Raw genomic sequence first — 55,233 nt, forward strand, 5'->3', positions numbered from 1 at the left:
GTTCAATAGTCCCATGTTTATCACTCCATTGCCCCCCGTCGCTCACCGCGCGGGAGAAGGGTCACATGGGTCAAATCTCAATGAAAATTACACGCCTACCCGGGTCAGTTCTGGGTGAAAATCAACACGCCCTCAAGGCCGTGGCAGCCGAACGCGGTTCCATCCGCAACCTGAAGTCTCCTACGGTCGCGGCAGCACCGGTGCCGATGATCTTCCAGGGCAGCGCCCGCTACCCCGTCGACGAGATCGTCATCCATTGCGCTGCCACTCACCCCGACTGGATGCGCGGGCAGCCCCTCACGGCCAAGCGCAAGGAGATCGACCGCTGGCACCGCGAAGAGCGCGGCTGGCGCAAGATCGGCTACCACCATCTGATCGATCGCGACGGTGCGATCCTGCCCGGCCGCGCCGAGACCGAAATCGGCGCCGGGGTCGAGGGTCACAACCGCGGCGTGATCCACATCTGCCTGATCGGCGGCGCGGGATCATCCGCCACCGATCCCTTCGAGCGGAACTTCACCACAGCCCAGGATCGCGCCCTGCGGGGCCTGATCGACGCCATCCGCGCCGAGACCGCCATCACCCGCATCACCGGTCACAACGACCACGCCGCCAAAGCCTGCCCGGGCTTCGTCGTGCGCAGCTGGATTAACCGGGCCTGAAACCCATCACAGGAGAGACCAAAATGAACCTGATCAACCAACCCAACCTTCGCCCCACCCGCAAGATGGCCGCCGTCGGCTGGACGAGCCTTCTCGGCCCGATCGTGGCCGCGATCATCGCGCCCTGGCTGCCGGGGCTTTCGGAAGCCTGCGGTGGCGAAGTCGGGGCGTCCCTTGTTGCCGGGGGACTTGCGCTCGCGCAGGGGGCGGTGAACTTCGTGGCGGGGTATGTGGTGCGGGAACGGGCTTAGCATAGGAAGAGAAAGCACTCGTGAGCGACCCTCAACACCAAGAAACAAATTGAAAAACAACTGCCGCTGAAACAAGATGAGGGTTCACAGCGTTGGAAGGGTGAGTCTTGAGTACTGGAGCGCGGATACTACTGGCAGCTGTAGGTCAGAACAACGTAACGAATTTCCCTATTCCAGTCATCCAGAAACTCTGGGAGTTAAGGCTTCTATCGGCAAAGAAGAATCTCGCCGTCACAGCTGGCATTCGATTGTCTGGCGTGAGCATCCATCCAATTCTTGGTAGCCCTCAACACCGTGACTTCTCTGAGTGGTCGGCGGCACGAGGTTTCCCAATACCGTGTGGGCAAAGCTATCGTTTCATTGTCTCAGACAATGGTTGGGATACCCTGCCGACCGTTGTGACCAACAATCCGTTGCTCGTTGCGATCGACCTGCAGAAGGCTGATGGATACCTTGGGCCACATCCTCTGGATGTCGACGTCGCTCACACCGGAGCTACAGTTAAGACTGTCGCCAACCACCTTGCAGACTTTCTTCTCGATATCAGCTTTGCCAACTCCTATCTTCCTGCGAAGATCATTCAGGGCACCCTTGGACCCACGGGAACGCTAAAGGAGCTGTTTCGGAAGAAGGTGATCTTCGCACATCAGGCTGGTCACCTAGCTGAAGAAACCGCCCCTTACGTATCATTTTCGGCTTTGGCCAGAAAAAGTGACAAGTTTGGAACAGAAGCACATCTCGATGCGTTTGTGCGCTTGTGGGACGAGTTCATGCTGAGAGTGATCTCTGGCGCACAGATTTCGCGAGAACAGATGGCGCGCACGATCCTCAACTATCCGTCATATCGCAACCAGCTCCCAGAGCGGCCGCTACTTCGTATCCTTGAGGACGCGCCGCAAGGAATATGCCACTTAGTTGTTCAAAAGCGTTCCATGGAGGCTCGCACTAATCCGAAGTTAAGAAACAAGCTCGATGCTCTGCTGACCGGACTTGACAGCCGTGGCTCCGGTGGCCGGAAGTTCGGTTTAAGCTTCGGAGACGATCCCCCGCTGCACGCAGCCGAGTTGGCAGCATCAGACGCCATTTATTTAACTCGAGTATACTTGGGTGCGAAATGACAAATCAGCGCGAGAAAGAATCTTGGATCGTATTCCTTGATTTGCTTGGAACGAAAGACAGCGCAAAAATCAGCTCAAGTCAGTATCCGCTGAAGATCGAGACTTTTTCTCACACTCTGCTAGAACATGCCCAAAATATTCAAGCTGACGTAAAGGTGCGTTTCTTTGCTGATAGCGTCTATCTACAATGCGGCTCTTTTTCAGAACTTGTGGACTTCGTGGCAGCCGTACGATGGACGTTATTCTCTGAGCAGATTTTCTTTAAGGCAGCCATTGCTCGAGGCGAGCTTGAGGATCGACCTATAGTACAGCATGTCACTGAAGGTCGATTGCATCCTTTTGACGTGTCAGGTTCATTCTTCGGGCCTGCCGCTGTTGGCGTTTATTATGCGCAAGAAAGCTTCAAGGGAATTGGCTTTACAATCGAAAAGAACGCCCTGAAGGCTGATCAAGTCGACCGAACTTGCCACAGCGCATTTCCCGTTGATGATGAGGCCTCTAACTGGGTGGCGTTTCGGGACATTCGCCATGGGGGTGGAGAGATTGGGGGGCCAATACCAAGTGTTGAAGAAATCGAAGAACAAGAGAACACAATAGCATTCCTGGACACCATACTCGAAGCGGCACTCAGAGCAAATACTAAGCGAAAGAACTTAGCGCGCTATTATCTCTCACAATTTATTTCCTGCATTCAGTCTTCTAACTTTGAGAATATTGATTTCCATGATCGGCAATGGCGCAATTTTCCCCCAATATTTTATCATGTGTTCATGAACCAGTCTACCAGAAAGGGCTATCAAGCCATCCGTGGCAGTCGCTTGCTGTTCTTTCTGATTGCTGCAAAAGTGCTTGAAACCAATGGTGAGCGATCCGTCCCCCGATATAAGGACACAGCCTGCAACGCTGTGTGCAATGAAGTTGTAAGGGCACTAGTATCGCAGAAGCTAACGACAGAACCTTTCTCGAAGATCCCCGGTGATCTTATCGCTAGTGATGTGCTCGAAGATTTGGGCCGTCGATCCGTGAGCCTTCGGATGCGCGGTCATTGATTGTTGGATCGGATCAATTACAAGCCAACATGCATACGGATTTCTGCTCGACGGTAGCGCTGCAGGGTTACCTGACCCGGCGCTGAGCTTCTTTACGAAAGAAGTGCTCTTTGCACTAGGCAGTGCAGATGTGAACGGACGCACTCATGCACAGTTCCGTGTTGGAGTACCGACTTTGTCCGAATTCGCTGAGCGGACAACTGGCGTGCACGGATATGAAAGAGGCACTGGCCGAACAGTCTCCCATGACAATGACATCTACAAGTATGTCATTTGGGAGTGGCTGGATTCCTTGAAACTTGGGTGGTCAAGCGTGGATCACGAAGCGGGTTTGGAGGTCTTTCGAATTCATACCGCCGAGTGCATAACTCTATCCTCTCTCGACGACGACCTACGCGATGCAATCGACAATCACCTAAGGTCAATACCTGGATACGTGGGCGCTTTTCAGATTGACCCCGGGAATCCCGTCCATCGCCGGGGCTTCTTTGACTTGTTAATCTATGCTGCAGCGATTTCAAACGGTGCAGTCATCCAGGAACTCAGCTTCGAAGGCGATCAGGATTGGCCCCTCGATGGCTCGGAGGACTTCAAGCCCGCTGGTTCTGTTTGGCAGCCCTATGGATGGCTGGCGCTACACGGGCCTGCCAGGCCGTCGGCTATGGCCTCGCTTAGAGGACAGCAGGCTGCAACTGCAGTCAAGCGCAAGCAGACCCTCAGCGTCGAACTGAGAGTACTGGACGAGATTAGCAATGTCATTCTACAGAATGATTCCCGCACTAGCTTTGACTTCAAGGCCATCGGCACGCCGACTGATATCCTGCAGGCGCTGCTGCCAGAGGGCAAGTTCACGAAGTACTTGTTGGATCGAACGCACCCAAAGGGCGGTTCGAAGGCCACTTTCTTGATCGATTTCTTGGGTATTGATCCCGAGGATTGGCGTTATCTCGCTGGTCAATTCTACTTCGGCCTTCTGATGGCAAGGCCAGAAGACGTAAAGATTATCGAGTGGGAGACCGGCATTGCTGCGCGATTCAACGTCTTGATGCGAGTCCGCAATAGAACGGGAACGACGGTAGCAATTGAAACCGGATGGAATATGGTCCCTGGTGCAATGCCTTCCCTGTCTACAGCATTTCCTGGGCAGGATCGCTTAGGCGCGGTCGAGCCAGGCGATCCACCAATTCTACCTCCCGGACCCAGGACAAAAGTGGAATGGTCAAACCTTTGGAGCTTGGCGAATCTTGCCGGACAGGATGCTGCAAACAATCATGTTCCAACTCCCATGTTTCTGTCCGGGGTAGGTCCTGTTGCAGAAGGAGAGTGCGGAACCGCGCTGGTGAGAGTTTTTGATGCCCGGCGGGGCTTCGCGCGATGGTTACGGCAGACAGGTGTTGGGGAGACTGATGGGTACGGTGGTGTAGTTACCTTGAGCCCGATACAAAGCCAGTCGCTCGAGCGAGCAAGCACTTGGGCAAGAACAGTAGCAGCGGTTCTTCAGCTCAACGGCGTCGATGCAAACATACAGCTGTTCAAGACTTAAAGGCCGATCGAGGCAGATCAACTGCAGAACCGGGCACTCAGCATCCCAGCCCTGTTGAACTGTGTCGGCTGCGGTTTTTGTCCGTTTCTGATCCTGCCCGACTACTATCCCACTGTTTTCGCACGCGGAATTCGTCCGTTTGTTGACCTATTGTTGACCTGCGGTTGGGAACGCAAAAAGCCGCCCGTGCGGACGGCTCTTAAGCTGTTGATCTAGCGTGGTAATTTTGGTTGCGGGGGCAGGCAACCATCTCAAATTGCGACTTCTCTCGGCATATCGGGCCATCCTTGAGCAGTCGGCGCTAGCGACGTCCAGTGGGTTGCTTCGTAGTGCAGCGTAGCATCGGCCGCACCCCCACAAACTTGTCGTAACAGCACAGTATCATGGGACTCTTTCTCGACAACTCACTTTGTTGTCCTCAATGCCTCAGAGCGGCTCCTGCCCCATCTCTCAGCGTGGACCATCCCCCGCCCCGATATGAGACCAAGAGCAGGATATAGGCTACCACCGACCATGAGCCGTTACACCGCTCTGCTGGACGCCAACGTCCGCACTCCGCATTCGGTCTCTCTCGCCGCAGATGATGCCTGGGCTGGGGCACAGTTGCACCGCTCGCTGATCTGGCCAGATTGAGACGGGACCCATACGGGCTATGCCGCCGGTTCTGCCTGCGGCAGCGACTTTGGCTTAAGCTTGGTTTAAGGAAAGAATGAAAGTTCGGCCCGCAAACTATGGCTGGAGAACGGACATGAGGCTTCTGATCGTCGAGGATGACGAGATGCTCCGCGATGGCCTCGCCGTCGGGCTCAGGCTCGCCGGTTTCTCGCCCGATGCCGTCTGCTCGCTGGCCGATGCGCGGGCTGCATTGTCGTCGGGTACTTTCGAAGCCGTGGTGTTGGATCTGATGCTTCCCGATGGCTCCGGATTGGATCTGCTGCGAGAAATGCGCGGTTCAGGCGACAGCTCCCCAGTCCTGGTTCTGACCGCGCGCGACCGAACCGGGGACCGGGTCGCGGGGCTGGATGCCGGCGCCGACGATTATCTCGGCAAGCCATTCGAGTTGACCGAGCTTGCGGCCAGGCTACGCGCGATTCTTCGCCGCCGTCAGGGCCGAGCGGAAAACCTGCTGCATTGGAACGGCCTTTGCCTCGATCCGGCGCGGATGCGCGGCGAGATGGGTGGCCGCGAGGTCGAATTTTCCAACCGCGAATTCACCATCCTACAAGCCCTGATGGAACGCCCCGGGGCAATCCTTGCCAAGAGCTTCCTCGAAGACCGGCTCTATGGCTGGCAGGAAGAGGTCGAAAGCAATACGGTCGAGGTCCATGTCCACAAGCTGCGCGCGAAACTTGGCGCCGCCTTCATCGAAACGCTGCGCGGTGCGGGCTACCGACTTGCCAATCCAGTGCGGGAGGGAAGGGATCCATGAACTCGATACGCACAAGGCTGTTCGCAATCCTGCTTGCGGCGACGGGGGCGGTCTGGCTGTCTGCCGTGATCTGGATCCAGTATTCTACCCGCATGGAAGTCAGCCATGTGCTGGACCGGCGCTTGCAGGAATCCGCTCGGATGGTGGCTTCGCTGATCGGTCGGAACGGCGGCATCGTTCCCGACGATGCGGCAGCACTGGTCGATGCCGCCCCCGCCCTGCCCGACACCGGCAGCCATGACTTCGCGCGACAGCTGATCTGTCAGGTCTGGGGCTTCGACGGCCAGCTGAAAAGCGAATCCGATGGCGCGCCAGGCACACGCCTTGCCGACGGGGTAGAGGGCTTTTCCGAACGCGAGGTCGAAGGCGAGGTCTGGCGTGTCTACAGCCATGTCGACGAGGATATGGGCATCCGGGTCATGGTTGGCGATGCGAAGTCGGTCCGCGACCGGCTGGTGGGCGATGTGGTCCTTGGCCTGCTGGCCCCGGCGCTTCTGATCCTTCCCCTGCTGGCCGGGCTGATCTGGCTGGCGGTGCGGCGCGGCCTGCAACCGCTCGACAGCCTCGCCTGCACGCTGGCCGCGCGACCGGCTACGGATCTTTCGGCGCTTGATGACCGCAATACCGCCACCGAACTGCAACCGATGATCGGCGCGCTGAACGGCCTGTTCCGCCGGGTCGATGCGGCGCGCGAGCGTGAGCGCAGCTTCACCGCCTTTGCCGCGCATGAGTTGAAGACGCCACTCGCAGGCCTGAAAACCCAGGCGCAGATCGCGCAGATCGCGCCGGACGAGGCCACCCGCGCCCGCGCTCTGGCGCAGATCACCGGGGGCGTGGACAGGACCGACCGCATGGTCCGCCAGCTTCTGGACATGACAGCGGCCGAAAATCCGGTCGTGGCCTGCGATCTGGCCGCACAGGAGGGCGCCCGGATTCTGGCCGATGTGGCCGAGGGGCTTGCCGGCCTTGCGGACGCGCGCGGGGTGGCACTGGTGCTGGACGCCAGTTCAGTTCCCTGGCGCACAACGCAGGCCGCCCTGTTGGCCCCGGCGCTGCGCAATCTGATGGAAAACGCAATCCTCGCCTCACCCGCAGGCGCGAGGGTCGAGGCTCGGCTGGACGGGCAGGACGGCCGCATGCGTTTCTCGGTTCTGGACCGTGGCCCCGGCATTGCCGACGCGGATCGCCCGCATGTGACCGAACGTTTCTGGCGCGGGCGCGCCGACACCTCGGGCCACGGCAGCGGCCTGGGCCTTGCCATCGTCGCGGCTGTCATGGCGCGCATGGGGGGCGAGTTGCGATTGTCGCCACGTGATGGCGGTGGCGAGTTGGCAGAACTGCTGCTGCCCGCCACCGCCTGAGCCCCGGCCGGGCCCAAAGGGAACGCGGAAACACCCGGCCGGGGTCTATTGGCCCGCCTCAGTAACGGGCATCCTTGGGCTTGTTGCCGTTCGGCCAGTCATTCACCTTGGGCGCGAAGTCGGGGCGCGGCATATGGGTGAAGTATTCCGACACATCCACCGCCTCCTGATCGCTCAGAACACCGCCCTGCCCCAGTTGCCCGGTCAGGTGCATCGCGGGCGGCATTGCCCATTTCACGAATTGCGCCGCCTTGTAGGTCCGCGCCATGCCCGCGCCGATGTTGAAACTGCCCTCACCCCAGAGCGGCGGAAAGATCACGTCGCCGAACTGGTCGAAAGTGCCATCACCATTCGCGCCATGGCAGGCGGCGCATTTCGCGGCATAGACCGCCTGACCATTGACCGGATCGGGGATCAAGCTTTCGTCGATCACCCCGGCGTTGACAACGTCAACCCTGTCCTCCTTGTCCACGCCCTGACGCAGCCATTCCATATAGGCGATCATCGCCTTCATCTCGGCCCCATCCTTCGGCAGCGGCGTGCCGTTCATCGAGCGCTGGAAGCAGCCATTGATGCGGCCTGTCAGATCGACCTCTCTCGCCGCGCGCGGCATGACACGGGGATAGAAATTCGCGGTATTGATATAGCCATTCGCCGCATCGATCTTGCCGTCGAGCATGTGGCAGGAGTTGCAGTTCATCTGCGCGCCGACATGGTCGGGCAAAAGCCGCTTGGTATCCGCCAGCAACCGCTTGCCATAGAGGATCTCATCCGCATTCGGCTGGCTCAGGATGTCCTTGTCCGGCGGCAGGACATAGCGCCCGACCTCGATCTTATCCGCATCCAGAATGGCGATGCCCGTCGGTGCGGGGGCATCCATCGCAGGACGTGTCGCAATCCATGCCGCGCCAGCGCCGATGGCGACAATTGCCGCGCCTGCCAAGAGAAGCGTCTTTTTCATTGCCCTGCCTCCGGAGCGTAATGGGTGGGTTTGTTTGCGATCTCATGCCGCATCCGGGCGATGTCGGCCTCGGCCACCGAACTTGCGTGGTTGCCCCATGAATTGCGGATGAAGGTCATCAGCTCGGCCAGATCGGCATTGGTCAGATGGGCAAAGCCAGGCATGGTGAAGGCCATCGGATGCGCAGGCGTGTCGGGCATCCGTCCACCGGCCATCGTGACCTGAATGAGCGACGACGGATCATCGGCGAAAACCATCGAATTGCCCTTCAGCGCCGGATAGACCTCTGGCGCGCCCATCCCGTCCAGCCGGTGACAGGCGGTGCAATGTTCCACATAGGTCAGCGCGCCCGGGGCCGAAAAGTCCCCCGCCCGCAGCGCCGCTGTGGTCACGTCTTCTTGCGGCACCCATTGCTCGCGCCCAGCCCGGGGCTTCAGCGATTTCAGATAGCGCGCGATGGCGGTCAGATCGTCATCGGTCAGATATTGCAGCGAATGTTCGACCACATCCGACATCGACCCGAAGGCGGCGGTTCTGTCATTGCGCGCGGTTTTCAGGAAGGTGGCAAGCTCTTCCTCCGACCAGGTGACAAGCCCGGTATCCTCATTGCGCAGGTTCTTGGCATACCAGCCCTCCAGCACCGAACCGGACAGGAAGCTGCCCCCGGCATCCTCGGACAGCGCCTTTTCCTCATAGGCAAGGCCCCTCGGCGTGTGGCACGCCCCGCAATGGGCCAGCCCCTCGACCAGATAGGCACCGCGTGCAATCACCGGATCGCCGCCCTCGGGCGGAGTGAAATCGCGGGGCTGTGAGAACAGCATGTTCCACCACGCCAGCGGCCAGCGCAGGCTGGCGGGCCAGGGAATGGTCGTCGGCTGGTTCTCCTTGCGCACCGGCTCGACCGAGGACCTGAACCACGCATAAAGCGCCTGCATGTCCTCGTCGCTTACCACCCGGTAAGAGGCATAGGGCATCGCGGGATAAAGATGCGCACCATCGGGCCGCACGCCTTGCCGCACGGCGCGCTCGAAGTCGCCGTAATCATAGCTGCCGATCCCGGTCTCCGGGTCGGGCGTGATATTCGTGGCATAGATCGTGCCCATCGGCGTCTGCAACCCAAGGCCCCCAGCAAAGGGCGCGCCCCCCGGAGCGGTATGGCAGGCGACACAATCCCCGGCCCGCGCAAGATACTCTCCGCGCGCGATCAGATCTGGGTCGGAGGCGTCAACTTCGGTGGTCAGCTTCGGCGCAAACCACCATTGGCTGGAAATGGCTGTGCCCCATCCGACAGCAAGCGCCGAGGCACCGGCCAGCAGGGCATATATGGCGATTCTCATGTCTTCCTCGTCTCTCTGGACGAGGAGAAGAATTACCCGAAAGAGGCGGTGCCGAAGTTGATCTGCGTCAATTATTAAAGATATTATTATTTAATATCATATGGTTATTAAGATACACAGGCGAGGCATTCAGAATGCCCCGCCGCAGCTTTTCGCTGTTCACTCATTAATTCCGGCCACCTCCAGCAAAGCGAAATCTGCCCAATGACCGGATGATGGCCGTTTGTGCGCCCTCTACCTTAAACGGGGCTGAAGCCCGTCAGAGCAGGCGCACCCGGGTGCCGACCTGAACCACCGCGAACAGTTCGGCCACATGTTCATTGTAAAGGCCAACGCAGCCCGACGAGGACGGCCGCCCGATCTTGCGCGTGTCATGGGTGCCGTGGATCAGATAGGCGGGCCAGCCCAGATACATCGCATGCGTGCCAAGCGGATTGTCCGGCCCAGGCGGCATATGGGACGGCAGGTCCGGGTCGCGCCTGCGCATGTCCGCCGTGGGTGTCCAGTCGGGGCCGACGCGTTTGCGCACGACCTCCGTATAGCCCCGTTTGGTCAATTCGTCACTGATCGGGACCGAGGTCGGGAAAAGACGATAATCGCTTCCGTCTGCCGACCACCAATGCAAGGCACGCGAATTCAGGTCGGCAACGATGGCCCCCTTGCCCAGACTGTCGAAATGCGCGCGCCAGTCCTGCATCCGAAAGCCCGAGGCATTGTTCCTGGGCCCTATGGCCTGCGCGCGCAGGACCGCCGGTGCGCAAAGTGTCACCAGCCCGGCAATGCCGGCCCCGAAAGCCTGACGACGTGAGAGGTTTCTGCCCATCCTGAGCCTCCTTTTCGGCGTGACGGCCTGTGTGCCGCCTTGTCCGAACGGATTGCCCCGCAGGGCTTAAACGGGCCTTAAGCCACGGGGTCAGCCGATCACGATCCCCGGGCGGCACGTCACGGGGGTGTGAGGATCCGCTCCCGCACGGCGCGTGGATATCCGCGCGAACCGTTGCGAGTTCAGCACCACCGAAACCGAGCTTGCAAGCATCGCGGCCGCGGCCAGTGCCGGGCCGATCAGCCCAAGCGCCGCCGCCGGGATCATCAGCGCATTATAGGCCAGCGCGAGCCACAGGTTCTGCCGTGCGATCCGCACCATGCGCCGCGACAGCCGGATCGCAACGCCCACCTGTGAAAGCCCGCCCGCCGTCACCACCAGCGCCGCCGTCTGGGCCGCCGCCGAATGCGCGCCCTCGACCGAGATCCCGCAATCGGCCGCCGCCAGAGCCGGGCCGTCATTCACCCCATCGCCCACAAAGGCTACCGGGCCGGGCAGGCTGCGCAAGAGTTCGGCCTTTCCCAAAGGCGTGCAACCGGATGACACTGCCGCCGCAGGCAGCCCCAGCCGCGCGGCCAAGGCCATCGCTGCCGAAACGCCGTCACCCGTCGCCATCTGCAGATCGATCCCCTCGGCCCGCAAACCGCGCAACAGATCCGCCGCCGCCGGATCAGGGCTGTCTTCCAGCGCAATACGCCCAACCTCCTCGCCCTCGCGCGAGACGGTCAGCCAACTGCGCCCCAAGGGGTCGTGCTGTGGCGCGGTGCCGATGGCGATCCTCCGGCCCGCTTCATCCAGCGCCTCGGCGCCGCGCGGCAGGCGCTGACCACCGGGACCAACCTCGCCGCCATGCGCGGCAAGGATGGCGCGGGCGATCGGGTGACTGATCCCCGTTTCGGCCCGTGCCGCAAGCATCAGTAGCCCGGCCGGTGTCATGCCCGCCACTGGCTGGACCTCGGCCACACGCAACCGGCCGGTGGTCAGGGTGCCGGTCTTGTCGAACACGATGCTGCGCAGATGCGCCAGGGTGGCAAAGGCATCCGGATCACGCAGCCGCAAACCCACGCTCGCCCCCATCGCCGCCGCCCGCATCTGTGCCAACGGCAGGGCAATCGACAAGGCACAGGGGCAGACCGCAACCAGCAACGTCAGCCCCCGCAACAGCGCCGTCTCTGCCCCCAGACCAAGAGCCAGCGCCAATGCCACCGTCAGAACCGCCAGCGCCGGAATGGCCAGCGAAAGCCGCGCGGCCCAGATCTCTGCCGGATTCGCCCGGGTGCCGCGCCGGGCGATCTCCAGCGCGATGGCCCCGCCCATCCGGTCTATATCGCGGTCGCCAAAGGCACGATCGGTTGACAGGATCAGCCGGCGGCCCAGATTCAGCGCACCGGCCTCGACGCGCATCCCCACCCCGACCGGAACCAAAGCGCTCTCTCCGGTCAGCACCGCGCGGTTGATCCGGCTTTCGCCCCTGCGCACCACCCCGTCCATGCTGACCGGCGCCCCCGCCTCGACCGCAATCGGGGTGCCGGGCGCGATCCCGGCGCAGGGGCGCGCAATCCATCGACCGGCCTCCTCGACAAGCGCGACCTCGGGCGAGGCTTCTTCCATGGCCCGCAGGGCATCCACCGCGCCGCGCCGGGTCGCGGTATCGACCAGCCGCCCGAACAAGAGCAGCGTGATAAGCATCGTGGCCGTGTCGAACCACACCTCGGCCCGCCCCTGCGCCAGCGACCAGAGCGACGCCACAAAGGCCGCAAGCGCCCCCAGCGAGATCAGCAGATCCATCCCCGGCGCCCGCAACCGGATCGAGCGCCATGCCATCCACAGGATGCCCAACCCGGCCCAGAACACCACCGGCACCGCGAAAATCCCCGAGGTCAGGGCCAGCGCCCAAGCCGTGCCCGGCGGCAGGTCAGTGAAATAGATCACCAGCGCGGGCACCATCGACCACATGCCCGCAAACACGGCCACGGCAAGACGGATGCCCAGCCGGTGGATCTCGCGTCCCATTGCGGCGGAAATCTCTTCGGGCCGGTGGCGTGGCACCATCCGGTAACCCGCCACCGCCGTCGCGGCGGCCAGGGCCTCCGGCGTGGTCTGCGTCCCGTCCCAGTCGATCAGCGCCGAAGCGGTCAGGTAATGCACACCCGCCGAGCGGACGCCAGGCAGTGCGGCCAGCCGCCGCTCCAGCCCGCGCGCGCAACCGGCGCAGGCCAGACCCTCGATGCCGAAAAGCTGGCGCGTCATTCCAGCGGCGTCGGCCCGATCGGCAGTTCGGGCGCGCCGATGGGCCGTTCCGGATCGGGCGTGCCGACGCCCATCAACACGCCGTTCAGCTCTTTGCCGTAATAGATCTGATCGCCGTCATGGAAGCGCAGGCGGGTCTCCTCGATGCTGGCATCACCCTGCCGCGCATCCCTGGGGCGTTCATGGCTGTTGATAAAGGCCGCCACATCCCATGCCTCCTGATCGCTCAACTTTCCGGGTTGCGACAGCGGCATATTGTTCTTGATGAAAGCGGCGGCGGTGTCGATCCGCGCCATGCCCGCGCCCCAGTTATAGCTGCCTGGCCCCCAAAGTGCCGGAAAGACGATGCGGCCATTGGCGTCTTTCTGCCCCTGCCCATCGGCCCCGTGACACACCGCACAATTGGCGGTGAATACCTCGGCCCCGCGCTCGGGCGAATAGCCCAGCTCGGTCTTTTCGACCTTGCCAAAGCCGGTGCCGTCAAGCTTTTCGTTCACCGGCGCGCCGGTCGCCAGCCAATACATATAGCTTTCCAGATCGCGGTAGATGTCGCTGCCATGCGGCGGCGGGCCTCCTGCAACCGAATGCTGCGCATTCATCGAGAAGGTGAAACACCCCATCACACGATCTTCCATCGTGTTGATCTGGTCATTTTTCTTGCGATACATCGGATAGCGCGTCCAGGCCGCCCACATCGGCGCAGACAGCGGCTGCCGCCCGCCATCAAGGTGGCAGTTGGAACAGGACAGCCCGTTGCCGACATAATCCCCGGCATTGGTCGAGGTGTTCATGAAGATGTCGCGGCCGCGTTTGATCGCATCACCAAACTTGCCCTCGGGGATTTCCGCATCTGTCGGGGGCTGGAAATAGATGCTCTCGGCATCCGCTGTATCGGCGACACGGCCGCTAATCCAGGTCGGAACCCAGCCCGCCTCCAGCACCAGCGCGCCAAGCGCCACCAGCGCCAGCCCGCCGCCCGCGGCAAAGATGACCCGTTTGGCGCTGCGGCCCTTTTCGACCGCGTCTTTATGGTCATTGGCCATCGTCGGAACCCTCCAGCTGTGCGATTGCGTCCGGGCCGACGGCGGGAACCGCCGGCAGCGTTGCGAGATAGTCGGCCACGGCACGACGGTCGCCTTCCGACATGGCGGCAGAGATCTGGTCCATCAGGCCCAGCGGTGAATTGTTGCGATGCCCGCCCGCCCAGGCGGCCAGCTGGCTGGCGATATAGGCGGGCTGCTGCGCGGCAAGCGCCGGGAAGTCGGGCGCGACCCCAAAGCCCGAAGGGCCGTGGCAGCTGAAACAGGCCGGGATGCCCCTGGGCCAGTCGCCGTGCAGCGCGATTTCCTCGCCCCGCGCCAGATCGCCCCCCAGCGACGGCGCGGCGGTCGAGGCCACCCGTAGCCCTGCATAATAGCGGGCAAGGCCGTCGATCTCGGGATCACTCAGGCCTTTGGCGACAAAGGCCATATGCTCGTTATAACGCGCCCCATCGCGGAAATCGCGCAATTGCCCGGCCAGATAGCCCCCCGAGAGACCCGCAAGGCGCGGTGTGTTTTCCACCCCCTGACCCAGCCCGCCATGGCAGCTGGTACAGGCCCAGACATCGCCCTTTCCGGCAAAGATCAGATCCGAGATCGCCGGATCGATATCCGCCTCGGAACCTGCGCGCATGGCGGGTTGCGGCGGCAGATCGGCGACAAGGGTGGCAAGCTCTGCACCGCCCTGCCAGCTGTCTTTGCCGGCAGCCGCGCCGCGCAAACCCGCGACAGCGCCCGGCGCGAGTTCTGCCGCATTGCCGCCAAAGCGGGCCGCGACGAATCCGGCGACCTCGGCGATTTCGCTGTCGCTCAGCGCGGCGGCAAAGCTGGGCATATGGCCGTCATAGGTGAAGCCCTTGACCCGGATCGGCCCGTCAATGCCACGCAGCATGATCCGGGCCACCACTTCCGGCCCGGCCTTGGCGAATTCGGACCCTTCCAGCGGTGGCACCGCAAGCCGCACGCCCGCACCATTGGGCTGATGGCAGGTCGAGCAATTGGCCAGAAACAGCGCCTCGCCGCCTTCGGGGGCGTCATGGGCCATGACCTCACCCGCCTCGCGCGCGCTTTGCGCCACAGTATAGCTGGTCTGGTCCTCGAACAGCATCGCCGTGCCCCAGATCCCAAGCGCCAAAGCGATCCAGATCACCGGCAGCGGAATGCGGTTATGGCTCTCCCAGGGTTCATAGCTTTCGGGTGGGCGCGTTATCTTGCTGGAATCATGCTTGCGGGGCTTGCTCACAATCCGTCCTCCTTGCGGGCATAGCCGTCATCGCGCAGCGCATCCTCCGGCACCGGATAGGTCCGGTCGAGCGACAGCAGATAGGCGGTCAGGTCCAGCGCCTCGGGGCGGGCTATGACCACGCCGCTTGCGGGGCCAAAGCCCTCGGGCAGAACCACAACCGTATCGCCGGGCGCGGCTTCGGGTTTCTCCTCGAACAGATAGGGATAGGCGGGCATGATCGACCAGTCGAAGATCGCACGCGGCTGATAGAGATGCGTCAGGTGCCAACTTTCCGAAGGCAGGCGCGCGCCGACATTCAGGATGTCCGGCCCGGTGCGCATGGTGCCCAGCTGATGCGGCCGGTCATAGACATAGTCGCCCGCAACCGAGGGCCGGCCCCAGCCGCGTTCACCATCCGGCGCCTGTTCGGGGGCGCGCGGCTGCTGGCTGTGGCAATAGACACAGCCAAGACTGACATATTGATCGCGGCCACGTTGTTCCTGTTCGGAATAGGGGCGCAGCCCCTCGGGCACAGAGCGCTGCGCCATCTGGATGCCCGGCGCGATCACCAGCATCAGCGTGGCAAAGGCCAGGATACCAAGGGCGACGACGACAAGAGGAAGATAGCGGTTCATTCTGCGGCCACCGGGGTTTCTGCGGCACGCGGCTTGCGCAGGATGCCGATGACATTGATTGCAAAGACGATATGGCCCAGCGTCATCATGGTGCCGCCGACCGAACGCGCCTCAAGATAGGGTTTGGTCAGGATCACGCTTTCGGCAAAGCTGCGGGTGGCATCCAGCATGGCCAGCCCCTGCAGAACCCCGCCGATGGAAAGCGAGAAGAAGTAGATCGCGAAGCCTATGACCACGAGCCAGAAATGCAGCCGGATCAGCCCGGGGCGGGCAAAGTCACGCCCCACAAGGCGCGGCATGATGTGATAGGCCGCCCCGAACATGACGATCGAGACAAAGGCATAGGCCCCCAGATGCGCATGGCCCACGGTGTAATGGGTGAAATGGGTGATGGTATTGACCGAGCGCAATGCCTCGATCGAGCCCTGGAAGGAGGCCAGCGTATACATCACCGCGCCAAAGGCGATGAAGCGCAGGGGCAGTGACTCGCGCAAGGCCCAGGTGTTGCGCGCAACCGTGACATGCTGGTTCACCGCCACCGCGATCACCGGGATGAACATCATCACCGAATGCACGACCGAAAGCGTGACGACCCAGGTCGGCACCGGACCGCCGATCAGATGGTGGATCCCGACCTGGCTGTAAAACAGCGCAAGCCCCCAGAACCCGATCAGCGAGAGCGAATAGGAATAGATCGGTTTGCCGATGATTTTCGGAATGAAGTAATAGGCCGTCCCCACGCCCAGAGGCGTCAGCCACAGGCCCAGGACGTTATGGGCGAACCACCAGTTCACCGTGGCTTCCTCGACCCCGTAATGGATGCCGGGGATATTGGCGATGAAGAAGAGGCAGGGGAACCAGACCATCGCCGCAAGGAAATACCAGCCGGTGACATAGATATGGTCGACCTCGCGCGCCCGGGCGGTCTTGACCAGCGGCACCACGAAGAACACGCCTGCCAGCACCAGGAGCATGTCGAGCTGCCAGGGGAATTCCAGCCATTCCTCGCCATCGGTCCAGCCATGGGCGAAGGCCCCCGCGCCCAGCAGCAGCGCGACGTTCCACAGCCAGAAGCCGATCACCGGCAGCTTCGGCGCGCGCAGGGGCGTACGGAAGATCCGCGGCAGGATCCAGAACATGCAGGCGATGCCGATCTGCGACAGCCAGCCATAGGCGACAAGGTTCAGATGCAGCGCCCGCATCCGGCCAAAGGTCAGCGGTGCCGCCTGGTTCAGCCAGTCGGGCCAATGCAGTTTCAGCGAGGCGATCACGCCGAAGGTCGAGCCGACGATCAGCCAGAAGATCGCCCCAAGGATCAGAAGTTTCACCGGCCGGGCGGAAATCCTGTCGATCCCGGTCGTGTCGAAAAGATGTGTCCCGTCGGTATCCGGCCCGTCGGCACCTTGCTTGCCAAACACGGTCGCCGCATGAGCGCGGTCCATGGCGAATTGTTTCGTGGCGATGGCCCAGATCAGGAAGCCCAATGCCAATAGCGAAACTACAAAGCTCAGGGCCAGCAAAAGCCCCATTGTGATCGGCATTGCGGATCGCCCTCCCCGTGCGTCCCGGTGGGTCCGGGTCTCGGTCGGGAACGGCCGGTTCGGATCCACGCGAATCTCGTGCGTAAATCCATGTCGGAGGTGCAGCTTAAGCCAAACTTAAGTCATTCGGCAGTTCGCTCCGCGTGGATATGAAAAACCATTCAGATTCGGGCTGTGGAATGAGTCAGAGTGATCGGTACCCCTGCGGATTTAAGAAGATTCCCGATGTTGCAAGACGCCTCGGCCTTCTCGATCAGCCGCCCGACCCTGTCATTTTCCACACCATCCGCAGAAAGCGAAAGTGTCAGGTGGTGGTCGATTGCGATGCCCGCACCACCGCTGCCCTGCGCCACGGTCTCGATGGAAATCGGCCCGTGTTCCACACCCGAAGCCTCAAGGATGGCAACGAGGTTCAGGATCAGACATTCCGCAGCCGAAGCAGCAAGAAGGCTCTTCGGGTCCAGCCCTTGGCCGGTCCCGCCATGCCCGGCAGGCATGGCAAGGTCACCGCCGATATGGCGGGAGGTGATCCGCCCCGCGCCGGTTTTTCCCCCGGTCCAGCTAAGACAGAGCTTATTGTGGATGTCGGTCATGGAAGTGCCCTCATGATTTGCCTTGTGTCCGCAGGTATCGTCAGTCGCGCTCTTTGGCGATCACATCGCGGATGACGTCGATCTCATAGGCACCGGGCATCAGGGTCCAACCAACCAGATAGGCCGGTGTTCCCTGAAGGCCAATCGCGCGGGCCTGCGCGTCGTTGCGCGAGACAAGACCCATCCAGCGCGCTTCCTCACGCGCAAAACTCGCGAGGGCGGCGGCCGGTTCGACGCCCGCCGCGCGGACAGCCTCGTCCATCACCTCCGGCGCGATCCGTCTGCCCTCGATCTGCATCAGCGTGTCATGCGCGGCCTCATACTGACCAAGACCCACAGCCCCGAGGCCCAGCCGCAGCCCGTGAACCGAAGCCTCGCCGAAGATCGGCCAGTCCTTCATCACGAGACGGATGCTGCCGTCCGTCCGCACCATGTCGAGCAGCGCCGGATGTCCCTTGCGACAGAATGGGCATTGATAATCATAGAATTCGACCAGCGTGACATCGCCTTCGGGGTTGCCAAGCACCGGCTGATCGGGGTCGTGGGTCAGTTCGCGCCGGAACGCCTCCGCCTCTGCATCCTGGGCGCAGCCCGGCCCCGCGACCAACAACAGGCCGGTGCCCATGGCGGATCCGATCAGGTTTCTGCGGGTCAAGGGTGGACTCTGGGTCATGGCTGTCCTCCTTCTGGGGGAATGGTTGCAGTAGGGGGAATGTTAGAGGGGATCGGCGCTCCGGGCAGCACGGTGCCCTTGCCGCTTTCGGCCTCGGTCAGAACGACCACCCGCGCGCCGGACCGCATCAACCCCTCGAGTTCGATCACATCCTGATGAAACATGCGGATGCAGCCCGCCGAGGTCGCATTACCGATCGACCCCATGTCAGAAGTGCCATGGATTCGGTAAAAGGTGTCGCGGTTTCCCCTGTGCAGATAGAGTGCCCGGGCGCCGAGCGGATTGTTCAGCCCGCCCGCCATACCATCGCGCAGCGGGCCGTATTGATCGGGAAATTCGCGGATCATGTTGTCGGTCGGCCGCCAGGACGGCCAGTCACGGCTATAGGGGATATGCGCCGTTCCGGAGAATGCGCGCCCCTCGTCGCCCACTGCCACGCCATAACGGATCGCGCGATTTTCGGGCAGAATATAATAGAGAAACCGCTGCCAGGGATCGACGATAACGGTGCCGGGCCTCTCATCCGTCCAGTAATCCACCTCGCGCCGGATGTTGCGCTCGCTGAGGTATTTCGCGGGCACCGACGGGACGTCGATCTCGCCATCGGTCAAGGCTGCGTAATGTGCCGCGATCCCGGGTTCCAGAACGGGTTCGGCGGGGGACAGTGGTTGATCGGGAACGGCGCATCCAGCCAGTGCAAAAACAAGGGCCAGACGGTGTGCCGCGTGACGGCGAAACTGTGTCATCATCAGTCGTTTTCCTTCAGATCGCGGATCCCGGCCGTCAGATGCGCATGAGAGATCTCGCCCATATGGGCGGCGCGCAGCTTTCCCTGCGCGTCGATGAACAGGGTTGCGGGCAGGCCCATGGCCGAAAAATGCCGCATCATCTGCGAGCCCGGATCCATGACCGGCGCGATCACAATGCCCTCGCGCGAGAGATAGCGGCGGACGGCCTCTGCCCCCTCGCCCTGATTGACGAAATGCATGTCCACATCGGTCAGGCCCGCCGCCACGCCGGCCATCATCGGCATCTCGCGCCGACAGGGCGGGCACCAGCTTGCCCAGAGGTTGATCACCATGGGCCGCCCCTGCCAGTCGGCAGGCGTCACCAGATCGCCGGACAGCGTGGCAAGCTGCATATCCCCAAGCGGCGCAACATCCATGCCCCGCGCCAGTTGCTGCGCCACATTCCAGCCGATGAACGCGAAAACCACCGACGTCAGCGCCGGCAGGATCAGATCGGTCCGGCGCCCCAGATACCAGACCGACACCGCCGCGAAACCTGCGGCGCCCCAGAGCGGGCTAAACCCGCCCTGCCAGAAGGCAAGGATTGAAAGCGGATCGGCCCTGAAGCTTTCAAGATGCTGGAGAACGAACCCCAACCGTGCCGACAGCCCGGCCATCAAAGCCGCCGCACTGGCCCAGTTGGCAATGGCAGGCCCCCGCTTGCGGGCGATGATGCCGCTGGCCCCCAGCAGGATCAAGAGCGCCAGCAGAACCGGCGCGCGGTCGGCGGAGAGCACGAAAGGCCCGAGCGCAAACCCTCCCATCACTTCACCGCCTTTGCCAGCGCCACGGAGCGGAGGATGTCGTCGGGCCCGACAGTGCCGATCCGGCGCGTGCCTGGGGGTTCACGCAGCGCCGTGTCCAGAAAGATCATCGTCGGCGGCCCGGCCGCGCCCAGATCACGCAGCAAGGCCTGCCCCGCCTCGTCAAGCTGCGTCACATCGGCCTTGAGAAGCCGCATCCCGCCAAGCGCGGCCTGAACCTGTTGGTCGGGCAGGACGCTGCGCTCGATCCCCTTGCAGGTCACACACCAGTCGGCGGTGACATAGATCATCGCGGGTTCAGCCGGGCCGTTCGACAATGCCGCAGCCAAATCGGCCGAGCTGGAAACCGGCGCAAAGGCAACAATGTCAGCCGCGCCCACCGGCCCGCGCGCCACCAGGGGCGCCAGCGGGCGGAGCGGATCCTGCCCGCCAAGGGCTGCGCCGATCGCCAGCAGGACGGCAGCGATCAAGGCAGCAATGCCGCCGCTGCGCAGCAGGCGCATGAGCCCGCTCGCCCCCGCCTCCAGCCGGTCAAGCACGCCGAGAAATACCGCCATCCCCACCAGCAGCACCGACCACAGCGCCAGAACCAGCGGCCCGGGCAGAATGCGCGCGGCCAGCCAGATCGCGAGGCCGAGGAAGACAAAACCGAAGACCCGCCGCACAGCTTCCATCCAGGCCCCCGCCCTCGGCAGGACACCCGAGCCAAACGTTCCAGCAACGATCAGCGGCGCCCCCTGCCCCAGACCCAGCATGAACAGTGCCGCCGCGCCCAGCGCGACATCCCCGGTCTGCGCAATATAAAGGAAAGCCCCCGCCAAAGGCGCGGTCACGCAAGGCCCGACGATCAGTGCCGAGGTGAAACCAAGCGCCGCCGCCCCGGCGATCGAGCCTCTCCGGCCCGCGCCGTGCAATCGCGCGGTCAACCCCGCAGGTAACGTCAGGTCGAAGAGCCCGAAGCTGGACAGCGCCAACAGACCGAACAACAGGGCTACCGAGCCGACCGCCCAGGCCGATTGCAACGCCATTTGCAGGTTCTGCCCTGACCAACCCGCCACCGCCCCAAGCCCCGCGAAGGCCGTTGCCATGGCCAGCACATAGACCCCGGACAGCAGTGCCCCACGCGCGGGCGTCAGCCGTTCACCCTGACGGGCCAGCATCCCCGCAACGATCGGCACCGTCGGAAAGACGCAAGGTGTCAGCGCCAGCGCGAGTCCGAAACCAAGGAATGCCAGCAGAACCAGTCCTGTGCCACCGCGCTTGGCAAGGCCCGCCAGCATGCCCTCACCCTTTGCCAGTTCCATCTGCGGTGCGGGGGTCGGCGCCTGTTCCGCAATCTCGCCCGAGCCTGTTGCCCGCGCGGGATCTTCTATTGCGGAACCGCCCGGCGCTGTCCCCGCCGCTAGTTCCGGCAGGCTCAGGCTGCTGGTGACCGGCGCATAGCAGATCCCATCCTCCTGACAGCCCTGCCAGGTGATACGCACCTCGCCACCCGCACTGGGCAACAGGATTGAGGCATTGCCGTAATAGACCTCCACCCGGCCAAAGCCCGGATCGTCCTTGATCCGGCCCGCAGATGTCTCGACCGCAAGGGCCGCGCCATCGGCGGTATGGGCGGCGATCTGATCGCGGTAAAGGTAGTAGCCCTCGGCAATACGCCAGCCGATGCTTGCCCGGCCATCACTGACCGACAGCACTTCGATGATGAAGGCATCCTCAGGGTCGAGGGGCCGGCTTCCGCCGCCCCCGAAGGTGAAGGTCTGCGCATGTGCCGGGAACCAGAACACGAGAAGCGCCAGAAGCAGCGCAGCGCAAGAAGGAAGGGAAGGATTGTGTTTCATGGGCGCTGACTTGGAAAAGTTGGCTTAACCAGGCCTTAAGCGATGTCCCCCATGACCGGACACGAATGCGAGAGCATCGCGCATTTGCGGTGCATGTGTTGGGTCCGGTTCAGGCCAGATCCTTGCGCGCCTGTGCTACCAGTTGCTTCAGTTCAGAGCCGGATTTCTTGCCGAACAATGCATCGTTGCCGGCGATGAAGGTGGGCGTTCCCATCAGCCCCATATGGTCACCAAGGGCCATGGATTGCGCAATATGGCCCTCGACATCGGCAGACCGCATGTCGCGTCGCAGCTTTGCCAGATCAAGCCCGACCTCCTGCGCGACCCGCATCGCCGAAGCCTCTTCGGCCCGCCCTCGGATTGCCATCAACCCGCTGTGGAACTGCCAGTATTTCCCCTGTTTCACGGATGCCAGCGAGGCACGGGCGCAAAACTCGGAACTTTCGCCGAAAACAGGCCATTCCCGCAGCACCACACGCAGGTGCGGATCGTCCCCGATCAGCTTGCGGATCACCGGAACGCTGGTCCGGCAATGCGGGCAATTGTAATCGAAAAACTCGGTCAGGGTGACATCGCCCTTCGAATTACCCAGCACGGGCGAGAAGGGCTGCCGCTCTATCGCGTCGCGCAACTCGGGTGGCATGGGATTATCTTGTGCCCGTGCCATGGGCACGCCGACGGACAGGGTAAGGCCCGAGACCAGTCCGAGCGTGGTAAATTCGCGTCGTTGCAGCTTGCGCATGGTCTGATCTCCGGGCTCGTGAAAGGGTTTGATCCAGCCTCTGGCCCCTACCCCTTAACCGGGCCTTAAGCGCCCCCGGTCAGAGCGCGCCCAGCAGTTTCCACCACAGGAAATCTATGGGCAGCAGCACAAGGAAGGTGATCAGCGCCAGCGGCAGGGTGATCCGCAGCAAATGGCCCAGCTTTTCGCCCGACATCTGCATGGCAACCACCAGCGGCCCGACCTGATAGGGAAAGATCACCGTTGAAAACCCGATCACCTGCGTCATCAGCACGGTGTTCAGGCTGAACCCGGTCTGCGCGGCCAGATCTCCGGCCATCGGCGTCAGCACGGCCGGAACACCCGGCACTGTGGTGAACAGCCCCGTCACCGCCGACATCAGCGACAGCGAGGCGAAGTTTGTCGCATCCGCTCCCGGCTCCAGCGGTAGCGCCGCGATCAACGCCTGCCCAAGCATCGCCCCCAGCCCGGAAGCATTGACCAGTGCCCCGAGCGCCAGCGCCCCGGCGACAAAGAGCAGCATCCCGAAATCGACCGAGGCCTTGAAGGCCGGCGGCGTGACCACGCCGAAGCCCGGCAACAGCAGCAGCACAGCCGCCACCAGCCCGATCCAGGCCGAGTTCACGCCATGCAGACTGTCGGTCATCCACAGCGCCAGCGTCGCCAGCAGGATCACCGTCACCCGGATCCGCGCGGCGGGGCTGACCGGCTTGTCGCCTTTGGCGGCCTCGGGCGCAGGCAGGGCTGCGCCGGGCGTATCCGGGAACATCCACAAGACCAGAACCACGACCGCCAAGCCCTTCAGCACCCCCAGCACCGGAAAATGCAGCAGCAGATAGTCCATATAGCCGAAATGCGCGCCATGGATGGTCTCGGCCGCGCCCGACAATACCATGTTCGGGATGTTCGACGGCAGGATGGTGAAGCCGGGCATATTGGTGCCGATCGCCAGCACCGATGCGATGCCGATCCGGCCCTTCGATCCCGGCCCGAACCCCATCTGATCGGCCAGCGCCATGCCGACCGGCACCATCACCACCGCGCGCCCAATCGAGGACGGCATCAGAAAGCTCAGCAGAACCGATACCGCCATCAGCCCCGCAATCAATCGCGGATAGCTGCCGGTCAGCAGCGGCGCAAGGCCTCGTGCCAACATCGCGCCCAGCCCCGATATCGAGATCGCCGCCCCGATGACAAAACCCGAAACGATCAGCCAGACGGCGGTTGAGGAGAACCCGGCAAAGGCCAGATCGGGCGGGGCCAGACCAACGACCAGCAGCACCGCGAAGAAGATCAGACTGGCCAGATAGCCAGGCACAAGGCTCGTGGCCCAAAGCACCAGCGTGATCAGCACGATGCCGAGGATCCGCGCCTGATCCGGCATCAGCATTGGCGGCGGCAGGATCGCCATCACCAGTGCCAGCAGGGCAACGAGTGCAACGAGGGCTGTAAGAATATGTTTGGCGGAAAACGTCATCTGATCAAACCGAAGAGGCTGGTTGGTATCAGCTCTGATCTAGCCTTGACCGCACCCTTGTGCCAGACTGCGATCATGACAACAGATGTCGCCAAACCGCCAGATTTCGACCCCTCGGATATCGCCTTCACGATAGACCCGGCGCGCCCCATCCTGACTCATGGAAGGGTGATCGCCGCCGGACGCGCGGTGCGCCCGCACAGCCATCCGCGCGGTCAGCTTCTGTGGGCCATGCGGGGCGTCCTGCGCGTGGTCAGCAATTCCTGTATCTGGCTGGTACCGCCAAGCCACGCCGTCTGGATCCCCGGCGGTATGAAACATCAGGTCACAATCGAGGCAGAGGCGGAACTGCTGAACATCTATGTCGACCCTTCGGTCACAGTGCGCCCGCCAACACGGCCGATGCCCTGCTGCGCAGTGCTTTTGCTGACACCGCTGGCGCGCGAACTGATCCGCAGGCTTGGCGACAGCGATACCTCCGCCCCTTTCGATGAGCGGCTGCTCAGGTTCTGCGCCGTGCTGCTCGATGAGATCGAAGGCCTCTCCGAGGCGCCGCTGAACCTGCCCGGCGGTCAGGACGAGCGGCTGGTCCGGGTGACCCGCCATCTGATCTGCCATCCGGAAGACCCGAGCCAGCTTCCCGAACTGAGTCAGATCGCGGGCGCTAGCCCCCGTACGCTGGAGCGGCTGTTCCGCGCCGAGACCGGGCTCAGCTTCCGGCAATGGCGGTCGAAACTGCGTCTGCTCAGCGCGATCGAGGCGCTGAACCGCGGTGAAAGCAGCACGACCATCGCTTTTTCGATGGGTTACAGCAGCCCGAGCGCCTTCATCGCCGCGTTCCGCGAAGTCTTTGGAACGACACCACAGCGCTTTCTGAACAACGGCTCGTAAATCCGGTTACGACGAGGCGATTGCCTTCGCCCCGCCGTAACCATCCACTGGCCTTCGGGACGCTGAGGGCCAGGGGAAGTTCTATGCCTTTGTCGACCTGCCGCCACAGGAAACCGGCTTGATATCCAGTAGAGCCGTGCCATCGAGGCAATCGAGGGGACCGACGACAAGAATATGCCCCTCTACCGCGATCAGTGGCACCCGCGACAGCGCCACCGGATTGGGGCGATGCGGGGAGCGCATGGCAAAAACCCCGCGCTCGCCCCCGTCATGCGGACTGACCGAGCGCAGCACATCGCGCGCTGCGCGGTCAAACCAGTAGAGGAGATCCAGCTCAGACGCCGACAGAGCATGAAGCGCTTCGGCATATTCCGGCAGGATTTCCAGACGCGCTTCCTCCCCGCCCCGTCCCGGGCCACTCGGACAATCCGCCAGCGTCTTCCATGGGGTGCGGATCTGGCCGATGGGCCGCAAAAGGATGGGCGAGTTCATGGCTTTGCCGCCTTGCCGCGCAACAGCGACTGTGCGGTATAGACGAGGATCGCGGCTCCGACCGCACCCGCCACTGACACCAGCAGCAGCACGATCACATCAATCGGGCCACCGATGTCGCCAAAGCCCGAACTGGTCACATTTTGCACGAACAGCACCGCCGCAATGGCGCCGAACGGCATGGCAACCTGCGCCCAGAGGAATTTGCGCCAGGACACTGCCCGATCCCGCATCAGGACGTAGAGATAGGCCGCCGTCACAAGAACGGCAGCGGCCACCATCACCCATAACAGGCCGCGCCCGAAGATTTCCTCGAGCACCGCGATCATCGTCGAAAACGTTAGCTCCTGCATGTTCCCTCCTCCTCAGGCCCTGCCGCGCAGCATTGCGTTATAGGTGGCCTTCAACGCCACCTCCTTCATCAGCCAGCTGATCCACAACTCCTCCAAGGGTGCGATGAGACCGGGGAAGGAGGGCACAAGGTTGTTGTGATAGTCGAATTCCACCAGCATCGCCTTGCCGACACGGGTGATCATCGGACAAGAGGTATAGCCGTCATAGACCGTCGTGCCTTCGCGACCCTGGATGGCGGCGATCAGGTGATCCTCGACCACCGGCACCTGCCATTTCACGCTCGCCGCCGTCTTGCCCTTCGGCACCCCCGCCACATCGCCGAGCGCGAAGATCTCGGGATAGCGCAGGTGGCGCAGCGTCTTCATGTCGCATTCGACCCAGCCCTGGTCGGACCATTTATCCGCCCAGGACAGGCCCGATTGCCGGATCATCTCGGGCGCGCGCTGCGGCGGGATAACGTGCAGATAGTCATAGGGCATCTCGGTGGTGGATTTCACCACGGCGCCCGTCGCCGGATCGGTGGTCATTGTGGCGAATGTTGCCCGTTTCGCCCCGGCGTCGATGGTGGTCAGGGTCTGGCCGTAATGCGGGGTGATCTTGCGCTCGCCGAACAGCATCCGCACTTTTTCCGAGACGATCGGCACCGAGAACAGCACCTGCTGTGGGCAAGCGTAATGGGTCTCGTATTTGCCCTTGGCACCCCCACGGCTGGCGATGTCGTCGATCAGGAACGTATGTTTCAGCGGCGCGCCGGCGCATTTCATCTCGGTCGCGGGGCGGGTGAAGAGACCAATGCCGCCCTCCTCGGTGAACTTCTGCGCGGCCTGCCATGTCTTCGCGGCGTGCTCCGGCCCGGCATAAAGCGCGCCGATGCCGTTCTGCCCGACCATATCCAGCGCAAAGCCCTCGATGGCATCATGGTCCAGCACGAGGCCGGGCGCGACCACCAGAAAATCATAGTCCAGCCGCTTGCCGCTTTCGGTAGAGACGGTCTTTGCCAGCGGGTCGATGGCGGCGGCCTTCTCAGTAATCAGCGTCACGCCTTGCGGCAGCCAGTCGGTGGTCTGGCTGACGACATAATCCGCCGGTTTCAGCCCCGCCGCAACCAGAGACAGCCCCGGCTGATAGAAATGTTCCTTGCGTGGATCGACCAGAGTGATTGCCGCACCGTCCAGCCGCTGGACCAGACGATTGGCAAGCGTCGCACCACCCGCCCCCGCGCCGATGATCACGATCCGCGCCTTGGTCGCCAGCTTCGCCGCCTGCGCCTCGCCACCAAGGCCAAGCGCCAGCGCCCCAACCGCGCCCAGCCCCAACAGGCCACGCCGCGTGCTTCGAAATTCCGTCATCGTGAAGTCTCTCCTCCCTGCAAAACAAGGGCGGGCGGAGGGTGCCCCCCGCCCGCCCTCCCCTCACGCAGCCTCGCGCGTGATGATCTCGGCCTCGCCTTCCAGTAATTTGTGGACCGGGCATTTGTCAGCCATCGCGACCAGAAGCGCGCGGTCCTCGGGGGTCAAATCGCCGATCAGGGTGACGACCCGCTCGAAGGCATGGGGCTTTTCGCCGGTCGGAGCCGGATCGGCGCCCATGCTCATCACCGGCGCGCGCAGGTGGCGCACCTCGACCGACACATCGTCGAGCGCGATTTTCTTGCGACCCGCGACCATGCGGATCGTCATCGTGGTGCAGGCGGCAAGGCCGGCCATCACCAGTTCAAACGGATCGGGGCCGGTGTCCTGCCCGCCATAGGTTCCCGGTTCGTCCGCGCCAAGAATGTGGTGGCCCACATTGATATATTGCCCGAAGGGGCCAAAGCCGCTTTCGCGGGCCTTCACGACATTGCGTTGCGGAGCATTGCTCATGGTTTCTGTTCCCTGTTTCGGAAAATGCGTTCAGGTGATCTGCAGCGAGCCTTTGGCCGCCATCATCAGGTCGATCACCTCGGGCGCGGTGATGATCTCATAGCCCGGCACCATCTGCTCGGCGCTGAAGCCGTTATGGATCATGCAGGATTTGCAGATGCCGATCCGGCCACCGCCCGCGATGAATTTCGCCAGCAGATCCGGGACCGGCTCGAAGGGCTTGCCCACGTCGATCCCCGCAGTCGCATCGGGCTGGCCCAGTTCGACCGCTTCGACCATCAAGAGCACCATCGCACTGTGCCCCTTTTGCAGCGCGTTCAGCGCCATGGTGAAGGCTACGGTGACCTTGGCCGGGTTGGCGCGGCCATCGAACAAGGTTGCGACGAAATGAGCGGATTGCATGGGTCTCTCCTTTAATCCGGGACAGAGCCGGGGCCGGGGCCGGGCAAAATTGCGCCGACCGGGCACCGTTCTTTTTCGAATTGGAACAGGAACCCGCTGCGGGCAAGACTGCCAATCTGCCATGATATGTCGCCAAAGCGACAGGCCATCACCGGGCACAACCTGATCGGGCCTGCCCATTTTCGGTCGTTCCTGCTAGAACCCCTGTTAACGTAGGAGAGCAGATGGACGACTGGACCGCATATTTCAAAGAAATGGATCAGCTTCCTGCGCCGATGCGCAAATCCCTTCTGCGCAACAGCCGTAAGCTGCAGTTCCCGGCGGGATCGCGTCTGTTCGGTCCAGGGCAGCCCGCAGAGTATCTGCTCCTGCTGGTCTCGGGGAAGGTCAGGGTCACCCAGGTTTCTGACACCGGGCGCGAGGTCGTTCTCTATCGCGTTGGCGCGGGGGAAAGTTGCGTGCTGACCTCGGCCTGCATGCTGGCCTATGACGATCTGGCAACCGAAGGCTTGGCGGAAACCGATGTCGAGGCCATCGGCATCCCCAGGGCCACCTTCGACGAGCTGATGGCGATGTCGCCCGATTTTCGGGGTTTTGTCATGCGGGCCTGGTCGCGGCGAGTGACGGATCTTCTGTCGCTGATCGACGATATCGCGTTTCAGCGGATCGACCTGCGGCTTGCCACGCGACTTCTGGCCATGGCCGAGGGCGATACCGTCCATGCCACGCATCAGCAACTCGCCGCTGAACTCGGCTCGGCGCGCGAGGTGATCAGCCGGACGCTGTCCGAGTTTCAGCGCCGGGGATGGATCGAACAGGCCCGGGGCGAAGTTCGGCTGATGGATCGGCCCGCGCTGGAAAAACTGACGCGAGAGCCGGAAGTGTAACCAAGTCACCGACGGGAGGTCGCGGCCGTGGCATCCTCATGCCACGAAACACAGTCCCGAGGTGTCCCGATGATCAAGAATCTTGGCCAGCCCGACCGCATCCTGCGGTTGGTGGCCGGAATTGTCGCAGCCGTGATCGCATGGCTCTATGGCGGCGGCTGGCCAGTGCTTGGCCCCGTGCTGTGGGTCGTGGCGACCATACTGATCCTGACCGCAGCCTTCGCCACCTGCCCGGCCTATCGGCTGTTCGGCCTGTCCACCTGCCCGCTGAAAAAGAAATGACCAGCTTCACCCCGCTGACCTCTTTCGCGGGCGGCATGCTGATCGGGCTGGCGGCCGTTCTGCTGATGGCCTTTCACGGTCGCATCTTCGGTGCGACCGGCATCCTGTCCGGCCTGATGCGCGGCGGCAATATGCGCGACTGGTCGCTGAGAGCAGCGCTGCTTGCCGGCATGGTGCTGGCACCGGGGTTGGTGCTGCTTGTCACCGGCAGCTGGCCCGCGCTGGAGGTGCCGGTGTCGATGACCGCGATCATCGGCGGCGGGCTGCTGGTGGGGCTTGGCGTCAGCTATGGCGGCGGTTGCACCTCGGGCCACGGCGTCTGCGGCAATGCCCGGTTTTCGCGCCGCTCTATCACCGCGACGCTCAGCTTCATGGCAACCGCATTCCTCACCGTCTATGTCACCCGCCACCTGATCGGAGGTTGAGATGCGCCTGCTTTCCGCACTGCTCATCGGTCTGATATTCGGTATCGGCATTGCCACCTCCGGCATGATCAACCCGGCCAAGGTGCTGAACTTCTTCGACATCGCGGGGAACTGGGACCCGAGCCTCGCCTTTGTCATGGGAGGCGCCCTTGCGGTCGCCATACCGGGATACCGGCTGGTGCTTGTCCGCAAGGCACCCCGGTTCGAGCCGAAATTCCAGCTTCCCGACACGAAGCTGATCGACGTGAAACTGGTTTCCGGCTCCGGCCTTTTCGGCATCGGCTGGGGGATTGCGGGCTTCTGTCCCGGCGGCGCTCTGCCCGCGCTTGGCACACTCCGCCCCGAGGCGCTGGCCTTCGTTGCGTCAATGATCCTCGGCCTCTTCATCGCTCGCGGTCTGAAAGCTCTCGCTGCCCGCTCGCCCCAATCTGCCTGATCGGGCCGCCCGATCCGGCCATCTGATATTCGGAGGATAGCATGTCCTGCAAAGCCGACCTCACCGTGAAACCCGAAGTCATGCCCTTCTTCGATCCGGCCACCAACACCATTTCCTATGTGGTGAAGGATCCCGGATCTGACGCCTGCGCGGTGGTCGATTCCGTGATGGATATCGACTATGCCGCCGGTCGCATCAGCTACGAATCCGCCGATGCCATCATCGCCTTTGTCCGCGAACAGGGGCTGAAGGTCGAATGGCTGATCGAGACCCATGTCCATGCCGACCACCTGTCGGGTGCGCCCTATATCCAGGCGGCGCTTGGCGGCAAGATCGGCATCGGCAGCCAGATCACCGTGGTGCAGGAAACCTTCGGCAAGGTCTTCAACGAAGGCACAGAATTCCAGCGCGACGGCAGCCAGTTCGACCGGCTGTTCAATGACGGCGATACCTATCAGATCGGCGGAATGATGGCTTGCGCCATCCACACCCCGGGCCATACCCCCGCCTGCATGACCCATGTGATGGGCGATGCGGCCTTTGTCGGCGACACGCTCTTCATGCCCGACGGCGGCTCGGCCCGTGCCGATTTCCCGGGCGGCGATGCCGGGGTGCTTTATGACAGCATCCAGAAGGTGCTCGCTCTGCCGCGCGAGACCCGGCTCTTCATGTGCCACGACTATGGCCCGAACGGCCGTGACATCGCCTGGGAAACCACTGTGTGCGAACAGCAGGACCACAATATCCATGTCGGCCAGGGCCGCAGGCGCGAGGACTTCATCGCCATGCGCGAGGCACGCGATGCCACGCTGAAGATGCCGACGCTGATCATTCCCTCGCTTCAGGTCAATATGAAGGCAGGCGAACTGCCGCCCGAGGACGAGAGCGGCAAGCGGTTCCTCAAGGTGCCGCTCGGCGCATTGTAAAGGGCGAGATAGTATGGATATCCAGAAACTCTCGCCCCGGCTCGGGATCTGCGGACAGGTCGAACTGTCGGATATCCCCGAGATCGTCCAGGCGGGCTACGGCCTCCTTGTATGCAACCGTCCAGACGAGGAAGAACGCGGCCAGCCCGGCTTTGCCGAGATCGCAGAAGCAGCTCAGACGGCCGGGCTGGCGACCCTGTATCTGCCCGTCGCCGGGCCCTCCGATTTCGCGCGTCAGGCCCCCGCCATGGCCGAGGCTATGCGAACAGCATCGGGGCCCGTTCTGGCCTACTGCCGGTCCGGTGCCCGATCCTCGATGCTGTGTACCGCCGCAATAGCCCCCTGATCTTGTCTCATCGCCTCGCCCGCGCCTGAAAACGCGCGCGACCTGCCATTGCCGAAAGCGGACCCATGCGCCTGTCCCTGACCCGCCATCTGCCCATCCTCGACTGGGGACGGCGCTATTCGAAATCGGATCTGTCTTCCGATCTGACGGCGGCGGTGATCGTCACCATCATGCTGGTGCCGCAATCGCTGGCCTATGCGATGCTGGCGGGCCTGCCGCCGGAGGCGGGGATCTATGCCTCGGTCCTGCCGATCATGCTTTATGCGATCTTCGGCACCAGCCGGGCGCTGGCGGTGGGGCCGGTTGCGGTGGTATCGCTGATGACCGCCTCGGCGGTCGGTCAGGTGGCGGAAAGCGGCACGGCGGGCTATGCGGTGGCCGCACTGACGCTGGCGCTGCTGTCGGGGCTCATGTTGATCGTGCTTGGCCTGCTGCGCTTCGGCTTTCTGGCGAATTTCTTGTCCCATCCGGTGATCGCGGGTTTCATCATCGCCTCGGGCCTGCTGATCGCCGCCGGACAGGCGCGGCATATCTTCGGCATCGCGGGTGGTGGCGACGCACTCCCCGAAATCCTGCATCGGCTCTGGCAGCATCTGGCCGAGGCAAACTGGCAAACGCTGGTGATCGGCCTGGCCTCGACCGTCTTTCTGGTCTGGGTGCGCAAGGGGATGAAGCCCGCGCTGAAGCGGCTTGGCGCAGGCGACGGGTTGGCCACGCTGCTGACCCGCGCCGGTCCGGTCTTTGCGATTGTCGTGACCACGGTCACCGTCTGGGCATTCGGACTGCATGAGCAGGGCGTCGCCATTGTCGGCACGATTCCCCAAGGATTGCCGCCCCTCACCCTGCCCGACCTGTCCCCCGGGCTGATCGGAACGCTCGCCCTGCCCGCTGCACTGATCTCGATCATCGGCTTTGTCGAAAGCGTTTCGGTCGCGCAGACCCTTGCCGCAAAAAAGCGCCAGCGCATCGGCCCGGATCAGGAACTGATCGGCCTTGGCGCCGCTAATATCGGAGCGGCTTTTTCCGGCGGTTTTCCGGTGACGGGGGGCTTTGCGCGATCAGTCGTGAATTATGACGCGGGTGCCGCCACCCCTGCCGCCGGCGCTTTCACTGCCATCGGGCTGGCACTGGCCGCGCTGACCCTGACGCCGCTACTCTATTTCCTGCCCCAGGCCACGCTCGCGGCCACGATCATCGTCGCCGTCCTGAGCCTTGTGGATCCGGCGATCCTGCGCCGCACCTGGGCCTATTCGCGGCGCGATTTCGCAAGCGTTGTGGTGACAGTCCTTTCCACGCTTCTGTTCGGAGTCGAGGCCGGGATCTCGACCGGCGTCGCGCTGTCCCTGCTGCTGCACGTCCTGAACACTGCCCGCCCGCATGTGGCCGAGGTCGGCCTAGTGCCCGGCAGCCAGCATTTCCGCAATGTGCTGCGCCACAAGGTCGAAACCCTGCCGGGCGTGCTGATGCTGCGGGTGGATGAGAGCCTTTATTTCGCCAATGCCCGCGCCATCGAGACCCTGGTGCTGGATCGCCTGGCAGCCGACCCCGCCATTCGCGAGGTGGTGCTGATGTGTTCGGCGGTGAATGTGATCGACTTTTCCGCGCTGGAATCCCTTGAGGCGCTGGCCACGGAACTGGCCGCGCAGAAGGTCCGCCTGCATCTGTCGGAAGTGAAAGGCCCGGTCATGGACCGGCTCAAGACCACACATTTTCTGCGCGATCTGAACGGCGAAGTCTTCCTGTCGCAATACGACGCCTGGAAGAGCCTGGCCGCGACAGGCCCCACTGCGAAGGCCGGGTAAACACACTGGATAGCCCAGTCGGCCATCGCAAACCTCCATTGTCACCAACGAGAGAAGGACCGAACCCATGAAAGCGACCCTCCTTGCCGCCGCTCTGGCTCTGACCAGCGCAGGCGCGGTCCAGGCTGACGAACCGCGCAAACTGGTGACGATCCTGACGGCGCCCGAGGCCCAGACCCAGCTTATGGCGATGGTTCTGACCATGAACGCCGTGGCGCAGGGGGCCGAGGCGAAAATCCTGCTTTGCGGCCCTGCCGGCGATATTGCGCTGCAAGCAGCCCCGGAAGCCGCGACGGCAGGCCAACCCCCAAAAGGCGCAAGCCCGCAAGGCCTTCTGAAGACGATGATATCGGAAAACGGCGTGCAGGTGCAGGTTTGCGCGATCTATCTGCCAGGGCTGGGTGCCGGCCCGGAAGTCCTCATAGATGGCGTAACCGCTGCGGCACCCGACGCCATGGCGAAGGAGCTGATCGACGACGACACGACGGTCATGAGCTTTTGATCCGGAACCATGAATATGAAACAGGTCCTGCCCGCCCTTGCTCTCGCCATCATGCTTCCCTTCGTCGCCCAGGCCCAGGAAAGCGATTCCTACAGCGAAACGAAACTCGGCCTTTACGCGACTGCGACAGAAGCCCATGCCATGATGGAGGCCGATCCTCGCGCGATCCTGATCGATGTCCGCGACCCGTCCGAACTGATGTTCACCGGCGCCGCCGAAGGACTGGACATCCATGTGCCGTGGATGGTGCTCGACCGTGCGGAATTCAGCGCCGAAAAGGGCGTCTGGCCGATGAAGCGCAACGAAGGGTTCGAGGCCAGCGTAAAGGCCCGTCTCGATGCCCTTGGCGTGACACCAGAGGATACCATCATCGTGATGTGCCGCTCGGGTTCGTCGCGCAGCGCGCCTGCGGCGGATGTGATCAATGCAATGGGCTATACCAAAGTCTGGTCCGTTACCGATGGCTTTGAAGGCGGCACGCTCAAGGAGGGCACGTCGAAAGGTGTGCGGGCGGTGGACGGCTGGCGCAACTCCGGACTTCCATGGAGCTATAAGGTAGATCCCGGTATCGCCTGGACGCAGGAATAGATCTTCGCTTAACCATGCTGCGGCACTGTGTCGCCAAAGACACCCGTGCCGCAGCACCCGCGACAGCAGGAATTTCAGGCCGCGGCCGTTTCCTCGCGCACATCGCGAAGCAGAGCCGCCATCTGCCGGAAGACCGCTGTATGCGGCGATCCAGGACGCCAGGCCAGCACCACTTGGCGCGGACATGCGCCGGGCAGCGGCAAGAGTGCGACACCATGCCCCCGCGTCGCCCCGGCATCCACCGCCAGCTGAGGCAAAAGCGTGATGCCCAGCCCCTCCTCGACCATCGAAACAAGGGTCGGCAGGCTGGTCGCGGCAAATGTTTCATCGGCGTGGAGCGCAATCCCCGGAAAAGCCGAGAGCGCGTGGCGCTGCAAACAATGGCCCCGCTCAAGCAACAACAGCGGCGTGCGGGACAGATCTTCAGGCTCTGCCTGACCCTTGGCCGCCAGCGCATGTTTCTCGCTGACAGCCAACTGGTATCCATCCTGAAACAACGGCTCAACCACCGCATCGCCCAGATCATGGGGAAGCGCGACCAGAATCAGGTCAAGCCGTCCCTCGGCCAGCCCGGCGGCAAGGCTGTCGGTCAGTTCCTCACGCAGGAATATCCGCAGATCAGGCCAGCGGCGGCGGATCGCGGGCAAGGCGCGGGGCAGCAGGAATGGCCCCAGCGTCGGAATCGCCCCCAGCCGGACCTCTCCCTGAAAGGCGCCGCTGTGCTGGCGCGCCGCAGCCTCGATATCCTTGACCTCGGCCAATATCCGGCGGGCACGCGCAGCAATATCTTCGCCCGCCGGGGTCAACATGACCGATTGCCGTGTGCGCTCGGCCAGCACAACACCAAGCCGCCCCTCAAGTTCTTTCAACCCGGTCGAAAGCGTCGGCTGCGTTACGTTGCAGACCTCGGCCGCGCGCGAGAAGTTCAGCGTATCGGCAAGCGCGGTCAGAAAGCGAAGCTGGCGAAGGCTGGGCATGTTATTGAAAATCCCGATTACGATTAGTCATATAATCAATTTCATATATACGCGCAAACCTATTACTTCTTGGCCATCGCAAACACGAACCCAGAGGTTTCCAGATGACCGAAGCCCCCACCCTGCCGCGGCTGAACGAACCGGCCCCCGATTTCGACGCGCCAACCACCCATGGACGCAAAAAGCTGGCCGACTTTCGTGGGAAATGGCTGGTGCTGTTCTCGCACCCGGCGGATTTCACCCCGGTCTGCACCACCGAATTCATCGGCTTCGCAAAATTGCAGGAACAGTTCGCTGCAATCGACACGCAACTGATCGGCCTGTCGATTGACAGCACCCATTCGCACATCGCCTGGACGCGCAACATCAAGCAGAATTTCGGCACCGAAATCGGCTTTCCGATCATTGCCGATCTCAGCATGAAGGTTGCCCATGACTATGGGATGATCATGCCGGGAGCCTCGGACACGGCTGCGGTGCGGGCCACATTCGTGATCGACCCCGAGGGCGTGCTGCGCGCGATGCTCTACTACCCGATGAATGCGGGCCGGTCGGTGGCGGAAATCCATCGCCTCGTCGTCGCCCTGCAGACGGCCGACACCAATGCCTGCGCGATGCCCGAAGCCTGGGTACCCGGCCAGCCGGTCATCGTGCCGCCCCCGAAAACCCCGGAAGAGGCCGAAGCGCGCGCCGCCGAGGGTTACAACACGGTCGACTGGTATTTCTCGACCCGCACTCTCTGAACATCAAGGCAGGGGCATAGTGCCCCTGCCCGACCTGACCTGCGCTGCGCGCTGCGAAAGTCCGCCTTCATGACACCGATCCGTATCACAGACAGCTTCTTCATCACCGGCCAGATCCGGGCTGTGGATATGCCGCAGATTGCCGCGATGGGGTTTGTCGCCATTCTCAACAACCGCCCCGATGGCGAGGAAGCCGACCAGCCCAATCATGAAACCATGCGTCAGGCGGCGGCGGCCGTCGGCATGGGTTATCTCTGGCTGCCGGTGACCGGTTCCACAATTAATGGCGAGGTGGTGGAGACGTTTCGCTCCATGCTCGACGCCGCTTCGGGACCGGTTCTCGCGCATTGCCGCTCCGGCGCGCGGTCCTTCACCCTTTGGGCCATCGGTGAGGTGCTGGTCGGTCGGATGAACTTCGAAGACCTGGCCGGGTTCGCACTAGCAAGGGGATGCGATGCAAGCGCAGCGCTGAACTGGCTCGCGCATGATGCCCAGGCAAGGGGCCAAACTCTTCCACGAAAGGAACCTCAGATGTCCAGCAAACCCGAAGTGACCGGTTTCTTCGATCCGCGCACCTGGTCGGTGCAATATGTCGTGGCTGATCCAGCCACGAAAGACTGCGCGATCATCGACCCGGTCTATGACTACGATGAAAAATCCGGCCAGACCGGCACGCAACACGCCGATGAGATCCTGCGCTTTGTCTCTGACAAAGGCTATCGCGTGCAATGGATCCTCGACACCCACCCCCATGCTGATCATTTTTCTGCCGCGCATTACCTGAAGGAAAAGACCTTTGCGCACACGGCCATCGGCGAAAAGGTGGTCGAGGTGCAGAAGCTGTGGAAAGGCTTCTACAACTGGCCGGATTTCCCCGAGGACGGTCGCCAGTGGGACAGGCTCTTTGCCGATGGCGATACATTCATGGTCGGGACGATTCCTGCCCGGGTCATGTTTTCGCCCGGCCATACGCTGGCCTCGATCACCTATGTGATCGGTGATGCGGCCTTTGTGCATGATACATTGTTCATGCCCGACAGCGGTACGGCACGGGCCGATTTTCCGGGTGGAAATGCGAAGGTTCTGTGGGATTCGATTCAGGCGATCCTCGCCATGCCTGACGAAACGAGAATCTTCACTGGCCATGACTATCAACCCGGCGGGCGGGAACCACAGTGGGAATCGACCGTGGCCGAACAGAAGGCCACGAATATCCATATGGCGAAATACCGGACCGAGGCAGAATTCGTCACCGCGCGAGATGCGCGCGACGCAACCCTGCCGATGCCGAAGCTGATCCTGCATGCCTTGCAGGTGAACATGAACGGTGGCCGATTGCCCGAGCCGGAGTCCAATGGCAGGCGATATATCAAGCTGCCGCTCGACGTGCTGACCGGCGCGGATTGGGGGTAGATCATCCCTGTAAAGCAGCACCGCCAGGACCCGCCGCGGTTTTGAATAGCTGCGGAGTTGATCACTCCGCAGCTATAGAATGCCGTTGCGCGCGGCCTGGAATACTCGGGGAGGAATTTCGAACCGGACCCGGAAGATCTGTAAGCAAATTCACTCCAGCGCCAGATTACCAGTCCTGATTGCAATTCCTGCCGCCGCGCGATTCGGGCCGACAACATGCCGCGCGTCACCCTGCCACGTCGCCGTGGCGGGTCAGAACGATACATTGTCGCCTTGATCCCTGAAATGATCAGCCCGCATCCACTAATATACTTTCAAAAGTGCATGGTGCCAAACTGCGCCTTGCCAGAGAAACGAGATGCCCCGTCAGACCCGAAATGACCATATGGCACAGAAGGCAGACCGGCCCGATATAGCGGACCTTTTGCCGACGATGGCCGCGCTGGCATGGCTACCTCAGGCTGCCTTGCTTGCCGTTGCGATTGCGGCGGTGGCGAAGGGCGCGGCACTGGTGGAGATCGCGGGATTCGCCGCCCTTGCGGCGATTCTGGGCATCCTGCGGGCGCTGATCTCCTCCGCCAGTGAACGTGCAAGCTTTCTCGGGGCGCGCGAGGCGGTGACGGGCCTGCGCAATGCAGCCGTTCTGGCTCTGGCGTCGCGCTCTCCTCTGGATGCCACGCGCACGGCTTCGGGCGAGGCCGCAAGCATGATCGCCGAACAGGCCGAAAGCATCACGCCATGGCTCGCGCGGTTCGGGCCGACACGCATCAAGGCGGTCGTCATCCCTTTGGCGATTTTCCTGACAATCCTCCCGCTCTCCTGGGCGGCAGCGCTGGTCTTGCTGATCGCCTTGCCGGTGATCCCGGTCTTCATGGCGCTGATCGGCTGGCGCGCGCAGGCGGCCAGCAAGGCGCAACTGGTCGAGGTCGGCGCGATGAACGCCTTTCTGCTGGACCGGTTGCGGGGGCTTGCGACCATACGCGGGCTGGGCGCCGTTGATCGGGTGGCGGAACGCGTCGATGAGGAGGCGCAATCCCTGCGGGTCCGCACTATGGCGGTGTTGCGCATCGCTTTCATGACCTCAGCGGTGCTGGAGCTTTTTGCCGCGCTCGGTGTGGCCATGGTTGCGGTCTATGTCGGCTTTCACCTGCTGGGGGATCTGGATTTCGGCGCCTGGGGGGGCAAGCTCGGGTTGGCGCAGGGCATGTTCATCCTGCTGTTGGCGCCTGCGTTTTTCGAGCCGATGCGAGAGTTGTCCGCCATCTGGCATGACAAGGCCGCAGGTCAGGCCGCGCATGAAAACCTGTTGCGGCTGGCGCAGGAAGGCCACCGGCTGCCCGAGGCCGGACAAGCCTCCGCTCCGGTTCCTGCAGACAGGCCTGCGATCGGCCCGTCGGTGGTTGTCAGGGGCCTGACCTTTGACCACACCGGACCCGACCGCCTTTTCCCGGACGGGCTGGGCTTTACCGTCAGCCACGGCGAACATGTCGCCCTTCTCGGGCCCAGCGGGGCTGGCAAGACCACGATCCTGTCGCTGATCGCGGGGCTGGCAATGCCGAAAGCCGGCCGGATCGAGGTTTTCGGGCAGGAGCTGCGCCCCGAGACCGTCCTGCACCTGCGCGCGCGGATGGCATGGATCGGGCAGAACCCGCATATCTTCGCCGGGTCGCTTGCCGCCAATGTCACACTGGGCCGCAGCGGCATTGATGATGATACCATCGCCCGCGCATTGGCCGCGCTGCGGCTGGACCATGTGGCGCGCGCGCGCGGAAGCGCCCCGATCGGCGAAGGTGGCGCCGGTCTTTCGGGTGGCGAAGCCCTGCGGCTGGCCCTGGCAAGGATCGCCGTCACGCCGCAGGCGGAGCTGATCCTTGCGGATGAACCCACCGCCCACCTTGATCCCGTCACCGCGGGCGAGATCACCGACGCCCTGCTACGGCTTGCCCAGGGGCGTACTCTGATTGTCGCAACCCATGACCCGCGCCTCGCCGTGCGAATGGATCGCAGCATCCGTCTGGCCCCTCTGGCAGGGAGGGCAGCGGCATGAAGCGCGTCCTGAATGATTTCCGGCCCTTCCTTGGCCTGTTCTGCGCGAGTACCGGCCGGAAACTGCTGGGAGGTGCCGCGCTGGCCGCCCTGACCGGGCTGATGGGCATGGCGCTTCTGGGCCTGTCGGGCTGGTTCATCACCGCGACCGCGCTTGCGGGGCTGGTGCCCGCCACGGCCTGGGCCTTCGATGTCTTCATGCCCTCGGCAGCGATCCGGCTCTTTGCGCTTGGCCGCACGGCGGCGCGCTATGGCGAAAGGCTGGTGACCCATGATGCAACGCTCGGCCTTCTGGCCGCGTTGCGCGGGCGGCTCTTTCGCGGCTGGTCGGCGCCGGGCGCGGCAAGGGCACTGGCGATGCGCCCGGCCCGCCTGCTGTTTCGGCTGACCGCCGATGTCGATGCGCTCGATACTGTTTATCTGCGCGTGCTGGTGCCGCTTGGCACCACCCTCGTGGCGACGCTGGCTGCGGGGATCGCACTGGCCTTCATCAGCCCGGCTCTGGGGGTCGCGGTCTTTGCGGTGCTGATGCTGACCGGAACTTTCGTCGCGGGGATCACTGCGCGCAGCGCCACCCCCGCAACCCTGCGCCGCGCCGCCCGGATCGAGACCTTGCGGGCGCGCGTCATCGACCTTGCCAGCGGCCAGACCGACCTGCTGATGGCGGGACGGATCCCTGCGCAAAGGGCCGCGCTGGCAGAGGTGGACGCAAGGCTTGCCGCCGACGACCACCGCCTCAACCGGATCGAGGCTCGGGCAGGTCTGGCCCATGGCCTGCTTGCGGCGGTGTTGCCTGCGCTGGTGCTGGTGGCGGCGGCAGCAATCGCCGCCGGGGGGCATATCGGCGCACCGGGTGTCGCGCTTGCCCTCCTCATCACCATGGCCGCAACCGAGCCTTTTGCCGCCCTGCGGCGCGGCGCGCTGGATTTTGCGCGCGCCCGTCTTGCCGCAAGACGCACCGGGCCTGCGCTACTCTGCGCCGCCTTTCCTGTCGGCGCCGAACCCGCCCCCGGTCTCGCAGCGGAATTGCATCACGTCACGCTGCGCCACGATGCGGCCCTTGCGCCGATCCTGCGGGATCTGTCGCTTTCGGTCCGGGAGGGCGAGCATATCGCGCTGATCGGGCCAAGCGGTGTCGGCAAGACCAGCGTGATCCAGTGCCTTGCCGGTGATCTGCCGCCCACGGCGGGAAGCGTCCGCGTCACCGCCACTGCGCGGCTGACACAGCGCACCGAACTGTTCCGTGACGGCCTGCGCGAAAATCTTCGCCTCGGCGCCCCCATGGCAAGCGACGCGCAGATGATGGCCGTTCTGGCGCAGGCCGGGCTGGAAAGCATCATCCATGCGCTCCCTAGTGGCCTCGACACAGAACTCGGCGATGGCGGCCAGGGTCTGTCGGGGGGACAGGCGCGGCGGCTGGCCCTTGCCCGGCTGATGCTGCGCGATGTGCCGCTCTGGCTTCTGGACGAGCCGACCGAGGGGCTGGACGGAGAGACCGCCCGCGATGTTCTGGCCCGGCTGCGCCATGCCGCAGGCAATCGCGCCACGATCACCGCCACCCATATTCGACGCGAAGCGGAAGATGCCGACCGCCTGCTGATCCTGGGGGATGGCGGGATCAAGGCCAGCCATATCCGGGGCAGCCCGGGATTTGAGGCCGCATTGAACGACCTGCGCCCTGACTGAACCGCCCATCATGGGCAAAACAGCTCCATCCACCCGCAGACGCAAAGGCAGCAAGATGGAATTCGACGTTGTAACCCTGTCGCGGCTTCAGTTCGCTTTGACCGCGCTTTACCATTTTCTCTTCGTGCCCCTCACTCTTGGCCTTTCCGTGCTGCTGGCGGCGATGGAGACAGTCTATGTGATGACGGGCCGCCCGATCTGGCGCCAGATGACCAAATTCTGGGGCACATTGTTCGGGATCAATTTCGTGCTGGGCGTCGCCACCGGCATCGTGATGGAATTCCAGTTCGGCATGAACTGGAGCTATTACAGCCATTATGTCGGCGATATCTTCGGCGCGCCGCTCGCCATCGAAGGGCTGATGGCCTTCTTCCTTGAGGCCACCTTCGTCGGGCTGTTCTTTTTCGGCTGGGACAAGATGTCGAAGGTCGGGCATCTCTTCGCCACCTATGCCGTGGCGATCGGCTCGAACTTCTCTGCCTTGTGGATCCTGATCGCCAATGGCTGGATGCAGCATCCGGTGGGCGCGACATTCAACCCCGACACCATGCGGATGGAAGTGACCGATTTCTTCGAGGTGCTCTTCAACCCGGTCGCCCAGGCCCGCTTTGCCCATACCGTCTCGGCGGGCTATCTGACCGCCTCGGTCTTCGTTCTGGGCGTCTCGGCCTGGTATCTGCTGAAGGGTCGGCACATCGCCATCGCCAAACGCTCGATGACCATCGCGGCCTCGTTCGGCCTGCTGGCCTCGGTCTCGGTCGTGGTTCTGGGGGATGAGGGCGGCTATCTGGCCTCGGAACACCAGAAGATGAAACTCGCCGCCATCGAGGGCATGTGGAAGACCGAGCCGGCGCCGGCCTCCTTCACCCTGTTCGGCATTCCCGACATGGAGGAGCGCACGACCCATTATGCGGTCCACATCCCCTGGGTCATGGGACTGATCGGGACCCGTTCGCTGACGACCGAAATCCCCGGCATCGAGGAGTTGGAAGCCCATGCCGAAACCCGGATCCGCAACGGCATCCTTGCCTATGATGCGCTGCAGGATTACCGGGCCGCGCCCTCGCGCGAGGCAGTGCCTCCCGAGGCCGTCACGGCCTTCGACGAACACGGCCACGATCTCGGCTATGCGCTGCTTTTGAGGAAGTATGTCGAGGATCCGCGCGAGGCGACTGAGGCGCAGATCAAGGCCGCAGCGTGGGATACGGTGCCGCATGTTCCGACGCTGTTCTGGTCCTTCCGCCTCATGGTCGCGATCGGCTTCTTCAACGTCGCGTTGATGGGCTTTTTCGTGGTGCTTTCGGCGCGCCGCAAGCTGGGCGTCAGCCGCTGGCCGCTGAAGATCGCGGTGGCCTCGCTGGCGCTGCCATGGATCGCCGCCGAACTCGGCTGGATCACCGCCGAATTCGGGCGCCAACCCTGGGCGGTCGAGGGCGTTCTGCCCACGGTCGCCGCTGTTTCCGAACTGACCGTGCCGACCCTCTGGCTGACGATCATCGGCTTCACGCTGATCTATTCGGTGCTGATCGTGATCGAGGTCCGGCTGATGCTGGAGGCGATCCGCAAGGGGCCGCAGCCCGATCACGACCCGGAAATGCCCCTTGCCCCCAAACCCCTTGTTGCAGCGGAGTGACGCCATGATCCTGCATGAACTCATCGACTACGGCACGTTGCGCGTCATCTGGTGGCTGCTGCTCGGCGTATTGCTGATCGGCTTTGCCGTGATGGACGGCTTCGACCTTGGGGTGGGGATGCTTTTGCCCTTCGCCGGCAAGACCGATATGGAACGGCGCATCGTCATCAACACCATCGGCCCGGTCTGGGAGGGCAACCAGGTCTGGCTGATCCTCGGCGGCGGGGCGATCTTTGCCGCCTGGCCGCCGCTTTATGCGGTCAGTTTCTCGGGCTTCTACCTTGCGATGTTTGCTATCCTCGCCGCGCTGATCCTGCGCCCGGTCGGGTTCAAGTATCGCTCGAAACGCGAAGGCGCACGCTGGCGGAGGAACTGGGACTGGGCGCTGTTCGTAGGTGGCTTCGTCCCGGCGCTGATCTTCGGTGTCGCTGTCGGCAATGTGCTGCAAGGGGTGCCGTTCCGGCTCGGCTCCGACCTGCGGATCTTCTATGACGGCAGCTTCTTCGGCCTCCTGAACCCCTTCGCGCTGCTGTGCGGCCTGTTGTCGGTCGCCATGCTGGCGATGCACGGGGCGAACTGGCTGGTGCTGAAATCCTCGGGGCCGGTTGCGGCACGGGCGCGGTCCTTCGCCCGGATCGCGGCCCTTGCCACCATCGGGCTCTATGCACTTGGCGGGTTGGCCCTTTGGCTCTTTGTCGATGGTTACCGCATCACCAGCGTGATCGACCCGTCCGGCCCGTCCAACCCGCTGGCAAAAACCGTCGAGACCTCGGCAGGCGGCTGGTTTGCGAACTACGCCACCCATCCCTGGATGCTGCTGGCCCCCGCCCTTGGCTTCGTCGGCGCGCTTCTGGTGTTGTGGGGGCTGCGCTCGGGACGCGAGATCGGAACGCTGTTGTTCTCGAAGCTTTCGATCTTCGGGATCATCTCGTCGGTCGGGCTGTCGATGTTTCCGTTCATCCTGCCCTCGACAGTGCAGCCCGGGGCCAGCCTGACGGTCTGGGACGCATCCTCCAGCCATCTGACGCTCTTCATCATGCTCTTTGTCACCGTAATCTTCTTGCCTCTGATCGCCGCCTACACGGCCTGGGCCTACAAACTGCTCTGGGGCAAGGTCGAGGAAGACGACATCACAGGTGGCGGTCACGCCTACTGAAAGGGAACAGAAATGTGGTATTTTGCCTGGATCCTCGGTCTGCCGCTCGCAGTCTGCTTCGCGGTTCTGAACGCAATGTGGTACGAAATGCTGGAAGACGACGATCAACACAGCCAAGCGAAATCGGTTTCCCCCAAGCAAAGCCAATCCTAAGTTGGAACCGATGCACCGTTTCTATCTAAAAAGCACAATCATGATTTGCGGCGCAATGAAAGCAACTCTCTCTCGTTCGGATCTCATCTTCGCACAGCTCAGCAGAAAACTCGACTAGCGCATCCCCCTGAACGTGTGGGGGACCACCGATCCAGGCGATCCACAATCAGGTGAGAAAGATATACTCAGGCGCATGCAAACAGTGGTGGCACGCAATATTTGCGTCACCCCAACCCAACCAAAGGAGAAGTCTACATGGGTAAGCTAAACGATAAAGTTGTCGTGGTGACGGGCTCGGTCTCTGCGATCCCGGGATATGATTCCATTGGATCGGCAACCATTCGCGAAGCTCTGGCAGAAGGGGCTGCGGGAGTCGTCATCTCCGATATCAACGACGAACTGGGCGAAGCCTTCGCGAAAAGCCTGAACGAACAACATGGCACCGGACGGGCTCTTTATGTCCATACAGATGTAAGAGACCCGAAGGATGTCGAAAAGCTGTTCGATATCACCGAAAAGACCTATGGCCGCGTCGATGCTGTTATGGCCAATGCCGGGGTGGCAACGGCCGAGGACTTCGACAAGGATCCGGAAGCTGTCCTGAAATCCCGTAAGTTCATTCAAAGCATTAATGAGGACGGAGTTTTCCACACCGCCCTCTACGGTTCGCGTCTGATGATCAAGCACGGGACGAAAGGCTCCATCGTGCTGGTATCCAGTATTCACGGTGTCGTCGGTCGCCCCAAGGTCGTGAACCCGGACACGGGCGATGTGCTAATCGATCGCTTCAACTTGATTCAATACACGATGGGCAAGCATGGCGTCGTCGGCCTGTCCAAGGCCTTGGCTCTTCAACTGGCGGAATATGGCATTCGCGTTAATACGGTGAACCCGGGCTATATCATGACTCCCCTGTTTCAGGCTGCGGTCAATGCCGATAAGGGCGAGTTGGCAAAAGAGAAGACGCTGGCAACAGATGCTTTCGACTTCACCCAACTGGCGGCACTGCACCCGCTCTGCAACGACCCGGTAGAACAGGCCGATATCGTTCCACGGGGCAAGTTTGGTGGTCGCATGGGCGTTCCTGTCGAAATTGCCAAGCCCGCAGTCTTCCTGATGTCGGACGAATCTTCCTTTGTTACAGGCCAGAAGCTTGTAATTGACGGGGGGTATACGGCAGGCTGAGATCGCCTTGTGGGAGGCTCCCACACTGGCTCGCTGCATCGCCGGGGTCAAAGTCGCCTTCGCCCGGGTGCGCGCGCTGGTGACCGAACATCTGAGATGACCATGTCCCCCGGCACGACCGCTGTCACCGCAGGTCGGGCGAGCTTACTCGTGCCGGGGTTCTCATGGTCACGCGCGGCTTCATCGGGGCCTTCCTGCCACTGATGTCGACCACGATCTTCCTGATCCTTGCCACAGGCTGCTTTGCTCAGTCGGGTATCTGGAATGCCATCACAAGGTGATCAAACCGGCAAACCCTGCCAACGACAATACATGATTAATCACAACTATTTGAAAATATTGCGCCCTGGGACACAGCCCTCTTAAGCTTCGCTTAATCCCTGCAAGTACGATCCGGGTTCGTGAGGCAACTGTGTCGTCGGTGTTACTGGTTACAAAACCACTCACAGTTCGCAGCACCCGCCCAAAAGGGGGGCGCGGAAAATTTATCTAATTGATTGCCGGAGGTACTGCGGCATTAGATAAGGTATGCAACGTATGCAGAAGGAGGATAATCATTCGGTTTCAATTGAATTTCGCCACCTAAGATGTTTCTTGGCCGCGACAGAACATGGCAGCTTTCGCAAGGCTGGATCGGCTCTCGGGCTGTCACAGTCAGCAATCAGCCGGTGCGTGGCCGAACTTGAGAATAAGATCGGCGCATCGCTCTTTCATCGGCATACTTGGGGCGTGTCACAGACCTATGCGGGTCAACGCTTTCTCTCTCGAGCACGCAGAGCCATCAGGACCATTAGCGAAGGCGTCGATGAGGCTGCCTCCGCTGGACGATCCGAGCTCGGTCGTGTCCGCATCGGGATCTATTCCTCCATTGCTTCGGGATTTTTAGCCGATTTGCTGGGCATCTATGGACTACACCATCCCGAAATACAGATCGAAATGATTGACGGAAATCCAATCGAGCACATATCGGCAATTCGACAGCTCAGCCTCGACGTTGCTTTTATTACGGGAACACGGAATTGGCCCGACTGCGACCAGCGGCATCTGTGGTCCGAGCGTGTATTTGCAGTTCTTCCGATTCACCATGCGTTAGCCAAAAACAAGAAGCTAAGATGGCGCGACCTCGCCGAAGAAACATTCATTGTAAGCGAAACCGCTCCTGGTCAAGAGATCCACGATCATTTGGTGCGACGTATCGCAGACTTTGGACGACGTCCCGTAATCCAGGTCCAGCATGTAAGTCGTGACAACCTGATGCCTCTCGTCGCACTTGATCGGGGTTTGACGCTTGTAAGCGAAGCGATGACCGTTGCGCAGTTCCCTGGAGTGGTCTATCTTCAGATTTTAGGTGAGATACTCCCCTTCTCAGCCGTTTGGTCGGCGAAGAACGACAATCCAGCTTTACGGCGGTTACTTAGCCTAGCGAAGACAATGGCCGACCGTTCCGTGAGATCGTAGCCTACCCAGAACGCCGTGCCTTTGCGAAGCCTCGATCGGTCGCGATGAATCGCTCCAGCATCGGCACGATCAGCCTGACGGGCTGCGTAGTGGGCTGGCCGCTCTCACGCGCCAACGCCTCGGCATAGGCGACCAGATCTCGATGAAGTGGCGCCGGCAATTCTAGTGTCACCTTGATGGGTGTATCATCAGAGAGCGGGCCGAGTTTCAGCTTGGCCATGGTCAACCTCCTGCCGGTTCAAACATAATATCACGGGTCACGATGATCCTGACCGGAAAGCCGGGCCGGATGGCCAGCGTCGGCGCGACCTGCAACTGGCGCTGGACGATCTGCTGACCGGCCTGATTGATCGTATCCTGCGCGCCATCCCGGATGGCGCGGACAAGCCGGTCCTCATCGCTTGTGGCAAGCTCGGCCCCGACAGCCAGCAGCGTGGACAGGCCCGCAGCCCGCATCAGATCCCACCAATGGTAATCGACACCATCTTCGAGGCCCGCATAGCCGCCGGCATCCGCGCCCGGCAGGCGCTCCAGAACGATCGACCGGCCACCGGGAAGGATCAAGCGGTTCCAGACCAGCAGAACCCGGCGCTGTCCGAAGGTTACATCGTCATCATACTGCCCGATGATGCGCGTGCCCTGCGGTATGAGGAGCAGGCTGCCAGTCGGGCTGTCATATATGTTTTCGGTGACCTGCGCGGTGATCTGGCCGGGAAGGTCAGAGCGGATGCCGGTGATCAGGGCGGCCGGGATGACGGCCCCAGCCTGAAGGGTATAGGGGGACGCCGGCGGCGCGACACGATCCGGGGAAACGGTCTGACGATCCACCGGGCCGTTCAGGAAACCCGTGGCAGCATCCTGCGGCCCGGCAACGCCTCCAAGGTCGAGCCCGCCAAGCCCCGCCAGCGCCGGTCCCGCTCCTGCGCCGGTGCGGGGGCCGGTCTGGAAGAACACGTTGCTCAGGCGGGCGGCTTCTTCCTCGGCAAGACGGCGCTGCTCCTCGGGATCGACCGTCGGCGGGGTCATGGGCGGTGGAACAACGGGCTGCCCCCGGTTCTGCGCGTCAAGGATCGGGCGACCGAGATCACCGGGCAATGCCGGTCCAAGGACGGGGCCTGTATAGTCGCGCGGCAGACCGGCGAGACCATCCGCCGTAGGCCGGTTCTCGGTCGAGTAGAGTTCGCCACCGCCCGGCCCGGCATCCCGGGTCTGAAGCGCGTAGATCAGCGTGCCGCCGATGCCGAGCAGGGCGACAGCGCCGACGCCCGCCAACATCTTTCGGGACAGGCGGGTGACACGGGGCGCATCGGCGCGCAGCCGCATGGGGGCGGCAAGTTTCTCGGTCATGTCGGCGATCCTCCCGCCGTTGGCGCAGGTGTCTCTGCCTCAGTCTGTGTCAGCTCCATGCGGATGATCCTGACGACCTGTTGACGATCGCCACTGCCAAGACGCAACTCGGCCGCGCCAAACAGCCGGTCCACGATCAGGACGTTCTGATGAACGCGAGAGTTGACGATCTGCGGCTCGCCATCGCTACCCAGAACGAATAGCGGTGGCATTTCGCCCTGCACGATCCCACGCGGGAAGACGACATAGACGCGGCGGCCATCATCAAAAACGGCAACCGGACGCCATGGCGGGCTCTCGCCGGGAAGCTGCAAGCCATATCGATAGTTGCGGGCGGACTCAGCTGGGATGGCGGGCGCAGCAGGCACACTCTGACGCTTGCCCGGCGGCGGCGCGGGATAGGACCAAGCCACAGCGGGCATGTAGAGCGCCTCGCGGGCACGCAGCTCGATCATATAGATGCGCCGGTCGGTGGTGATGACGAGGTTGGTGGAAATATTCGGCCGCGTCGGCTTGACGAGAATCTGGACCCGCCGGTTCGGCCCGCTGCCGCTTTCGGTGTCGCCAATCACCCAGCGTGCGGTGTCGCCCGCCGCAATCGGCCCCGCCCCGGTCAGACTCTCGCCCGGCTCCAGCGCAATCGTGGTGATCTGGCCGACTGCGGCATAGACCTGATAGAGCGCGCCCTCGCTCCAGGGGTAGATCTGGATGGCATTGTAATAGCCTTCCCGGCGCGGCTCGATTCGGGCAGCGGCATTGGCGTTCTCGACCCGACCATCCGGCGTGCCGGCGGCTGTGCCGCCACGCGCCACCGTCCAGGCAGGCGGAACATGCAGTGGGCGGGGTCTCGTATCTGCCACCACCGTCGGCGCAGTTGCCACCGACGGCACATCGTCATCGTAGTTGAACTGCGGCACCTGGTTCCTGGCACATCCCGCCAGCAGGGAGGCGGACAGCAGCAAAGCTGCAACAGCGGGTTTACGGAAAGCCGGGACTGCGGCTTTGCAGGACAATATCGGGGTCATTGGCTCATCTCCCGCGACCATGAAACAGCGTTGACGTAGATTCCGAGCGGATTGGCCCGCAGACGCTCGGCGTCCCGCGGGGTCTGGATCACGATGGTCAGGATCGCCGTCCACCGCTCGGTGGTGGAAAGCTGACCACTCTCGAAATGCCGCTCGGTCCAGGCGACGCGGAAACTGTCGGGCGAAGCCCGGATGACTGAGGAAACCTCGACCGCCACCTGCTGGCGACCGACGCGGGTAAAGGGATCATTGGTTCGGGCATGTTCGTTCAGCGCCGCCGCGCCGCGATCCGTAGTAAACTCATAGGCGCGTAGCCAGTTCTGACGCACGATGATGGCGTCAGCCGGGATCGCCCGGACCTGCTCGATGAAACGGCCGAGATGAAAGGCGATCTGCGGATCGGTGGGCCGGTAGTCGGCAGTGGCTGGTGCGACGGTCTGGGCCTGACCGAGAGTGTCGACCTGCACCACCCAGGGCACCACCGTCCCGCGCGCCGATTGCCAGACCAGCGCCGAGGCGAAGCCTGCGGAAAGGATCAGGCAGCCGAAGGCCATATAGCGCCAGTTGCGAGCCTGAACCCGGGCCGAGCCGATGCGCTCATCCCAGACCTGTGCAGCCTTCTGATAGGGTGTCTCTGGTTGCGGCACCTTGCCGAAATGGGTGGATGGACGTTTGAAGATGTTCATGTGCGGTCGCTTTCAGAAAGGCTGATCGAGGAGCCGCCGCCACGGCTGTCGCCGGATCGGACGGCATGGGCGGCGGCCCTGACGCCCTGGCTCATGGCGCGGCTGCGCTGCATACGCTGTGCCCAGGCGGGCGGGCCACCGGCTGGGACAGGCGCATCGGGTGCGGATGGCGCGCCACCAACAGTTCCCATCGTGGTGGTGCCGCCGGTGGCGGCGACGCCGCCCCGCACCCCTCCCGCATGGCTGGATTTGAGGCTTTCAGCGGCTCGGGAGGCGGCACGTTTCAGGGGCGATGCGGCAGCGGATGCGCCTGCGCGGGCAACGCCACCGAGACCTGCGGCAACACCCGCACCGCCGGTCGCGCCCAAGGTATAGGCAGAAGACGCAGCACCAGCCGCGGAGGCCCCGCCGCGCGCCAGGGCCGTGCCACCGGAAAGGGCTGCACCACCGCCACGCGCGGCCAGCATGGTCGCGCCGCCCGCCGCAACGGCTGCCCCGCCAACCGCGAGGCCGGTCCCGACGGCAGCACCAGCGCTGAGTTGGGGACCACCCGAGACAAGGCCGGAGGCGATGCCCGGGCCGAAGATTCCGAGGCCGAGAAGGGAAAGAGCCGCCAGCACGATGGCCATGGCGTCGTCGATCGTCGGTGTCGCGCCACCGAAGGCGGCGGTGAAATGGCCAAACAGGGTCGAGCCGATGCCGATGATCACGGCGAGGACCAGCACCTTGATACCGCTGGAGACGACATTGCCCAGCACCCGCTCGGCCATGAAGGCGGTTTTACCGAAGAGGCCAAAGGGGATCAGCACGAAGCCCGCGAGCGTGGTCAGCTTGAACTCTATCAGCGTGACGAAGAGCTGCACGGCGAGAATGAAGAAGGCGAGGATCACAAGCGCCCAGGCGAAGAACAGGCAGAGGATCTGCACCAGATTCTCAAAGACCGCGATCCAGCCCATCAGGTCGGAGATGGAGTCGAGCAGCGGCCTGCCGGCATCCAGGCCGATCTGGGCGACCCGGCCCGGACGCAGCAGATCCGCCGCCGAGATCCCGGTGCCGGAGGCCATGAGGCCGAGACCGGCGAAACTCTCAAAGACGATGCGGGCGAGATTGTTCCAGTTGGAGATGATATAGGCGAAGACCCCGACGAAGATGGTTTTCTTCACGAGCCGGCCGAGGATGTCGTCATCTGCACCCCAGGCCCAGAACAGAGCCGCAAGCGTCACGTCGATGACGATCAACGTGGTGGCGATAAAGGCGACCTCTCCGCCCAGCAAGCCGAAGCCGGAGTCGATATAGCTGGTGAAGATGCCGAGAAAGCTGTCAATTACGCCGGTTCCGCCCATGATTACTGCCCCCCAATCGGGCAAGGACCAGGTTGGGCAGGTGTCGATGACGCAGGTGTCCGCCCCAGAAAGCGGTCACGGTTCCCGGCCCAGAGGCGCAAGCACTCAGCATCATTGGCCGCCGCCTCGCCCATTTCCTGGCAGCGCCGCAGCTCAAGGCGAAGCGGATTCGCCGGAGCCTGAAGCGCCGAAGCAGAAGGTGATGGCACGGATATGTCCTTGCGCGTCATCTCGATGACCGCCGCGGTGAGCGCGACGGCGACGAACACCACGGCCGCAATCCGAGCCAGCACCTTCCCTTCCATACCTTGCCCCCCCGATATCAGTTGAACATGCGGGCATTGCCGGGCTGGTAGCCCGTGCCCGGCGTCAGGAAGCGCTCGCGCTGGATACGGCCCTGCTCGGCGGCGCTCGCGCGTTCGGCCTCGGTCAACGCCTCGGCCCGGCCGTTTGCCGAGATCACCGCGATCAGGTCAGAGAGCTGCTGCGACTGAAGAGCGAGCAGTTGATTGCCAGCCTGCGTCGCTTGCAGCGCGCCGGTCGCACCCTGACTTTCGCCCACCAGTGCGGCCATCTCGACGCGGTTGCTGTCGATATTGCCGACGACGCCAGCCTGCACCCGCATCGCATCCTGCAGGCCGCCCACGGTGTTTTCCCAACGGCTGCGCGCATCCGCGATCATCTGGGTGTCGGTCGCGCTCAGGGACAGATTGCCGTAGTCCTGCTGGAACATCTGGTCGATGTTCTGAACATCGAAGGCGATGTTCTGGGCCTGCCCCAGAAGCTGCTGGGTGCGGCTCACGTTCTGTTGCAACGCCTGGAGCGAGCTATAAGGCAGGCTCGTGAGATTGCGGGCCTGGTTGATCAGCATCTGCGCCTCGTTCTGGAGCGAGGTGATCTGATTGTTGATCTGCTCCAGAGTCCGCGCGGCCGTCAGCAGGTTCTCGGCATGGTTGGTAGGGTCGTAGACGATCCGGCCGAAACCACCGAAGAAGGCATGGGCCGGCGTCGTGAACACCGGGGCGAGCACCATCGGTGCGGCAAGTGTCAGGGCGAATGCGGTTGCGCTGGCCGTGCACAGGAAGGGCCGCGTCTTGCAGGTCATGGGGTGATCTCCTCTTCATTCAGGGTGAGGTTGACCCCGTCATCGAGGATCGTGACGGGGGACGTCTCCTCGGGGTCATCCGCGAGGTTGGTGAGGTTCGGGATCAGATCGGCCGCCCAATCGACGCCACGCGCTCGCAGCCAGGCGTCGAGAAAGCCATCACGGCCATAGGTCGCGAGAATCTCGGCGATCATCGCCTGGTCTGATTTCGAGGAGGCCGCGCAAAGCGCGAGGCCGATCTCGGAGAGGCCGAGGTCGAAGAGCCGGTTGCCGCGTCGCGATTGGCAGTAATAGTCCCGCTTGGGTGTCGCCCGCGCCAGAATCTCGATCTGGCGGTCATTCAACCCGAAACGTCGATAGATCGTGGTGATCTGCGGCTCGATGGCGCGCTCGTTCGGCAAGAGGAGCCGCGTCGGGCAGGACTCGATGATTGCCGGGGCGATGGCGGAATTGTCGATATCGCTGAGCGACTGCGTGGCGAAGATGACGCTGGCATTCTTTTTGCGCAGCGTTTTGAGCCATTCGCGGAGCTGGCCCGCGAAGCCGTCATCATCGAGCGCCAGCCAGCCCTCGTCGATGATCAGCAGCGTCGGCCGGCCATCGAGCCGGTCGCTGATGCGATGAAATAGATAAGAGAGGACCGCCGGCGCCGCTCCGGTGCCGACCAGCCCCTCGATCTCGAACGCCTGAACATCGGCGGTGCCGAGATGTTCGGCCTCGGCATCCAGCAGCCTGCCATAAGGTCCACCGACGCAATAGGCGCGCAGCGCCTGCTTCAGGTCACTGGATTGCAGCAACACGGCAAGGCCGGTGATGGTGCGTTCCCCGATGGGGGCAGAGGCAAGCGAAGTCAGCGCCGTCCAGAGATGTTCCTTCACCTCAGGCGTGATCTGGATGTTCTCGCGCATCAGGATCGCGACGATCCAGTCCGCGGCCCAGGCCCGCTCAGCAGTCTGATGGATGCGAGCCAGCGGTTGCAGCGAAACCGAGGACTCAGATGACTCGGTCAGCTCGCCTCCGAGATCGTGCCAGTCACCGCCCATGGCGAGGGCCGATGCGCGGATCGAGCCCCCGAAATCGAACGCAAAGATCTGGCTGCGCGGGTAGCGGCGGAACTGGAGCGCCATCAGCGCCAGCAGGACAGATTTGCCAGCGCCGGTCGGGCCGACCACGAGGGTATGGCCGACATCCCCGACATGAAGAGAAAACCGGAACGGGGTCGAACCTTCCGTGCGGCCATAAAGAAGCGGAGGCCCGTTGAAGTGTTCGTCCCGCGCCTCGCCCGCCCATACCGCGCTGGAGGGCACCATATGGGCAAGGTTAAGCGTCGAGACCGGGGGTTGGCGGACATTCGCATAGGCATGCCCCGGCAGGCTGCCGAGCCAGGCGTCAACGGCATTGACCGTCTCGACCATGACGCTGAAGTCGCGTGACTGGACGATCTTTTCGACCAGCCGCAGCTTTTCGTCGGCGCGCCGGGCATCCTCGTCCCAGACGGTGATGGTGGCCGTCACATAGGCCATACCCGCCAGGTCCGCACCGAGTTCCTGCAAGGCCATGTCGGCATCGGCGGCCTTGTTCGCCGCATCGGTATCGACCAGCGCGGATTGCTCGTTGGTCATCACCTCCTTGAGGATCGCTGCGATGGACTTGCGCTTGGCGAACCATTGTCGGCGGATCTTCGTCAGCAGCTTGGTGGCATCGGTCTTGTCCATGAGAATGGCACGGGTCGACCAGCGATAGGGAAAGGCCAGCCGGTTCATCTCGTCGAGCAAGCCGGGCGTGGTCGTGCCCGGGAACCCGGTAATGGTCAGAATCCGCAGGTGCTGATTGCCCAGGCGCGGCTCAAGCCCACCTGTCAGCGGCTGATCGGCCAGCAGCGCATCGAGATAGATCGGGGTTTCCGGCACCCGGACCCGGTGGCGGTTGGTCGAGATGGTGGAGTGGAGGTAAGTCAGCGTGCCCGCGTCATCGAGCCAGCGGCACGCCGGCATGAAGCCATCGAGCAGCGCCAGCACGCGGTCGGTGCGGTCGATGAAGCCGCGCACTTGTTTCCAGGGGTTCACTCCCGAGATCTCGCGCCCCTCATAGAGCCAGGCCTCCGAGCGCGCGGCATCTTCTGCGGGCGGCAGCCAAAGCAGGGTCAAGAAATACCCCGAAACGAAATGGCTGCCCTCCTCCTCGAAATCGGCCTTGCGCTCGGCGTCGACCAGCGCCGAGGCCGAATCGGGAAAGCGGCTCGCCGGATAGGTCGCGGCTTCACACCGCTGCGCCTCGACGAAGATGGCCCAGCCGGAGCCTAGGCGGCGGAAGGCATTGTTCAGCCGCCCTGCAACCGCGACGAGCTCAGCCGCCACGGCGGAATCCAGATCGGGACCGCGAAACTTCGCGGTCCGCTGAAATGATCCGTCCTTGTTGAGGACCGTCCCCTCCCCGACCAACGCCACCCAGGGCAGGAAATCGGCGAGGCGCGATGCGGTGCGGCGGTATTCTGCAAGATTCATCATGGCGGGGGCCTCACACCGAGAGATGGCCGGGGATCCGCAGGTGGCGGCGCGCCACCTCGACAAAAAGCGGATCACGCTTGGCGGCCCAGACGGCGGCGATATGGCCAACCGCCCAGATAAGGATGCCGATGAGCCAGAGCTGAAGGCCGAGGCCGACCGCGCCGGCCAGCGTGCCATTCAGGATGGCGACGGAGCGCGGCGCCCCACCGAGCAGGATCGGCTCGGTCAGGGCGCGGTGAACCGGGACGCTGAATCCCGGCACCGCGTCGAGGGCCTCGAAACTCAGGGCCATCAGATCAGCGCCCCGCCACCAAAGCTGAAGAAGCTGAGGAAGAAGGAACTGGCCGCGAAGGCGATGGAGATACCAAAGACGATCTGGATCAGCCGCCGGAAGCCGCCGCCAGTGTCGCCGAAAGCCAATGTCAGACCGGTGACGATGATGATGATCACCGCGACGATCTTGGCGACCGGC

58 protein-coding genes (1 of these 58 only partly in view) are annotated in these 55,233 nt (G+C 63.1%); 27 read left to right on the top strand and 31 right to left on the bottom strand.

All coding sequences use genetic code 11. The annotated features are described in order from the left end of the window. Positions 1–80: 80 nt before the first annotated feature. The 7 genes from JL811_RS15105 to JL811_RS15135 all read left to right on the top strand — a co-directional run bounded on the left by JL811_RS15105 (position 81) and on the right by JL811_RS15135 (position 7,413). Entirely contained in the window at positions 81–662 is a 582-nt protein-coding gene (locus JL811_RS15105) for an N-acetylmuramoyl-L-alanine amidase (protein ID WP_202689549.1), read from the top strand. Positions 663–685: 23 nt separating this feature from the next. Further along, a complete protein-coding gene (locus JL811_RS15110; RefSeq protein ID WP_202689550.1) occupies positions 686–913 on the top strand; it encodes a hypothetical protein in 228 nt (75 codons plus the stop codon). A 107-nt stretch (positions 914–1,020) separates the two neighbouring features. Further along, entirely contained in the window at positions 1,021–2,031 is a 1,011-nt protein-coding gene (locus JL811_RS15115) for a hypothetical protein (protein ID WP_202689551.1), read from the top strand. Then, the gene (locus tag JL811_RS15120; protein WP_202689552.1) at positions 2,028–3,080 is read left to right on the top strand and encodes a hypothetical protein; all 1,053 of its coding nucleotides are present in this window, start codon (positions 2,028–2,030) and stop codon (positions 3,078–3,080) included. Before JL811_RS15115 ends, JL811_RS15120 begins: the two co-directional genes overlap by 4 nt. Before the next feature lie 205 nt (positions 3,081–3,285). Beyond that, on the top strand, positions 3,286–4,623 hold the full coding sequence (locus JL811_RS15125) for a DUF6883 domain-containing protein (protein WP_202689553.1): 1,338 nt from the start codon (positions 3,286–3,288) through the stop codon (positions 4,621–4,623). 748 nt (positions 4,624–5,371) lie between these two features. After that, a complete protein-coding gene (locus JL811_RS15130) occupies positions 5,372–6,052 on the top strand; it encodes a response regulator (RefSeq protein WP_202689554.1) in 681 nt (226 codons plus the stop codon). Continuing rightward, positions 6,049–7,413, top strand: a complete 1,365-nt coding sequence (locus tag JL811_RS15135; protein WP_202689555.1) for a sensor histidine kinase — start codon at positions 6,049–6,051, stop codon at positions 7,411–7,413. Before JL811_RS15130 ends, JL811_RS15135 begins: the two co-directional genes overlap by 4 nt. A gap of 58 nt (positions 7,414–7,471) precedes the next feature. On the opposite strand, the gene JL811_RS15140 is transcribed toward JL811_RS15135, so the two are convergent. The 15 genes from JL811_RS15140 to JL811_RS15210 form a co-directional block, all read right to left on the bottom strand. Beyond that, entirely contained in the window at positions 7,472–8,374 is a 903-nt protein-coding gene (locus JL811_RS15140) for a c-type cytochrome (RefSeq protein ID WP_202689556.1), read from the bottom strand. Beyond that, positions 8,371–9,711 (bottom strand): c-type cytochrome, encoded by a 1,341-nt coding sequence (locus JL811_RS15145; RefSeq protein ID WP_202689557.1) that lies wholly within the window; start codon positions 9,709–9,711, stop codon positions 8,371–8,373. Before JL811_RS15145 ends, JL811_RS15140 begins: the two co-directional genes overlap by 4 nt. Positions 9,712–9,970: 259 nt before the next feature. Beyond that, complete coding sequence (locus JL811_RS15150; protein ID WP_202689558.1) at positions 9,971–10,534, bottom strand: L,D-transpeptidase; 564 nt, start codon at positions 10,532–10,534, stop codon at positions 9,971–9,973. 90 nt (positions 10,535–10,624) lie between these two features. Next, entirely contained in the window at positions 10,625–12,784 is a 2,160-nt protein-coding gene (locus JL811_RS15155; protein WP_202689559.1) for a heavy metal translocating P-type ATPase, read from the bottom strand. Beyond that, positions 12,781–13,827 carry a c-type cytochrome gene (locus JL811_RS15160; RefSeq protein ID WP_202689560.1) on the bottom strand — a complete coding sequence of 349 codons (1,047 nt, stop codon included), beginning with the start codon at positions 13,825–13,827 and terminating at the stop codon, positions 12,781–12,783. Before JL811_RS15160 ends, JL811_RS15155 begins: the two co-directional genes overlap by 4 nt. Next, entirely contained in the window at positions 13,817–15,067 is a 1,251-nt protein-coding gene (locus JL811_RS15165; protein WP_202689561.1) for a c-type cytochrome, read from the bottom strand. Before JL811_RS15165 ends, JL811_RS15160 begins: the two co-directional genes overlap by 11 nt. Then, complete coding sequence (locus JL811_RS15170; RefSeq protein WP_202689562.1) at positions 15,064–15,684, bottom strand: cbb3-type cytochrome c oxidase subunit II; 621 nt, start codon at positions 15,682–15,684, stop codon at positions 15,064–15,066. The genes JL811_RS15165 and JL811_RS15170 overlap by 4 nt, the downstream gene beginning before the upstream one ends. Continuing rightward, positions 15,681–17,225: a cbb3-type cytochrome c oxidase subunit I gene (locus tag JL811_RS15175; protein WP_202689563.1), complete on the bottom strand. Its 1,545-nt coding sequence runs from the start codon at positions 17,223–17,225 to the stop codon at positions 15,681–15,683. The genes JL811_RS15170 and JL811_RS15175 overlap by 4 nt, the downstream gene beginning before the upstream one ends. A gap of 161 nt (positions 17,226–17,386) precedes the next feature. Beyond that, positions 17,387–17,818, bottom strand: a complete 432-nt coding sequence (locus JL811_RS15180; RefSeq protein WP_202689564.1) for an OsmC family protein — start codon at positions 17,816–17,818, stop codon at positions 17,387–17,389. A gap of 40 nt (positions 17,819–17,858) precedes the next feature. Beyond that, a complete protein-coding gene (locus JL811_RS15185) occupies positions 17,859–18,491 on the bottom strand; it encodes a DsbA family protein (RefSeq protein ID WP_202689565.1) in 633 nt (210 codons plus the stop codon). Continuing rightward, positions 18,488–19,240, bottom strand: a complete 753-nt coding sequence (locus JL811_RS15190) for a L,D-transpeptidase (RefSeq protein ID WP_202689566.1) — start codon at positions 19,238–19,240, stop codon at positions 18,488–18,490. The genes JL811_RS15185 and JL811_RS15190 overlap by 4 nt, the downstream gene beginning before the upstream one ends. Then, positions 19,240–20,043 carry a TlpA disulfide reductase family protein gene (locus JL811_RS15195; protein ID WP_202689567.1) on the bottom strand — a complete coding sequence of 268 codons (804 nt, stop codon included), beginning with the start codon at positions 20,041–20,043 and terminating at the stop codon, positions 19,240–19,242. Before JL811_RS15195 ends, JL811_RS15190 begins: the two co-directional genes overlap by 1 nt. After that, complete coding sequence (gene dsbD / locus JL811_RS15200; protein ID WP_202689568.1) at positions 20,043–21,884, bottom strand: protein-disulfide reductase DsbD; 1,842 nt, start codon at positions 21,882–21,884, stop codon at positions 20,043–20,045. Before dsbD ends, JL811_RS15195 begins: the two co-directional genes overlap by 1 nt. Before the next feature lie 109 nt (positions 21,885–21,993). Further along, on the bottom strand, positions 21,994–22,626 hold the full coding sequence (locus JL811_RS15205; RefSeq protein WP_198838840.1) for a DsbA family protein: 633 nt from the start codon (positions 22,624–22,626) through the stop codon (positions 21,994–21,996). A 79-nt stretch (positions 22,627–22,705) separates the two neighbouring features. After that, a complete protein-coding gene (locus JL811_RS15210; protein WP_202689569.1) occupies positions 22,706–24,103 on the bottom strand; it encodes an SLC13 family permease in 1,398 nt (465 codons plus the stop codon). 75 nt (positions 24,104–24,178) lie between these two features. Here JL811_RS15210 and JL811_RS15215 point away from each other — a divergent pair, with 75 nt between their 5' ends. Beyond that, the gene (locus JL811_RS15215) at positions 24,179–24,994 is read left to right on the top strand and encodes an AraC family transcriptional regulator (RefSeq protein ID WP_198838842.1); all 816 of its coding nucleotides are present in this window, start codon (positions 24,179–24,181) and stop codon (positions 24,992–24,994) included. 81 nt (positions 24,995–25,075) lie between these two features. Here JL811_RS15215 and tsaA read toward each other — a convergent pair whose 3' ends face one another. From tsaA to JL811_RS15240, 5 genes are all read right to left on the bottom strand, one after another. Beyond that, on the bottom strand, positions 25,076–25,486 hold the full coding sequence (gene tsaA / locus JL811_RS15220; RefSeq protein WP_198838843.1) for a tRNA (N6-threonylcarbamoyladenosine(37)-N6)-methyltransferase TrmO: 411 nt from the start codon (positions 25,484–25,486) through the stop codon (positions 25,076–25,078). Further along, entirely contained in the window at positions 25,483–25,839 is a 357-nt protein-coding gene (locus JL811_RS15225; RefSeq protein ID WP_198838844.1) for a DUF5368 domain-containing protein, read from the bottom strand. Before JL811_RS15225 ends, tsaA begins: the two co-directional genes overlap by 4 nt. 12 nt (positions 25,840–25,851) lie before the next feature. After that, entirely contained in the window at positions 25,852–27,189 is a 1,338-nt protein-coding gene (locus JL811_RS15230; RefSeq protein WP_198838845.1) for an NAD(P)/FAD-dependent oxidoreductase, read from the bottom strand. A gap of 63 nt (positions 27,190–27,252) precedes the next feature. Continuing rightward, positions 27,253–27,702 (bottom strand): OsmC family protein, encoded by a 450-nt coding sequence (locus JL811_RS15235; protein ID WP_202689570.1) that lies wholly within the window; start codon positions 27,700–27,702, stop codon positions 27,253–27,255. 30 nt (positions 27,703–27,732) lie between these two features. After that, positions 27,733–28,104 (bottom strand): DsrE family protein, encoded by a 372-nt coding sequence (locus JL811_RS15240; RefSeq protein ID WP_202689571.1) that lies wholly within the window; start codon positions 28,102–28,104, stop codon positions 27,733–27,735. Positions 28,105–28,328: 224 nt separating this feature from the next. Here JL811_RS15240 and JL811_RS15245 point away from each other — a divergent pair, with 224 nt between their 5' ends. The 9 genes from JL811_RS15245 to JL811_RS15285 all read left to right on the top strand — a co-directional run bounded on the left by JL811_RS15245 (position 28,329) and on the right by JL811_RS15285 (position 34,298). Next, entirely contained in the window at positions 28,329–28,991 is a 663-nt protein-coding gene (locus tag JL811_RS15245) for a Crp/Fnr family transcriptional regulator (RefSeq protein ID WP_202689572.1), read from the top strand. A 69-nt stretch (positions 28,992–29,060) separates the two neighbouring features. After that, entirely contained in the window at positions 29,061–29,273 is a 213-nt protein-coding gene (locus JL811_RS15250; RefSeq protein WP_202689573.1) for a YgaP family membrane protein, read from the top strand. After that, positions 29,270–29,698: a YeeE/YedE family protein gene (locus JL811_RS15255; RefSeq protein ID WP_202689574.1), complete on the top strand. Its 429-nt coding sequence runs from the start codon at positions 29,270–29,272 to the stop codon at positions 29,696–29,698. The genes JL811_RS15250 and JL811_RS15255 overlap by 4 nt, the downstream gene beginning before the upstream one ends. A gap of 1 nt (position 29,699) precedes the next feature. Beyond that, positions 29,700–30,134: a DUF6691 family protein gene (locus JL811_RS15260; RefSeq protein WP_198838851.1), complete on the top strand. Its 435-nt coding sequence runs from the start codon at positions 29,700–29,702 to the stop codon at positions 30,132–30,134. Positions 30,135–30,175: 41 nt separating this feature from the next. Next, complete coding sequence (locus tag JL811_RS15265; RefSeq protein WP_198838852.1) at positions 30,176–31,060, top strand: MBL fold metallo-hydrolase; 885 nt, start codon at positions 30,176–30,178, stop codon at positions 31,058–31,060. Between the two features lie 13 nt (positions 31,061–31,073). After that, positions 31,074–31,406 carry a protein tyrosine phosphatase family protein gene (locus tag JL811_RS15270; RefSeq protein WP_198838853.1) on the top strand — a complete coding sequence of 111 codons (333 nt, stop codon included), beginning with the start codon at positions 31,074–31,076 and terminating at the stop codon, positions 31,404–31,406. 65 nt (positions 31,407–31,471) lie between these two features. Then, positions 31,472–33,208: a SulP family inorganic anion transporter gene (locus tag JL811_RS15275; protein WP_198838854.1), complete on the top strand. Its 1,737-nt coding sequence runs from the start codon at positions 31,472–31,474 to the stop codon at positions 33,206–33,208. A gap of 67 nt (positions 33,209–33,275) precedes the next feature. Beyond that, positions 33,276–33,710, top strand: a complete 435-nt coding sequence (locus JL811_RS15280; RefSeq protein ID WP_202689575.1) for a DsrE family protein — start codon at positions 33,276–33,278, stop codon at positions 33,708–33,710. A 15-nt stretch (positions 33,711–33,725) separates the two neighbouring features. After that, positions 33,726–34,298, top strand: coding sequence for a rhodanese-like domain-containing protein (locus tag JL811_RS15285; RefSeq protein WP_202689576.1), 573 nt, complete (start codon positions 33,726–33,728; stop codon positions 34,296–34,298). Positions 34,299–34,372: 74 nt separating this feature from the next. Here JL811_RS15285 and JL811_RS15290 read toward each other — a convergent pair whose 3' ends face one another. Continuing rightward, positions 34,373–35,275 (bottom strand): LysR substrate-binding domain-containing protein, encoded by a 903-nt coding sequence (locus JL811_RS15290; protein WP_202689577.1) that lies wholly within the window; start codon positions 35,273–35,275, stop codon positions 34,373–34,375. Between the two features lie 104 nt (positions 35,276–35,379). Between JL811_RS15290 and JL811_RS15295 the strand changes: the two genes are divergently transcribed. The 10 genes from JL811_RS15295 to JL811_RS15340 all read left to right on the top strand — a co-directional run bounded on the left by JL811_RS15295 (position 35,380) and on the right by JL811_RS15340 (position 46,748). Further along, complete coding sequence (locus tag JL811_RS15295; protein ID WP_202689578.1) at positions 35,380–36,018, top strand: peroxiredoxin; 639 nt, start codon at positions 35,380–35,382, stop codon at positions 36,016–36,018. Positions 36,019–36,087: 69 nt separating this feature from the next. Further along, a complete protein-coding gene (gene blh, locus JL811_RS15300; protein ID WP_202689579.1) occupies positions 36,088–37,431 on the top strand; it encodes a bifunctional sulfur transferase/dioxygenase Blh in 1,344 nt (447 codons plus the stop codon). Between the two features lie 385 nt (positions 37,432–37,816). Next, positions 37,817–39,478 carry a thiol reductant ABC exporter subunit CydD gene (gene cydD, locus JL811_RS15305; protein WP_237684995.1) on the top strand — a complete coding sequence of 554 codons (1,662 nt, stop codon included), beginning with the start codon at positions 37,817–37,819 and terminating at the stop codon, positions 39,476–39,478. Next, positions 39,475–41,163: an amino acid ABC transporter ATP-binding/permease protein gene (locus tag JL811_RS15310; RefSeq protein ID WP_202689581.1), complete on the top strand. Its 1,689-nt coding sequence runs from the start codon at positions 39,475–39,477 to the stop codon at positions 41,161–41,163. Before cydD ends, JL811_RS15310 begins: the two co-directional genes overlap by 4 nt. Before the next feature lie 55 nt (positions 41,164–41,218). Next, positions 41,219–42,796: a cytochrome ubiquinol oxidase subunit I gene (locus JL811_RS15315; RefSeq protein WP_202689582.1), complete on the top strand. Its 1,578-nt coding sequence runs from the start codon at positions 41,219–41,221 to the stop codon at positions 42,794–42,796. Between the two features lie 4 nt (positions 42,797–42,800). Continuing rightward, positions 42,801–43,952: a cytochrome d ubiquinol oxidase subunit II gene (cydB, locus tag JL811_RS15320; RefSeq protein ID WP_198838862.1), complete on the top strand. Its 1,152-nt coding sequence runs from the start codon at positions 42,801–42,803 to the stop codon at positions 43,950–43,952. Between the two features lie 12 nt (positions 43,953–43,964). Further along, complete coding sequence (gene cydX, locus JL811_RS15325; protein WP_198838863.1) at positions 43,965–44,105, top strand: cytochrome bd-I oxidase subunit CydX; 141 nt, start codon at positions 43,965–43,967, stop codon at positions 44,103–44,105. A 255-nt stretch (positions 44,106–44,360) separates the two neighbouring features. Then, on the top strand, positions 44,361–45,290 hold the full coding sequence (locus JL811_RS15330) for an SDR family NAD(P)-dependent oxidoreductase (protein WP_198838864.1): 930 nt from the start codon (positions 44,361–44,363) through the stop codon (positions 45,288–45,290). Positions 45,291–45,454: 164 nt separating this feature from the next. Beyond that, positions 45,455–45,571 carry a YbaN family protein gene (locus JL811_RS15335; RefSeq protein ID WP_198838865.1) on the top strand — a complete coding sequence of 39 codons (117 nt, stop codon included), beginning with the start codon at positions 45,455–45,457 and terminating at the stop codon, positions 45,569–45,571. 256 nt (positions 45,572–45,827) lie between these two features. Beyond that, on the top strand, positions 45,828–46,748 hold the full coding sequence (locus JL811_RS15340; protein ID WP_202689583.1) for a LysR family transcriptional regulator: 921 nt from the start codon (positions 45,828–45,830) through the stop codon (positions 46,746–46,748). Position 46,749: 1 nt separating this feature from the next. On the opposite strand, the gene JL811_RS15345 is transcribed toward JL811_RS15340, so the two are convergent. The 10 genes in view from JL811_RS15345 to JL811_RS15390 are tightly spaced (at most 17 nt apart) and all read right to left on the bottom strand, a layout consistent with a single transcriptional unit that may run on beyond the window. Next, entirely contained in the window at positions 46,750–46,968 is a 219-nt protein-coding gene (locus JL811_RS15345) for a DUF2274 domain-containing protein (RefSeq protein ID WP_202689584.1), read from the bottom strand. A 2-nt stretch (positions 46,969–46,970) separates the two neighbouring features. Beyond that, positions 46,971–48,095: a TraB/TrbI/VirB10 family type IV secretion system protein gene (locus tag JL811_RS15350; protein WP_202689585.1), complete on the bottom strand. Its 1,125-nt coding sequence runs from the start codon at positions 48,093–48,095 to the stop codon at positions 46,971–46,973. Then, positions 48,092–49,120, bottom strand: coding sequence for a P-type conjugative transfer protein TrbG (trbG, locus tag JL811_RS15355; protein ID WP_202689586.1), 1,029 nt, complete (start codon positions 49,118–49,120; stop codon positions 48,092–48,094). The genes JL811_RS15350 and trbG overlap by 4 nt, the downstream gene beginning before the upstream one ends. After that, positions 49,117–49,806: a conjugal transfer protein TrbF gene (trbF, locus tag JL811_RS15360; protein ID WP_202689587.1), complete on the bottom strand. Its 690-nt coding sequence runs from the start codon at positions 49,804–49,806 to the stop codon at positions 49,117–49,119. The genes trbG and trbF overlap by 4 nt, the downstream gene beginning before the upstream one ends. After that, the gene (gene trbL, locus JL811_RS15365) at positions 49,803–51,149 is read right to left on the bottom strand and encodes a P-type conjugative transfer protein TrbL (RefSeq protein WP_202689588.1); all 1,347 of its coding nucleotides are present in this window, start codon (positions 51,147–51,149) and stop codon (positions 49,803–49,805) included. The genes trbF and trbL overlap by 4 nt, the downstream gene beginning before the upstream one ends. 2 nt (positions 51,150–51,151) lie before the next feature. After that, entirely contained in the window at positions 51,152–51,454 is a 303-nt protein-coding gene (gene trbK-alt, locus JL811_RS15370) for a putative entry exclusion protein TrbK-alt (protein ID WP_202689589.1), read from the bottom strand. A 17-nt stretch (positions 51,455–51,471) separates the two neighbouring features. Further along, positions 51,472–52,254, bottom strand: coding sequence for a P-type conjugative transfer protein TrbJ (gene trbJ / locus JL811_RS15375; RefSeq protein ID WP_202689590.1), 783 nt, complete (start codon positions 52,252–52,254; stop codon positions 51,472–51,474). Then, positions 52,251–54,761: a conjugal transfer protein TrbE gene (gene trbE, locus JL811_RS15380; RefSeq protein WP_202689591.1), complete on the bottom strand. Its 2,511-nt coding sequence runs from the start codon at positions 54,759–54,761 to the stop codon at positions 52,251–52,253. Before trbE ends, trbJ begins: the two co-directional genes overlap by 4 nt. A gap of 10 nt (positions 54,762–54,771) precedes the next feature. Continuing rightward, positions 54,772–55,053 (bottom strand): VirB3 family type IV secretion system protein, encoded by a 282-nt coding sequence (locus tag JL811_RS15385; protein ID WP_202689592.1) that lies wholly within the window; start codon positions 55,051–55,053, stop codon positions 54,772–54,774. Then, positions 55,053–55,233 carry the 3' portion of a TrbC/VirB2 family type IV secretion system protein gene (locus JL811_RS15390; protein WP_202689593.1) on the bottom strand. 149 nt of this gene lie beyond the right edge of the window, so 181 of the gene's 330 nt are visible here — the last part of the coding sequence; its start codon lies beyond the right edge, outside the window; it ends in the stop codon at positions 55,053–55,055. Before JL811_RS15390 ends, JL811_RS15385 begins: the two co-directional genes overlap by 1 nt.

The organism is Szabonella alba, assembly GCF_016765775.1.
GTDB lineage: Bacteria > Pseudomonadota > Alphaproteobacteria > Rhodobacterales > Rhodobacteraceae > Szabonella > Szabonella alba.

What these genes read in the sequence shown, in the direction of transcription:
- JL811_RS15105 (WP_202689549.1), top strand. Translation starts at nt 81, where the DNA reads ATGAAAATTACACGCCTACCCGGGTCAGTTCTGGGTGAAAATCAACAC.
- JL811_RS15110 (WP_202689550.1), top strand. Translation starts at nt 686, where the DNA reads ATGAACCTGATCAACCAACCCAACCTTCGCCCCACCCGCAAGATGGCC.
- JL811_RS15120 (WP_202689552.1), top strand. Translation starts at nt 2,028, where the DNA reads ATGACAAATCAGCGCGAGAAAGAATCTTGGATCGTATTCCTTGATTTG.
- JL811_RS15130 (WP_202689554.1), top strand. Translation starts at nt 5,372, where the DNA reads ATGAGGCTTCTGATCGTCGAGGATGACGAGATGCTCCGCGATGGCCTC.
- JL811_RS15135 (WP_202689555.1), top strand. Translation starts at nt 6,049, where the DNA reads ATGAACTCGATACGCACAAGGCTGTTCGCAATCCTGCTTGCGGCGACG.
- JL811_RS15140 (WP_202689556.1), bottom strand. Translation starts at nt 8,374, where the DNA reads ATGAAAAAGACGCTTCTCTTGGCAGGCGCGGCAATTGTCGCCATCGGC.
- JL811_RS15145 (WP_202689557.1), bottom strand. Translation starts at nt 9,711, where the DNA reads ATGAGAATCGCCATATATGCCCTGCTGGCCGGTGCCTCGGCGCTTGCT.
- JL811_RS15150 (WP_202689558.1), bottom strand. Translation starts at nt 10,534, where the DNA reads ATGGGCAGAAACCTCTCACGTCGTCAGGCTTTCGGGGCCGGCATTGCC.
- JL811_RS15155 (WP_202689559.1), bottom strand. Translation starts at nt 12,784, where the DNA reads ATGACGCGCCAGCTTTTCGGCATCGAGGGTCTGGCCTGCGCCGGTTGC.
- JL811_RS15160 (WP_202689560.1), bottom strand. Translation starts at nt 13,827, where the DNA reads ATGGCCAATGACCATAAAGACGCGGTCGAAAAGGGCCGCAGCGCCAAA.
- JL811_RS15170 (WP_202689562.1), bottom strand. Translation starts at nt 15,684, where the DNA reads ATGAACCGCTATCTTCCTCTTGTCGTCGTCGCCCTTGGTATCCTGGCC.
- JL811_RS15175 (WP_202689563.1), bottom strand. Translation starts at nt 17,225, where the DNA reads ATGCCGATCACAATGGGGCTTTTGCTGGCCCTGAGCTTTGTAGTTTCG.
- JL811_RS15180 (WP_202689564.1), bottom strand. Translation starts at nt 17,818, where the DNA reads ATGACCGACATCCACAATAAGCTCTGTCTTAGCTGGACCGGGGGAAAA.
- JL811_RS15185 (WP_202689565.1), bottom strand. Translation starts at nt 18,491, where the DNA reads ATGACCCAGAGTCCACCCTTGACCCGCAGAAACCTGATCGGATCCGCC.
- JL811_RS15190 (WP_202689566.1), bottom strand. Translation starts at nt 19,240, where the DNA reads ATGATGACACAGTTTCGCCGTCACGCGGCACACCGTCTGGCCCTTGTT.
- JL811_RS15195 (WP_202689567.1), bottom strand. Translation starts at nt 20,043, where the DNA reads ATGGGAGGGTTTGCGCTCGGGCCTTTCGTGCTCTCCGCCGACCGCGCG.
- dsbD (WP_202689568.1), bottom strand. Translation starts at nt 21,884, where the DNA reads ATGAAACACAATCCTTCCCTTCCTTCTTGCGCTGCGCTGCTTCTGGCG.
- JL811_RS15205 (WP_198838840.1), bottom strand. Translation starts at nt 22,626, where the DNA reads ATGCGCAAGCTGCAACGACGCGAATTTACCACGCTCGGACTGGTCTCG.
- JL811_RS15210 (WP_202689569.1), bottom strand. Translation starts at nt 24,103, where the DNA reads ATGACGTTTTCCGCCAAACATATTCTTACAGCCCTCGTTGCACTCGTT.
- JL811_RS15215 (WP_198838842.1), top strand. Translation starts at nt 24,179, where the DNA reads ATGACAACAGATGTCGCCAAACCGCCAGATTTCGACCCCTCGGATATC.
- tsaA (WP_198838843.1), bottom strand. Translation starts at nt 25,486, where the DNA reads ATGAACTCGCCCATCCTTTTGCGGCCCATCGGCCAGATCCGCACCCCA.
- JL811_RS15225 (WP_198838844.1), bottom strand. Translation starts at nt 25,839, where the DNA reads ATGCAGGAGCTAACGTTTTCGACGATGATCGCGGTGCTCGAGGAAATC.
- JL811_RS15230 (WP_198838845.1), bottom strand. Translation starts at nt 27,189, where the DNA reads ATGACGGAATTTCGAAGCACGCGGCGTGGCCTGTTGGGGCTGGGCGCG.
- JL811_RS15235 (WP_202689570.1), bottom strand. Translation starts at nt 27,702, where the DNA reads ATGAGCAATGCTCCGCAACGCAATGTCGTGAAGGCCCGCGAAAGCGGC.
- JL811_RS15240 (WP_202689571.1), bottom strand. Translation starts at nt 28,104, where the DNA reads ATGCAATCCGCTCATTTCGTCGCAACCTTGTTCGATGGCCGCGCCAAC.
- JL811_RS15245 (WP_202689572.1), top strand. Translation starts at nt 28,329, where the DNA reads ATGGACGACTGGACCGCATATTTCAAAGAAATGGATCAGCTTCCTGCG.
- JL811_RS15250 (WP_202689573.1), top strand. Translation starts at nt 29,061, where the DNA reads ATGATCAAGAATCTTGGCCAGCCCGACCGCATCCTGCGGTTGGTGGCC.
- JL811_RS15255 (WP_202689574.1), top strand. Translation starts at nt 29,270, where the DNA reads ATGACCAGCTTCACCCCGCTGACCTCTTTCGCGGGCGGCATGCTGATC.
- JL811_RS15260 (WP_198838851.1), top strand. Translation starts at nt 29,700, where the DNA reads ATGCGCCTGCTTTCCGCACTGCTCATCGGTCTGATATTCGGTATCGGC.
- JL811_RS15265 (WP_198838852.1), top strand. Translation starts at nt 30,176, where the DNA reads ATGTCCTGCAAAGCCGACCTCACCGTGAAACCCGAAGTCATGCCCTTC.
- JL811_RS15270 (WP_198838853.1), top strand. Translation starts at nt 31,074, where the DNA reads ATGGATATCCAGAAACTCTCGCCCCGGCTCGGGATCTGCGGACAGGTC.
- JL811_RS15275 (WP_198838854.1), top strand. Translation starts at nt 31,472, where the DNA reads ATGCGCCTGTCCCTGACCCGCCATCTGCCCATCCTCGACTGGGGACGG.
- JL811_RS15280 (WP_202689575.1), top strand. Translation starts at nt 33,276, where the DNA reads ATGAAAGCGACCCTCCTTGCCGCCGCTCTGGCTCTGACCAGCGCAGGC.
- JL811_RS15285 (WP_202689576.1), top strand. Translation starts at nt 33,726, where the DNA reads ATGAAACAGGTCCTGCCCGCCCTTGCTCTCGCCATCATGCTTCCCTTC.
- JL811_RS15290 (WP_202689577.1), bottom strand. Translation starts at nt 35,275, where the DNA reads ATGCCCAGCCTTCGCCAGCTTCGCTTTCTGACCGCGCTTGCCGATACG.
- JL811_RS15295 (WP_202689578.1), top strand. Translation starts at nt 35,380, where the DNA reads ATGACCGAAGCCCCCACCCTGCCGCGGCTGAACGAACCGGCCCCCGAT.
- blh (WP_202689579.1), top strand. Translation starts at nt 36,088, where the DNA reads ATGACACCGATCCGTATCACAGACAGCTTCTTCATCACCGGCCAGATC.
- cydD (WP_237684995.1), top strand. Translation starts at nt 37,817, where the DNA reads ATGGCACAGAAGGCAGACCGGCCCGATATAGCGGACCTTTTGCCGACG.
- JL811_RS15310 (WP_202689581.1), top strand. Translation starts at nt 39,475, where the DNA reads ATGAAGCGCGTCCTGAATGATTTCCGGCCCTTCCTTGGCCTGTTCTGC.
- JL811_RS15315 (WP_202689582.1), top strand. Translation starts at nt 41,219, where the DNA reads ATGGAATTCGACGTTGTAACCCTGTCGCGGCTTCAGTTCGCTTTGACC.
- cydB (WP_198838862.1), top strand. Translation starts at nt 42,801, where the DNA reads ATGATCCTGCATGAACTCATCGACTACGGCACGTTGCGCGTCATCTGG.
- cydX (WP_198838863.1), top strand. Translation starts at nt 43,965, where the DNA reads ATGTGGTATTTTGCCTGGATCCTCGGTCTGCCGCTCGCAGTCTGCTTC.
- JL811_RS15330 (WP_198838864.1), top strand. Translation starts at nt 44,361, where the DNA reads ATGGGTAAGCTAAACGATAAAGTTGTCGTGGTGACGGGCTCGGTCTCT.
- JL811_RS15335 (WP_198838865.1), top strand. Translation starts at nt 45,455, where the DNA reads ATGGTCACGCGCGGCTTCATCGGGGCCTTCCTGCCACTGATGTCGACC.
- JL811_RS15340 (WP_202689583.1), top strand. Translation starts at nt 45,828, where the DNA reads ATGCAGAAGGAGGATAATCATTCGGTTTCAATTGAATTTCGCCACCTA.
- JL811_RS15345 (WP_202689584.1), bottom strand. Translation starts at nt 46,968, where the DNA reads ATGGCCAAGCTGAAACTCGGCCCGCTCTCTGATGATACACCCATCAAG.
- JL811_RS15350 (WP_202689585.1), bottom strand. Translation starts at nt 48,095, where the DNA reads ATGACCGAGAAACTTGCCGCCCCCATGCGGCTGCGCGCCGATGCGCCC.
- trbG (WP_202689586.1), bottom strand. Translation starts at nt 49,120, where the DNA reads ATGACCCCGATATTGTCCTGCAAAGCCGCAGTCCCGGCTTTCCGTAAA.
- trbF (WP_202689587.1), bottom strand. Translation starts at nt 49,806, where the DNA reads ATGAACATCTTCAAACGTCCATCCACCCATTTCGGCAAGGTGCCGCAA.
- trbL (WP_202689588.1), bottom strand. Translation starts at nt 51,149, where the DNA reads ATGGGCGGAACCGGCGTAATTGACAGCTTTCTCGGCATCTTCACCAGC.
- trbK-alt (WP_202689589.1), bottom strand. Translation starts at nt 51,454, where the DNA reads ATGGAAGGGAAGGTGCTGGCTCGGATTGCGGCCGTGGTGTTCGTCGCC.
- trbJ (WP_202689590.1), bottom strand. Translation starts at nt 52,254, where the DNA reads ATGACCTGCAAGACGCGGCCCTTCCTGTGCACGGCCAGCGCAACCGCA.
- trbE (WP_202689591.1), bottom strand. Translation starts at nt 54,761, where the DNA reads ATGATGAATCTTGCAGAATACCGCCGCACCGCATCGCGCCTCGCCGAT.
- JL811_RS15385 (WP_202689592.1), bottom strand. Translation starts at nt 55,053, where the DNA reads ATGGCCCTGAGTTTCGAGGCCCTCGACGCGGTGCCGGGATTCAGCGTC.